Here is a 54,703-nt window from a genome sequence, read left to right as displayed (position 1 = left end):
CAGACGGCGGCCAGCCCGTAGGCGGTGCCGCCGGCCGCTCCGGCGCCAGGGGCCGCGGGATCGCCGCCGAGCACGGCGGCCAGCCGGGTGAGGCCCGCCTCCAGGAGGCGGACCTCGCGCGGTCCGGCGCCCTTCTGCGGGCCGTACACGGCGGCGGCGCCGTCCGGGCCGAGCAGCGGATTGGTGACGTCGGTGAGCAGCCGCACCCCGCCCGGCGGGGGTGGGAGCAGCCGGCCCGGGTCGGCCCGTCGCACACGGGCCAGGGCGCCACCGCCGTCGGGCAGTTGGACGCCGTGGCCGTCCAGCAGGCGCAGGCCGAGCGCGCCGAGCAGTCCGGCGCCGCCGTCGGTGGAGGCGGAGCCGCCGAGGGCGACGGCGATCCGGCGGGCCCCGGCGGCGAGCGCCGCGGCGATCAGCTGCCCGGTGCCGCGGGTGGTGGCGGTGAGCGGGGCCGGGGCGGCCATCAGCGGCAGGCCGCCGGTGACGGCGAGTTCGACCAGCGCGGTGCCGTCCGGCAGCAGGGCGTAGGCGCCGGTGACGGGGCGTCCGTCCGGCCCGGTGCAGCCGCGCACCCGCCGGACCACGGCCCCGGGGGTGGCCGCGACGACGGCCGCCATGGTGCCCTCGCCGCCGTCGGCCATCGGCCGGGCGAGCAGGGTGTCCTGCGGCCGGACGGAGTGCCAGCCGGTGGCGAGGGCGGTGGCCGCCTCGGCGGCCGTCGCGGTGCCCTTGAAGGAGTCCGGGGCGAGGACGACCTTCACCGGCCGGCCGCCGCGGCCGGGCCCAGGTACGGCTCGACGTGGCTGCGGTGGCGGTCGGCGAGCAGGGCCAGGGTGTCGCCCCCCGGGGTGTGCCAGACGCGCTCGTTGAAGATCTCGACCTCGACCCAGCCGGTGTAGCCCGCGGCGGTGACCGCCGTGGTGAGCGCGGCGAAGTCGATGTGGCCGTCGCCGACGTGGCCGCGGCCCAGCAGGGCGTCGGCGGGCAGCGGGAGCGTCCAGTCGCAGACCTGGTAGGCGGCGATCCGGCCGCCGTGCCCCGCGCGGGCGATCTGGGCGTCGAGCTGCGGGTCCCACCAGACGTGGTAGCTGTCCACCACCACGCCGACCTGCTCGGCGGGGAAGGGTTCGGCGAGGTCCAGGGCCTGGCCGAGGGTGGAGACCACGGCGCGGTCGGCGCAGAACATCGGGTGCAGCGGTTCGATCGCCAGCCGGACGCCCAGGTCGCCCGCGTGCGGGGCCAGTCGGCCGAGCAGCTCGGCGACCCGGGCCCGGGCACCGGCCAGGTCGCGGCTGCCCTCCGGCAGGCCGCCGACCACCAGCACCAGGGTGTCGGTGCCCAGTTCGGCGGCCTCCTCCAGGGCGGCGAGGTTGTCGGCGAGCGCCGCCCGGGCCGCCTCGGGCCCGTCGGCGGTGAGGAAGCCGCCGCGGCAGAGGCTGCTGACGGCCAGTCCGGCCTCCCGGACGATCCTGGCGGCGCGGGCGACGCCGGTCTCGGCGACCTTGTCGCGCCACAGCCCGATCGCCGGGATCCCGGCGGCGGCGCAGCCCGCCACGGCCTCGGGGAGGCTCCAGTCCCGGGTGGTGATCTGGTTGAGCGAGAGCCTGGTCATGCGCTCACCCCCGCGAGCCTGAGGTGGTCGCGCATCCGGCCGGCCGCGAGGTCCGGGTCGGGCAGCACGCCGGCCGCGTCGGCGAGCCGGAACAGCTCGATGAGGTGGCGGGTGGAGCGACCGCTCTGGGCGCCGGCGACCATGGTGAAGTGGTCCTGGTGCCCGGCCAGCCAGGCGAGGAAGACGATCCCGGTCTTGTAGTGGTACGTCGGCGCGCCGAACAGGTGCCGGGCGAGCGGCACGGTGGGGGCGAGCAGGGCGTCGTAGCGTGCGCCGTCGCCCGCGTCCAGGGCGTGCAGCGCGGCGGCGGCCCGGTGGGCGATCGGGTCGAAGACGCCGAGCAGGGCGTGGCTGTGCCCCAGCTCGTCGCCCTTGACCAGCTCGGGGTAGTGGAAGTCGTCGCCGGTGTAGAGGCGCACCCCGGCGGGCAGGGCGCGGCGCAGCGCGATCTCCCGGTCGGCGTCCAGCAGCGAGACCTTGATGCCGTCGATCCGGTCGGCGTGGGCGTGGATCAGGTCCAGTACGGTCGCGGTGGCGCCGTCCAGGTCGGTGGAGCCCCAGTAGCCGGCCAGCGCGGGGTCGAACATCTCGCCGAGCCAGTGCAGGACCACCGGCCGGCCGGACTGCCGGATCAGTCCGCCGTAGACGGTCAGGTAGTCCTCGGGGCCGGTGGCGGTGGCGGCGAGGGCCCGGCTGGCCATCAGGATCGGCCGGGCGCCGGCCGCCTCGACGACGGCCAGCTGCTCCTCGTAGGCGGCGGTGACCTCGCCGAGCGAGGGGGTGGGGGAGGCGAGGTGGTCGGTGCCGACCCCGCAGGCGAGCAGGCCGCCGACGGACCGGGCCTCGGCGCCGGAGCGGGTGATCAGCTCGCGGGTGGCGGGCCAGTCCAGGCCCATGCCGCGCTGGGCGGTGTCCATGGCGTCGGCCACGCCGAGGCCGAGCGACCACAGGTGGCGGCGGAAGGCCAGGGTGGTGTCCCAGTCGACGACGGCCGGGGCGCCCGGCGCGTTGTCGCCGAGCGGGTCGGCGACCACATGGGCGGCGGCGTAGGCGGTGCGGGTGCGGGGCGGGTGCGCGGGCAGGTCGAGCGGCTCGGGCTCGCGCAGCCGCAGCGGGCCGTGGCCGGGCAGTAGGATCTCGGTCATCACAGCTCCAGCGCGGGGACGTCGAGACGGCGGCCCTCGCGGGCGGAGCGCAGGCCGAGTTCGGCGAGCTGGACGCCCTTGGCGCCCTCCAGGAGGTCCCAGTGGTACGGGGAGCCGGTGGTGACGTGGCGCAGGAACAGCTCCCACTGCACCTTGAAGCCGTTGTCGAACTCGTCGTTGTCGGGCACCGCCTGCCACTGGTGGCGGAACGGCTCGGTGACCGGCAGGTCGGGGTTCCAGACCGGCTTGGGGGTGGTGGCGCGGTGCTGGACGCGGCAGTTGCGCAGCCCGGCGACGGCGCTGCCCTCGGTGCCGTCGACCTGGAACTCGACCAGTTCGTCGCGGTCGACCCGGACCGCCCAGGAGGAGTTGATCTGGGCGGTGATGCCGCCCTCCAGCTCGAAGATGCCGTACGCGGCGTCGTCGGCCGTGGCGTCGTACGGGCGGCCCCGCTCGTCGTGGCGCTGCGGGAGGTGGGTGGCGGTGTGGGCGTACACCGAGCGGACCGGGGCGATCAGGTTGTCCAGCACGTAGCGCCAGTGCGGGAACATGTCGAGGATCATGCCGCCGCCGTCCTCGGCGCGGTAGTTCCAGGACGGCCGCTGGGCGGGCTGCCAGTCGCCCTCGAAGACCCAGTAGCCGAACTCGCCGCGCACCGAGAGGATCCGGCCGAAGAAGCCGCCGTCCACCAGCCGCTTGAGCTTGAGCAGGCCGGGCAGGAAGAGCTTGTCCTGCACGGCGCCGTTGGCGACCCCGGCCTCCCGGGCCAGCCGGGCCAACTCCAGGGCGGAGTCGAGGGTTTCGGCGGTCGGCTTCTCGGTGTAGACGTGCTTGCCGGCCGCGATGGCGGCCTTGAGGGCGGGCTCGCGGGCCTGGGTGACCTGGGAGTCGAAGTAGATCTCGGCGAGCGGGTGGGCCAGGGCCTCGTCGAGCGAGGTGGTCCAGTGGGCCAGGTCGTGCCGTTCGGCGAGGGCGCGCAGCTTGGCCTCGTTGCGGCCGACCAGGATGGGCTCGGGCCACAGGGTCCGGCCGTCCGGCAGCGGGAGCCCGCCCTGCTCGCGGATCGCGAGGATCGAGCGGACGAGGTGCTGGCGGTAGCCCATCCGGCCGGTGACGCCGTTCATCACGATGCCGATGACCTTGCGGGACATGGGAGTTCTCCTTCTGGGTGGTACGGGGGTGCGCTGAGCCCGGGCGGCGCCGGGTTCTCGTCGGGTGGTGCGGGGGAGGCGCCGGCTGTTCGTCAGGCGGTGCGGGGGAGTTCGGCGGGCAGCACCGGGTGGGCGAAGGGCAGGCCGGCGGCGTACCGGGCCAGCTCGTCGGCCGCGGTGGCCGCCATCCGGTGCAGTTCGCCGCCGAGGGAGCCGGCCACGTGCGGGGTGAGCAGGACGTTGGGCAGCTCGTAGAGCGGGGAGTCGGCGGGCAGGTGCTCGGGCACGGTGACGTCGAGGACGGCGTTCAGGCGCCCGGAGACGAGTTCGGCGGTGAGCGCCTCCTGGTCGACCAGCGAGCCCCGGGCGGTGTTGACCAGGGTGGCGCCGTCGCGCATCGCGGCGAGCCGGGCGCGGTCGATCAGGTGCCTGGTCTCGGGCAGTTCGGGGGCGTGGACGCTCACCACGTCGGCGGCGGCGCACAGGTCGTCCAGCCCGACGGCCCGGGCGCCGAGCGCGGCGGCCTGCTCCGGGGCCAGATAGGGGTCGTGGAGGAGCAGTTCGAGGTCGTACGGGCGCAGCAGTTCCAGCACCCGCCGCCCGATCCGGGAGGCGCCGACGACGCCGACGGTGCGCCGGTAGTTGCCGGGGATCCCGGGCGCGGACTGCCGGCTGAACCGGTCGCGCTGCTGCCGGTAGGCGGAACTGAGCTGGAGGACCCGCTTGTTGGCGAACAGGACGGCCGCGACGGTGTACTCGGCGACCGGCAGCGCGTTGGCCGAGGCGGCCGAGCTGACCCGGATGCCGCGCTGCCAACAGGCCTCGGTGACATGGTGCTTGACCGATCCGGCGGCGTGCACCACGGCCCGCAGCCGGGGTGCGGCGGCGAGCACGGCGGCGTCCAGCGGCGGGCAGCCCCAGGAGCTGATCAGCACCTCGGTCTCGCGCAGCGCGGCGGCCGCCCCGGGCGCGGTGAAGTCGGTGGCGACCAGGGCCGGGTCGAGCTCGGCGAGTTCGGTCAGCCGGGCCATCGTGGCCGGGTCGATCAGCTGCTCGACCAGGCCGGGCTGCATGGCGAGCAGCGCGCGGGGCCGGGGACGGGCCTGCGGCCGGGGCTGCGCCGGGTCGGGTGGTGTGGCGGGTGCGGTGGGCACCGGGGGCTCCCGTTCGGGGGTGGGGGACGAGGGGGTTTCCCGGGGGGAGGTCACTTGACGCTGCCCGCGGTGAGTCCGGCCTTCCAGTGGCGCTGGAGGACGGTGAAGGCGACCACCAGCGGGAGCACCGCGAGCAGCGAGCCGGTGACCACGAGCGGGTAGTACTCGGGGAAGGCCCGGGTCTGGCTGTTCCAGCTGTAGAGGCCGAGGCTGACCGGGAAGAGCCGGCTGTCGGAGAGCATCACCAGCGGCAGGAAGAAGTTGTTCCAGATCGCGGTGAACTGGAACAGGAAGACGGTGACGAAGCCCGGCATGACCATCGGCAGCCCGATCGACCGGAACGTGCGCAGTTCGCCGGCGCCGTCCATCCGGGCCGCCTCCAGCACCTCGCCGGGCAGGTAGCCCGCGCAGAACACCCGGGCCAGGTAGACGCCGAAGGGGTTGACGAGGGAGGGCAGGAACACCGCCCAGAAGGTGTTGACGAGGTGCAGCTGCGAGGCGAGCAGGTACATCGGCAGGGCGAGCGCGGTGGTCGGCACCAGCACGCCGACCAGCACCAGGCCGAACAGCTTCTCCTTGCCGGGGAAGGCGTACACGTGGAAGGCGTAGCCGGCCGCGACGCAGAGCAGCGCGCAGAGCAGGGCCCCGATCCCGGCGTAGAGCAGGGAGTTGAGGTACCAGCGGAAGTAGATGCCGTCGCCGGTGCTGGCGAGCTGGTGGAGGTTCTCGCCGAGGTGCCAGTGGGAGGGGCTCAGCGAGACGCCGCCCAGCAGGTCGCCGGTGTTCTTGGCGGCGGCGGTGAGCAGCCAGCCGAGCGGCAGCAGGGTGTAGGCGGTGGCGAGCAGCAGGGCGCCGTTGACGGCCGCCTTGGAGAGCGTCCAGGGCCGCCGCCGGGCCGGGGCCGGGGTGTTCGGGGGCGGGGTCCGTACGGGGCGTTCGGGGGCGATCGCGGTCATGCCGGGGTCTCCTTGCGCTTCGGCCGCCGACCGCCGGTGGAACGCGTGCCGTCGGTGGAACGCGTGCCGCCGGCGGGTCGCCGTCCGCGGGTGGGTCGTGAGCCGCCGGTGAGGCGGGTGACCACGAAGGACAGCCCGGCCGCGAGCAGGGCGAGCAGGACCGAGGAGGCGGCCGCGAGGTTGTAGTCGTTGCGGTCGAAGGCCGCCGTGTAGCCGTACATGTTGGGGGTCCAGGTGCTGATCACGCCGGGCGCGACGCCGTGCAGGATCATCGGTTCGGTGAAGAGCTGGAGCGATCCGATCAGGGTGAACAGCGCGACCATCACGATCGAGGCGCGGATCAGCGGCACCTTGATGCCGAGCGCGGTGCGCAGCGGTCCGGCGCCGTCCACCACGGCCGCCTCCAGCACCTCGCGGGGCACCGCCTGGAGGGCGGCGTAGAAGATGACCATGTTGTAGCCGGTCCACTCCCAGAGCGCGATGTTGACGACGGCGGGCAGCGGGTGGCCGAGCAGGTCGGGTTGGAGGCCGGCCGAGCCGAGGGCGTCGACGACCGGGCTGATCCCCGGGGTGTAGAGGTACATCCAGACCAGCGCGGCGATGATGCCGGGCACGGCGTGCGGCAGGAACAGCGCCAGCTGGAAGAAGCGGCGGGCCCGGGCGAGCGTGGAGTCCAGCAGCAGGGCGAGGGTGAGCGAGAGGCCGACCATCAGCGGGATGTACAGCAGGCAGTAGCCGGCGGTGATCAGCAGGCCGTTGCGGAAGGCGTCGTCGCCGAGGGCGCGGCCGTAGTTGGCGAGGCCGGTGAAGACGGTCTCGGCGTCGCCGAAGCCGAGGCCGTCGCGGTGCTCGGTGAACAGGCTCAGGTAGACGGCGTAGCCGATGGGGACGAGGGTGCAGGCGGTGAACAGCAGCAGGAAGGGGGCGAGGAGCAGGGCGGGGGCGCCGCGCCGGCCGCGCCGTCGCTGCCGTGGCTGCTGCCCGTGGTCTCCGCGCTGTCCGCTTCGCCGGGGCTGACCGGGCCGCCCGTGCTGTTCGTGCCGTCCGCGCCGCCTGACGGTGGCGGCGCGGACGGAGCCGTGCGGGCCGGAGCCGGGGCGCTCGGCCGCCGGGGAGGTGGTGCCGGCGGTCATCCCTGGGCGACCTTGAGCCCGCGGTTCCTCAGCTCGGCGGTGGTGGCCTGCTGGGCGGTGCCGTCCGCCTGGGCGATGGTGCCGCCGCCGGTCAGCTTGGCGAAGGAGTCCTTCAGGGAGTTGTTGGTGGCCCCCATGGCGGGGCCCCAGGTCCAGTCGGCGCGGATGGACTTGGCCGCGTCGGCGTAGAGCGCGTACACGTCCTGGCCGCCGTAGAAGTCGGTGTTGAAGGCGGCCTTGGCGACCGGGACCAGCTCGGGGGCGGCCGGGTAGGCGGAGGAGGTGCCGGAGGCGATCCGGGCCTTGATGCCCTCGGGCGTGGTGGTGGCCCAGCTGGAGAACTCGACGGCCGCCTTGGCCTTCTTGCTGTCCTTGGAGACGGCGAAGGTGGTGCCCCCGAGCATGCCGCTGGCCGGGGAGCCGTCCCAGGTCGGCACCGGGGCGACGGCCCACTTGCCGGAGGCGTCCGGGAGCGAGCTCTTCAGCACGCCGGCGCCCCAGGAGGCGCCCACGTACCCGGCGGTCTCGCCCTTCTGGAGGGAGGCGGTCCACTGCTGGCTGAAGGAGGGCTGCACCCGGACCAGGTCGTCGTCGATCAGCTGCTGCCAGTAGTCGGCGACGCGTCGGGTGTCGGGGGAGTCGATGTCGACCTTCCAGGCGCCGTCGGTGGTGCCGAACCAGCGGGCGCCGGCCTGCCAGGCGAGCGTCTCGAACGGGCTCGGGTCGTCGGGGAAGAAGGTGGCGATCCGGGTGGCGGGGTCGGCCTGCTTCAACTTCTGTGCGGTGGTGCGGAATTCGTCCCAGGTCCGGGGGGCCGTGAGGCCCGCTCGGTCGAACAGGTCCTTGCGGTAGTAGAAGGCCTGGGGTGCGGCGTCCAGCGGCAGCGCCCAGGTCCTGCCGCCGAGCGTGGTGAGCTCGACGGCCTGCGGCAGGTACTTGTTCCGCAGCTCGGTCGGGACGAGCTTGCCGATGTCCTGGACGGCGCCCTGGCTGACGAAGTCGGGCAGCTGCTGGTACTCGGTGTTGAAGACGTCCGGGGCGTTGCCGGCCTTCACCGCGTTGGAGATCTTGGCGTAGCCGCCGGCCACGCCGGAGGGGATCTCCTCGTAGGAGACCTGGACGTCGGTGTGGGAGGCGTTGAAGGCGGCGACCACCTCCTTGGTGCCCTTGGCCCAGCCCCAGAAGGTGATGGTGACGGGCTTTCCGTCGGCGGCGGGCCCGTCGTGGCCCGATCCGCCGCTGCCGCAGCCGGCCAGCAGGGTGGTGGAGAGGGCGATGACGGCGGCGGCGGTGAGCCGGGGAGCTCTACGGCGGCGGGGTGTGGGGGAGTGCATGGTTCAGCTCCAGGGTGAAGGTGGCAGACGCCGGAGGAACCCGAGGGCTCGGCACGGGCCGAGCGGGGCGGGGACATCCTGACCCTGCTGTTCGATCGCCGTCAAGACCGTTTGATCGAATGATCCAGATTTCCCGAAACTCCGCGGAGTCGGGCAGGAGTACCCGCTCGTGCCCGGTGAACTGCTGCTATCGCCGACCGGACGGGCTTCGCAGAGGGTCGCTCCGGAAAGGCCCGATTGATCATTCGATCAGAAACATTGACGAGTGATCGATAACTGCCTAGATTCGGCGGCGCGTCAGTCGGCCGACGAAGGATCCCTCCATGCACCTGCCCCCCGAGGACCGCCGCACCAGCCCGTACACCGGCTGGACCAGGGACCACTGGGAGAGCGCCGCCGACGGCCTGTTGGCCGCCGTCCGCCCGTACGCCAGTCCCGGCCAGGGCCTCATCCACCTCCCCGGCCCCCGCCCGAGCGTCTCCGGACGGCGCTCCGACGGACTGGAGGGCTACGCCCGCACCTTCCTGCTCGCCGCCCTCCGGGTCGCCGGCGCCGACGGCGCCGACCCGCACGGCCTGCTGGAGCGCTACGCCGCCGGACTCGACGCCGGCACCCGGCGCCCCACCCTCGAACGCGAACTCGCCGACGGCGACCCGGAGTCCTGGGGCGCCGTCACCGACCGCTCCCAGTCCATGGTCGAGGCCGCCTCCATCGCCCTCGCGCTGCGGCTGACCCGCCGCTGGCTCTGGGACCGGCTCGACGACGCCGTCCGCCGGCGCGCCGGCCACTGGCTGGCCGGCGCCCTGCGGCACACCCCGGTCGACAACAACTGGTGGCTCTTCCCGCTCACCGTCGGCGGCTTCCTCGCCGAGGCCGGCATCGAGACCGACGCCGCCCGGGCCGCCGTCGACCGCGGCCTCGACCGGATCGAGCGCTGGTACCTCGGCGACGGCTGGTACACCGACGGCCGCCCGCGCGCCTTCGACCACTACAACGGCTGGGCCCTGCACCTCTACCCCGTCCTGCACGCCCACCTCGCCGGCGACCCGGCCCTGCTGGCCCGCTACGGCGCCCGCCTCGAAGCCCACCTCACCGGCTACGCCCGGCTGTTCGGCGCCGACGGAGCCCCCGTCCACCAGGGCCGCTCACTCACCTACCGGTTCGCCGCGGCCGCCCCGCTGTGGGCCGGCGCCCTCACCGGCCACACCCCGCTCAGCCCCGGCGCCACCCGCCGGATCGCCTCCGGCGCGCTGCGCCACTTCCTCGACCGGGGCGCCGTGACCCCGGACGGCCTGCTGCCGCTCGGCTGGTACGGCGCGTACCCGCCGCTGGTCCAGGAGTACTCCGGCCCGGCCTCGCCCTACTGGGCGAGCAAGGGCTTCCTCGGCCTGCTGCTCCCCGCCGACCACCCGGTCTGGACGGCGACCGAGGAGCCCGGCCCGGCCGAACGCGCCGACGCCGTGGTGCCGTTGCCGCAACCGGGCTGGCTGGTCCAGTCCACCGCCGCCGACGGCCTGGTCCGGCTGCACAACCACGGCAGCGACGACCAGCCCGCCGACCGGGCGCACGCCGACGACCCGCTGTACGCCCGGCTCGCCCACTCCACCGCGACCGCCCCCGTCCACGACGGCCCGGCCGACAACCACTTCGGCCTGCTGCTGGACGGCCGGCCCACCGACCGCGGCCGGATCCGCCCCCTGGGCGCCGGACCGGGCTGGGCCGCCTCCGCCCACCGGCCCCGCAGCGGCGGGCGACCGCTCACCACCGTGGGCGTCACCTCGCTCACCCTGACCCGGGGCCACCACGAGGTCCGGGCCCACCTGGTGGTCGGGGCCGGGCCCGGGAGCGCGGTGCGGGAGAGCGGCTGGGCGGTGGCCGGAACCGCCGTCGAGGCCGGCACCGAACGGCTGACGGCCCGGGTCCGCGCCGAGGGCGGGCTGCACGCCGAACTCACCGGCGCCCAGGGCTACACCCGGGCCTGCGTCGAACCCGCCCCGGCCGGTACGGCCTTCGGACCCGCCGCGGCCGTCCCCGTGCTGACCGGCGCCACGGGGGAGGGGCCGTCGCTGTTCGTGTCGGTCGGGCGCCTGGCCGCCGTGGCCCTCGCGCCCGACGACCGGCCGCTCCTGCGCGCCGAACCGACCCGCGACGGCCACCGCCTGACCGTCACCTGGCCGGACGGTGACGTCCAACGGGCGGAGCTCGCCGCCGGGTCCGTCACCGTCCGCGCCGTCTGAGGGAGGCCGCCGTGCCGCTCGTTCCCGCCGCCCCGGGCCTGCCCCGGCACACCCGCGCCGGTGACACCGGCTGGAACTACGCTGCACCGGGCAGTGACGCCGGCCGAGCTCCGTCGTGTCCGTCGCCGCGCGATCCGTCGCCGTCCGCGCCGTCCGCGCCGTCCGAAAGGTCGCCATGCCGCTCGCCCTCTCCACCCTCGGCCTGCCCGGGCTCGCCCTCCCCGCCGCCGTCCGGCTCGCCGCCGACACCGGCTGGGACGGGCTGGAACTGCGCTGCGCCGAGGGCGAGTCGGTCCACCCGGCGATGACGCCGGCCGAACGCCGCGCCGCCGCAGCCACCCTGACGGCGGCCGGGATCACCCCGATCGCGCTCGCCGGGTACGTCGGGGTGGCCGCCCCCGGTGACGACGGACCGGTGCTCGCGGAACTCCGGACGTCCCTGCGCCTGGCCGCCGACCTCGGTTGCCCGGCCGTACGGGTCTTCCCGCGTGGCGGCGACGGACCGGCCGCCGAGGCCGACCGGCGGGCCGCGCGCCGGCTGACGGCGGTCGCCGGGGAGGCCCGGCGGCTCGGCGTGCGGGTGCTGGTGGAGACCCACGACTCGCACCGCGCCGGGCGCGACGTGGCCCGGCTGCTCGACGGCGTCCCGCCCGACGCGGCGGGCGCGCTCTGGGACCTGCTGCACACCTGGCTGGCCGGGGAGACCCCGGCCGACACCCACGCCGCGCTCGCCGGGCGGCTCGGCCACGTCCAGGTCAAGGACGTGGCCGGCCCGGACGACCTCGCCCCGCTGCCGCTCGGCGCGGGCCGGCTGCCGATCGCCGACTGCCTGCGCCTGCTGCCGCGGGACGGCTGGATCTGCTGGGAGTACGAGGCGCCCTGGCACCCGGCGGCGGCCCCGCTGCCGCCGCTCCTGGCGGAGGGGGCGCGGTCGCTGAGGTCCTGGTGCGCGGGGGCGTCCGCTCGCGGCGTCTGACCGCCGGTCCGCCGGTCTGCCGGCCCGATGCCCGGGCCCGGCGCGGACGGCGTCGCAGGCGCGTCCGAGGCGCGGCGGAGGCCGGTCCGGCCCCGGGCGTGGGAGGGTGGCTCATGCCCCTGAGCGACTTCCACCTGCGCGCCTCGGTCGCCGTCTCCGACATCCGGCGGGCGGCCGCGTTCTACGAAGGAAAGCTGGGCCTGCGGGCCCTGCGGACCGGTCCCAGCGCCGACATCCCGGACGGCAGCCGGGTCTACGGTTCCGGCGGCGGCCCGGCACTGAACGTGTACCAGTCGGGCACCGCCGGCACGGCGCAGGCCACGGTGGCGGTCTGGTACGTCGACGACATCGAACGGGTCGTCGACGAACTGACCGCCGCCGGCGTCGACTTCGTCCGCTACGACGGACTGGCGTACGACGCCCGGGGCATCACCGCCCGGGCCGGCGGCGGACGCATCGCGTGGTTCCGGGATCCGGACGGCAACACCTTCGCCCTCGAAGCCGACGCCTGAGCCCCGACGCGCCGCCGGCCCGCCGGGGTTCGTACCGCATGATCCGGCCGTGCTCCGCGAGGAAACCGACCCCGTGGCCCGCTACTCCCCGGCCCCGGCTGCGAGTTCGGCGACCTCGGAGAGGTCGGCCGACTGCCGGGCGACGGCGCGTGCGTAGTCGGCGTCCGGCCACGGGTCCCAGGCCGAGACCTCGTCCATGACGGCGTGGGCCTCGATCCGGTGGGTCATGGAGGTCTCCAGTTCCTGGAAGACCCCGTCACCGGCGCTGTTCCCGGCTCCCGCCCGCCCGTCGGTGTGGGCGAGGCAGCGGACCGGGTGGGCGGCGTGCGGTCCGTCCCGGCCGAGGAACCGGCCCCGGACGGGATCGGGCCACACGTCCGACCCGAGCCGATGGCTCCAGGTCGGGCGAGGACTGAGGCTGCCTCAGCGGCCCCACCCCGGGCGGGGTCAGCCCCGGGCGGGCAGGGCGCCGCAGGAGGAGCGGACCACCAGGGACGGCAGCAGGCCGATGTGGTGGGCCGGGAGGTCGGCGCCGGTGGAGAGGCGGCGCAGCAGCAGGTCCAGGGCGACGGTGCCGACGGCCTGCTTCGGTGGGGCCACGGCGGTGAGCGGGGGGGTGGTGAGGGAGGCGAAGACGTCGTCGTAGGAGATCAGCGCGAGGTCGTCGGGGACCCGCAGGCCCCGGGCGCGCAGGAGTTGGGGCAGCTGGATCGCGTCCCGGTCGTTGTGGACCAGGACGGCCCGCACACCCTGTTCGGCGTGCTCGGCGACCCGGTCGGCCAGCCACTCGGGGTCGGCCGGGGCCATCGGGTCGGTGCCCCAGGGGTGCACCTCGACGACGGGGTGGGTCTCCAGGCCGAGCAGCCGGGCGGCCTCCTGGTAGCCGGCCCGTACCTCGTGGGCGGTCCGGGTGTCGTTGCGGGCGGCGAGCAGCACCGACCGGTGGCCGAGCGCGGCGAGGTGGCGCAGGGCCAGCAGGACGCCGTGGCGGTGGTCGGAGACGACCGCGTCGAGGTCGGCGGCGACCGCCCCGGCGGCCGCGCGGCGCTCGACCAGCACGGTGGGGACGGGCAGCTTGGTGAGCCATTCGCCCTCGTCCGGGCTGCCGGGCCGCCAGTTCGGGGTGAACAGCAGGCCGTCGACGCCGGAGCCGAGGATGCGCTCCACCTGGGCGCGGTCGTCCTGCGCCTCGTAGGGGGAGATGCCGAGCACCAGCCGGGCGCCGGCGGCCGTCGCGGCGGACCGGGCGCCTTCGATGATCTCGTCGAAGTAGGAGCCCACGGTCGGTACCAGCAGGCCGACGACCGCCCCGGCGCCACCGGGGCGGCGGCGGCCCGCGGCGGCGCCCTGCGGCAGGGAGACGGAGCCGTGCGAGCGCTGGAGGAGGCCGCTGTCGGCCAGCGCCGCGACGTCCCGGCGGATCGTGACGGTGGGCATGCCGAGGCGTTCGGCGAGGTCGGTGACGCGCACCGAGCCCAGCTCGCGCACCACGTCGAGGATGCGGGCCCGACGCTCCTCCGCCGAGATGGCCACGGGGTCTCCTCCTGGTCGTTCCGGGCTGCAGGCCGACCGCCGACAGTCGATCGAATCGTATCGCACGGTCGAAATTCGATCAAAGGCCTGGTGAGGCCATCGATGGGCCGATGACCGCGGGGGGCAGTCGCTTATCGCCTGTGTTCATTTCTGATTGATTGGTCTATGTTGTGCTCATCTTCAAGCAGAACGCTGCAACTTTGCGCAGGAGTTTTCATGTCATACGTCGCCGCGGAGATCGCCACCCAGCCCGCATGCTGGTCCCGGGCACTGGAGTTGAACCCCGAAGGCCTGCCCCAGCCCGGTGAGCGCGTCGCCGTCCTCGGCTGCGGCACCTCCCTCTACATCGCGCAGGCCTACGCCGCCCTGCGCGAGGAGGCCGGGCTCGGCGAGACCGACGCCTTCGCCGCCTCCGCCTTCCCGCACACCCGCCGCTACGACCGGGTGCTCGCGATCACCCGCTCCGGCACCACGACCGAGGTCCTCGAAGCCCTCCACCGCACCCCCGGCACCCCGCGGACCGCGATCACCGGCGATCTCGACACCCCGATCACCGGCGCGGCCGACACGGTCGTCGACCTCTCCTTCGCCGACGAGAAGTCCGTGGTGCAGACCCGCTTCGCCACCACCACGCTCGCCCTGCTCCGCGGCCACCTCGGCCTCGCCACCGCCGAACTGCCCCGACAGGCCCGACTCGCGCTCGACCAGGACCTGCCCGAGGGCGTGACCGCCGCCGAGCAGTTCACCTTCCTCGGCACCGGCTGGACCACCGGCCTCGCCCACGAGGCGGCCCTCAAGGTCCGCGAGGCGTCCGGCAGTTGGACCGAGTCCTACCCGGCCATGGAGTACCGGCACGGCCCGGTCAGCATCAGCGCCCCCGGCCGGGTGGTCTGGTTCCTCGGCGAACCGCCGGCCGGCCTGCTCGCCCAGGTCGAGGCGACCGGCGCCACCGCCGTCACCGGCTCCGGCCTGGACCCGATGGCCGAACTGATCCGCGCCCAGCGGCTCGCCGTCGCCCTGGCCGACGCCCGGGGCGTCGACCCGGACCGGCCGCGCAACCTGACCCGCTCGATCATCCTCGCCCAGCCGTGACCGTCATCGCCCTCGATGTCGGCGGCACCGAGATCAAGGGTGCCGTCGTCGCCGACGACGGCACCCCGCTGCGGTCCGAACGCTGGCTCACCCGCTCCGACCGCGGCCCCGGCGCCGTCATCGACACCGTCCTCGGCTGCGCCACCGACCTCGCCGACCTCGCCCGCCACGCCGACACCCCGCTCCGGGCCGCCGGGATCGTGGTCCCCGGTGTGGTCGACGAGCGGACCGGAACGGTCCGGCGCGCCGTCAACCTGGACTGGCACGACGTCCCGATCCGCCCCTGGCTGGCCGAACACCTCGGCCTGCCGGTCGCCTTCGGCCACGACGTCCGGGCCGGCGGCCTCGCCGAGGCCCGGCTCGGCGCCGGCCGGGGCAGCGACTCCTTCCTCTTCGTCCCGGTCGGCACCGGCATCGCCGCCGCCGTCCTGCACGGGGGCCGGGCCGTCACCGGCGCCCTCGGCGCCGCCGGGGAACTCGGCCACCTGGTCGTCCGCCCCGACGGCGAGCGCTGCGCCTGCGGCAACCGCGGCTGCCTGGAGACCGTCGCCTCGGCGTCGGCCGTCGCGCGCCGCTACGCCCGGCTCACCGACCGTCCGACGGCGACCGCCGAGGACGTGCACCGCGGGCTGGGCGACGGCGAGGCGGCGGCGGTACGGATCTGGGCCGAGGCGGTGCACGCGCTCGCCGATGGGCTGGCCGCCGCGACCACCCTGCTGGACCCGGAACGGATCGTCCTCGGCGGCGGCCTGGCCCGGGCCGGCGAGGACCTGCTCGGCCCGCTTCGCCGGGCCCTCGCCGACCGGCTCACCTTCCGGTCCGCGCCCCGGCTGGTGCGGGCCGAACTCGGCCACCGGGCCGGCTGCCTGGGCGCGGCGCTGCTCGCCCTCGACCTGGCCGCCGACGTCGCGGCCGCCGCCGACCCCGCCTCCGACGTCGCCGCCTCCGACGCCTCCGAGACCGCCGGCTCCGTCGCCACCCCCGGAGGTGCCCGGTGATCCTCACCGTCACGCTCAACGCGGCCGTCGACACCACCTACCGCCTCGACCGGGTCGCCCCGCACGCCAGCAACCGGGTAACGGCGGTCACCGAACGGGCCGGCGGCAAGGGGGTCAACGTCGCCCGGGTGCTGGCCGCCCTCGGCCACGACACCGTCGCCACCGGCTTCGCGGGCGGAGCCACCGGGCACCACCTGCGCGCCGACCTCGCCGAGGCCGGGCTGCGCGAGGAGTTCGTCCCGATCGGGGGAACGACCCGGCGCACCGTCACCGTGGTCGAGGAGGCCGCCGGCGACGCCACCGTCTACCTGGAGCCCGGGCCGGTCATCGGCGCCGACGAGTGGTCCCGCTTCACCGACCGCTACCGCCGACTGCTGCGCACTGCCGAGGCCGTGGTGCTGTCCGGCTCGCTGCCCGTAGGCGTCCCCACCGACGCCTACGGCTCCCTCGTCGCCCTCGCCGGGGAGGCGGGCGTCCCCGCCGTCCTGGACGCGACGGGCCCCGCCCTGCTTGCGGGCCTGGCCGCCGGCCCGGCACTGGTCAAGCCCAACGCGGCCGAACTCGCCGCCACCGCGGGCCCGGTGACCCCGCTCGCCGGGGCCCGCACGCTGCGCGCGGCCGGGGCCCGGGCGGTGGCCGTCTCCCTCGGGCCCGGCGGGCTGCTGCTCAGCAGCCCCGAGGGCGACTGGCGGGCCCGGCCCCCGGAGCAGGTCCGCGGCAACCCGACCGGCGCGGGCGACTCCGCCGTCGCCGCGCTCACCGCCGGCCTGGTCGCCGGCACCCCCTGGCCCGAACGCCTCGCCGACGCCGTGGCCCTGTCCGCGGCCACCGTCCTCGCCCCGCTCGCCGGCAGCTTCGACCCGGCCGACCACCGGCGGCTGCTGCCCCGGGTGACGGTCCGCCGGGTCCACCCCGCGCCCCCTTCGTCCGCTCAAGGAGAGCCATGCCCCTCGTAGCCACCGGATCGATCGTCGGACCGGCCGCCCGCGGCCGGCACGGCGTCGGCGCCTTCAACGTCATCCAGCTGGAACACGCCGAGGCGATCGTGGCCGGTGCGGAGCGGGCCGGAGCACCGGTGATCCTCCAGATCAGCGAGAACGCCGTGCGCTACCACGGTGCCCTCGCCCCGATCGGCCAGGCCGCGCTGGCGGTCGCCCGGGCCGCCGACGTCCCGGTCGCGGTCCACCTGGACCACGTGACCTCCGCCGACCTGGTCGGCGAGGGCGTCCGGCTCGGCTTCACCTCGGTGATGTTCGACGCCTCGACGCTCGACTACGAGGCCAACGTCCGGGCCACCGCCGAGGTGGTCTCCCGCTGCCACGCGGAGGGCGTCTGGGTGGAGGCCGAGCTCGGCGAGGTCGGCGGCAAGGACGGCGTCCACGCCGCCGGGGCCCGCACCGACCCGGCCGAGGCGGCCGCCTTCGTGGCGAGCACCGGCGTGGACGCCCTCGCGGTGGCGGTCGGCAGCTCGCACGCCATGCTGACCCGGGACGCCGTCCTCGACCTGGACCTGATAGCCGCCCTCGACCGCGCCGTCCCGGTGCCCCTGGTGCTGCACGGGTCCTCCGGAGTGGCCGACGAGAACCTCGCGGCCGCCGTGGCGCACGGCATGACGAAGGTGAACATCGCCACCCACCTCAACAAGGCCTTCACCGCCGCCGTCCGCAGCTGCCTCGACGCCCGCCGGGACCTGGTCGACACCCGTCACTACCTCGGCGCCGGCCGCGACGCGGTCGCCACCGAGGTCACCCGCCTGCTCACCCTGCTCCGCGCCGCCTGACACCGGGGCCGACTGACGCCGCGACCCGTCACGACGCCGCGACCCGTCACGACGCCGCGACCCGTCACGACGCCGCGACCCGTCACGACGCCGCGACCCGTCACGACGCCGCGACCCGGCGTCGTGACGGGGGAGCGCTACAGCGCGTGGGTGAGGCGGTCGGTCAGCAGGCGGGTGAACCGGGCCGGGTCGGGCAGGTCGCCGCCCTCGGCGAGCAGGGCACTGCCGTGCACCAGCTCGGCGGCGTCGGCGAGCGCCGGGTCGTCGGCGTTCGCCCCGTGCGCCCGGCGCAGGGCGGTGACGAGCGGGTGGGCGGGGTTGAGTTCCAGGATGCGCTTGACCTGGGGGAGTTCCTGGCCCATCGCCCGGTACATCTTCTCCAGGGTGGGGGTCAGGTCGTGGGCCTCGCCGACCAGGCAGGCGGCGGAGGTGGTGAGGCGGCTGGAGAGGCGGACCTGCTTGACGTGGTCGGCCAGGGCGGTCTGGAGCCAGGAGACCAGCGGGGCGAAGTCCTGCTCGCGCTGCGCCTTCTCGGCCTTGGCCTCGTCGCTGCCGGCCTCGTCCCCGTCGCCGTCCAGGTCGACCTGGCCCTTGGCGATGGACTGGAAGCGGTGGCCGTCGAAGGCCGGGACCTGGTCGGTCCAGACCTCGTCGACCGGGTCGGTGAGGATCAGGACCTCGTAGCCCTTGGCGGTGAAGGCCTCCATGTGCGGGGAGTTCTCCACCATCGCCCGGTTCTCGCCGGTCAGGTAGTAGACGGTGTCCTGACCGTCCTTCATCCGCTCCACGTACTCGCGCAGCGTGGTCGTCTTCTCCGGGTCGTTCGTCGAGGCGGCGCTGACCAGGTCCAGCAGCGCGTCGGTGTTGTCGCGGTCCTCGAGCAGGCCCTCCTTGAGGACCCGGCCGAACTGCTCCCAGAGCGCGGTGTAGTCGTCGCTCCGGTTGGTCTTCACGTCCTTGAGCGCGCCGAGGACCTTCTTGACGAGGCGACGGCGCACGGCGGTGATCTGGCGGTCGTGCTGGAGGATCTCGCGGGAGACGTTCAGCGACAGGTCGTGGGCGTCCACGACGCCCTTGACGAACCGCAGGTAGTTCGGCATCAGCGCGTCGCAGTCGTCCATGATGAACACGCGCTTGACGTACAGCTGCACGCCCCGCTTGGTGTCGCGGGAGAAGAGGTCGAAGGGGGCGTGGGAGGGGACGAACAGCAGCGCCTCGTACTCGAAGGTGCCCTCGGCGCGCATGTGGATGGTCTCGGCCGGGGGCTGCCAGTCGTGGCTGATCTGCTGGTAGAACTCGCTGTACTCGGCCTCGGTCACCTCGCTGCGGGAGCGGGCCCACAGCGCCTTCATCGAGTTCAGCGTCTCCAGCTCGGGCGCGGCCCCGGCGGTGGCGTCAGCGCCCTCGGCCGCGTCACCGGCCGCGTCACCGGCCTCGGCGGCGGCGCCGGTGGGCTCGACGGCCATCCGGATGGGCCAGCGGATGAAGTCCGAGTACTGCTTGACGATCTGGCGGATCTTCCACGAGGCCAGGTAGTCGCCCAGTCCGTCCTCGCCGTCCGCCGGCTTGAGGTGCAGCGTCACCGAGGTGCCCACCGGCAGGCCCTCGGCCTCCGCGACGGTGTAGGTGCCCTCGCCGTCGGACTCCCACGCCGTCCCCTGGTCGGTGCCCGCCCGCCGGGTGTGCAGGGTGACCTTGTCCGCGACCATGAACGCCGAGTAGAAGCCGACGCCGAACTGCCCGATCAGGCTCTGCGCGGCCTCGGCGTCCTTGGCCTCCTTGATCTTGGCCAGCAGACTGGCGGTGCCCGACTTGGCGATGGTGCCGATCAGCTCGACGACCTCGTCGCGGGTCATGCCGATGCCGTTGTCCCGCACCGTCAGCGTGCGGGCCTCCCGGTCGACGTCCAGCACGACGTGCAGGTCCGCGGTGTCGGCGTCGAGGCCGGAGTCGGTGAGGGATTCCAGGCGGAGCTTGTCGAGGGCGTCGGAGGCGTTGGAGATCAGCTCGCGCAGGAAGATGTCCTTGTTCGAGTAGATCGAGTGGATCACCAGCTGCAGCAGCTGGCGGGTCTCCGCCTGGAACTCCAGAGTCTGGGTCGGACTGGCCACGGAAAGGGACTCCTTCAAAGGGTGATGTCCAAGGGTGCTGGGGTGTCGGCGGGGAGCGGGGCCGGGCCGGCTCCGGCTGTACCGGTGTCCTGCGCGTCCACGTCGTCACCCCTCTCGCTGACCGGGACCTCGTCGTCGCCGGCATGACACCCTATCGAGGTCCGTGGTTCCCGCTCCCGGTGTTCCGGCTCCCCGCTGGGCAGGTCCACCGCGCCGTGCCGTCCGCCCTGGTGCGGGCCTGCCCGCCACGACCGTTGTACTTGCCACCATTTTGCCGTTCCTTTACCCTGGTGGCGCCGCTGACCACGGATCACGCCCCGCCGGCGAGGGGTCGATCCCCGATGCAAGGACACCCATGCTGCCGACATCACGCGGGCGCCGCCGGACCGTCAGGGGCGATCGGGGGCGTCGACGCCTCTCGGACCTCCTCGGTCTGACGGGTGAACCCGCGGCCGGAGGCCCGTGGGCGGCGGCGCTGGACCTGGTGGCGATGGTGGCCGCACTGGCCGTCACGGTCCTGGCCTGCCGCGCCCTGGGGCTCGGCGGCTGGCCGGCCGTCCTGATCGGCGGCTGCGCGGCAGCGGCCACCGGGCACCTGGGCCCGGGCGCGCGCCTGGTCCGCCGCCGACGGGCCGGAGCCCGCTGACGACGCCCGACGAGGGCCGGAGGTTCCGCCAGGCGCCCGCCGTCCGGGCTACGCGCCGCCCCGCGTGGCCGCCGGAAGGGCGTCGAGCACCGCGTGGACCGCGCCGCGGACCTGGGCGGCGACGGCCTCCGGGGTACTGCTGTCGAGCTTGCCGTCCAGGTGGAGGAAGGCCAGGCCGTGGACCAGGGCCCACACGGCCGTCGCCAGGGCGTCCGCGTCGGCGGCGGGGAAGAGGCCGTGGACGAGGTCGCGGACGTAGCGGGTGATCGCGGCGGTCGCGGCGACCCGCTCCTCGTTGTCCGGGTCGCAGGGTTCCGCGAACATCACCCGGAACATCGCCGGGCGGTCGAGGGCGAAGCGCACGTAGGCGAGGGCGACGGTGGCGAGTTCGTCGGGGGTGGTGGGGGAGGGGTGCGCCGCGGTGAGGATCTCGGCGAGCTCGCGGTACCCCTCGGCGGCGACCGCCGAGACCAGGGCGTCGCGATCCGCGTAGTGCCGGTAGGGGGCGGTCGCGGAGACCCCGGCCCGGCGGGCCACCGCGCGCAGGGACAGGCCGGCGCTGCCGTCCTCCTCCAGCAGTTCCCGGGCCGCGCGCAGGCACGCGGTGCGCAGATCGCCGTGGTGGTACGGACCACTGGTCTGTGGCATGGGTCACCCTCCCTCATGTTTGCACTGCACACATCCGCCGCCTAATGTGAGCGGTGTACACATTCTAGTCGACGGAGAAACCGGTCGACGGAGAAGGAGGGCCCGGATGGCCAGCGCACTGTTCTCGCCCCTGCACCTGCGTTCCGGAGCGGTGCTGCCCAACCGGATCGCCAAGGCGGCCATGGAGGAGAACCTGGCCGCCCCGGGCCAGCTCCCCGACGGCCGGCTCGTCGAGCTGTACCGGCGCTGGGCCGCCGGCGGCACCGGACTGCTGATCACCGGCAACGTCATGGTCCACGCCGAGGCGCTGACCGGCCCCGGCGGAGTCGTCCTCGACGCCGCCGCGCCGCTGGAGCCCTTCGCCGCATGGGCCGAGGCCGGGAAGTCCGCCGGCGGGAAGATCTGGATGCAGATCAACCACCCCGGCCGCCAGATCGCCTCCGACATGCCCGGCGTGGTGTGGGCCCCGTCCGCGGTGGGCGTCGACCTCGGCCGGCACAGCGGCCGCTTCGGCCGGCCCGTCGCGATGACCCCCGAGCAGATCCAGGACACCGTCGCCCGCTTCGCGGTCACCTCCGCCCGGGCCGAGCAGGCCGGCTTCGACGGCGTGGAGATCCATGCCGCCCACGGCTACCTGCTGTCGCAGTTCCTGTCCCCCCTGGTCAACCGGCGCACCGACGCCTGGGGCGGCTCCCTGGAGAACCGGGCCAGGATGCTGCTGGACGTGGTCCGCGCCGTCCGGGCCGCCGTCTCCCCCTCCTTCGCCGTCGCGGTCAAGCTCAACTCCGCCGACTTCCAGCGCGGCGGATTCGACGCCGACGACGCCCGCCAGGTCATCGGGATGCTCGCCCCGCTCGGCGTCGACCTGGTCGAACTGTCCGGCGGCAGCTACGAGAGCCCGGCCATGACCGGCCGCCGCGCGGACCAGCGCACCCAGGCCCGCGAGGCCTACTTCCTCGACCTGGCCGAGGAGTTGGTCACCACCAGCCCGCTCCCGCTGATGCTCACCGGCGGCATCACCCGGCGCGACACCGCCGAACGGGTCCTGGCCGGCGGCGTCGAGCTGATCGGGATCGGCACCGCCCTCGCCGTCACCCCCGACCTGCCCAACCGCTGGGTCACCGGCCGTGAGGCCGACCGGCAGCTGCGCCCGGTCACCTGGTCCGACAAGGCGCTCGCCTCGGCCGCGAGCATGGCCCAGGTCCGCCGCCAGCTGCGCCGCATCGCCCGGGGGGGCGAGCCCGCCCCCGGCACCCACCCCGCCGTCGCCCTGGTCGCCGAGCAACTCCGCCAGCGCAAGGACCTGCGCCGCTACCGCGCCTGGCTGCCGACCGCGGCCGGGTGACCCCGGCGTCCTTGCGGTGACAGCGGGCCCGGCCCGGCCGGCCCGCCGCCGGGTCGACCGCTCAGGACGGCGTGTGCCCCCACCACAGGCGCGGGTCGTCGGGCGGCCCGGTCCGCGCGGGGCGGACGGCCGCCGCCAGGACGGGGAGCAGCGCACGGGGGTGGAGCAGGACGGCACTGCTGCGCGTCATGTGCATCGCCTCCAGGAAGCGGCGGAACACCTCCGGCTCGGCCGCCATCGCCCGCTGGACCGGTGGGAGGACGGCTCCGGCGAGGCGGGCGGTGCGGTCGGGCCGCGGCTGCTGCCAGCCGCGGTCCTGGACGGTGGACATGAGCCACGGGCGGCGGGTGAGCCGGGCGAGACGGCGCTGGTAGGTGTGGCCGAAGCCGGGGGCGCCGGCCTCCTGGACCATCGTGCGCAGCAGGTCGGCCGCCATGGCGGCGACGCCCATGCCCTGGCCGTAGAGCGGGTTGAAGGCGCAGACGGCGTCGCCGAGGACGATCAGGCCGTCGGGCCAGCGCGGGAGCCGGTGGTAGTGGGTGCGCTGGTTCGCGCAGCGGGCGTAGCCGCGTACGGACGTCAACGGCTCGAAGCCGGAGAGGAGTTCGGCCAGCGGGGTGCGCAGGCCGCGGGCGAACGCGGCGAAGCCCTCCGGGTCGTGCGGCGGATGGTCGCCGGCGGCGCCCTGGAGGGTGACGAGGAGCCGGTCGCCCTCGACCCGGGTGGCCATGAAACCGCGCCGGACGTGCGGGGCCTGGAGGAGTTCCATGGCTGCCGCCCACGGGGGGCTGTCGGCGCCGCCGGTCGCGTACAGCCGTGAGGCGTAGCCGACGCCGGCGTCGATCACCGTCCGCCGCGGCCCCGGCAGCCCGAGCCCGGTGAGCCACTGCGGCAGCTGCGAGGCCCGCCCGTTCGCGACCACCACCAGGTCGGCGTCAACGGCACTTTCCTGCCCGGGAGTTGAGCGGACCACGACCCCGCGCACCCGCGGTGCGCCGCCCGTCAGCCCGGTGACCCGCACGCCCGGTCGGATCCGGACGTTGCCGAGCGCGACGACGCGTCGGCGCAGGCGGGCCTCCAGGAGCGGGCGGCTGAACGTCTGCAGCGGGATCCCGGTCCGGGTGCGCGGCGACCAGCAGTCGGGGAAGCGGAAGGCGACGATCTGCCCGAAGTCCCCTCCCGGGGCCCCGGCCGCGGTCAACTCGGCCCGCAGGCCCGGGAAGAGAGCCTCCATGACGTCCGCGCCCCGTGCCGTCAGCCCGTGCACGTGGTGGCCCTGCGGCACACCCGGCCGCGGGGCGGGCCGGTCCGGGAGGACGTCCTGTTCGAGGACCTCCACCTCCGCGCACGCGTCGGCCAGCACGCGCGCGGCGAGCAGCCCCGCGATGCCGGCGCCGACGACGACGGCCCGGGGCCGGCCGGTCACCGCCAGGCGGTCCGGGCCGGACCGGTGGCCAGGGCGGGTTCCCCGGCCGGAACCAGGGCGGAGTGGGGCCGGGTGGTCCGGCTCCACGCCAGGTAGCCGCTCATCGCGCTGCGCATGCAGTCGGCGATCCAGTGGGCGGCGGTGGCGTCCCGGAACCCGACCGTCTCCGACAGCCGCTGCTCCAGGAGGAGGAACTCCTCGCACCAGGAGGTGACCATGTCCTGGATCTCGCGGACGCTGTCCTCGCGCCCGCAGCCCAGCTCGTTCTCGATCACCAGCACCAGGTTGTGGAGGTCGCCGCGGGACTCCTCCTGCTCCACGGAGTGCACGTCGTCGAGGGCGTCGACCACGTCCGCGGTGATGTCGAGCATCCGGCGCACCACGGCGTCCGCGGAGAGCCGGCGCGGGAGTTCGAAGCCGTAGGCCTTCTGGCTGAGGTCGATCATCGCGTCGACGAAGCCGGAGCGGCGGCGCAGCTCCGCGTACGCGGCGCGGGTCGGCACCCGCCGGTGGGCGCGGGGGTGGGCGCGGTCGTGGGCTTCCTGGGTGCGGGCGCCGAGGTACCACTGCCAGTGCTGCCCGGCGCGCTCCAGCCACGCGGGGGAGGCGCCGTCGGCGAGGCGGCGCCACACGTCGCCGAACGCCCGGACCAGCGGTCCGGCACCCGCCGGGGGCCGTCCGGCGGTGGCGATGACGGTGGTGAGGTCCGCGCAGACGGCGGCGACGCGCTCGGGCCGGACGGTCGGCGGGCCGTCGGTGTGGCCGTTCAGGAAGGTGGCCACCACGACCGCGTCGACGGTCAGGTCCAGCTGCGCGCCGATCGCCAGGGGGTTCCACGCGGCCATCAGCCCGGCGATGTCCCGGCGCCGGAAGCGCAGTTCGTCGACCTGGTCCCCGATGAGCCCCTGCCGTCGGCACCAGAGGACGCTGCGGTTCCGGGCGGCGTCGACGTCCGGACTGGTCGCGGCCCCGAAGGGCAGGGCGAAGGCGGTGTCCTGAGGCATGCTGGGCCCTTTCGGGGGAGGGGTGCGGGCCGTCGCTCCACCCCAGGGTCCCCGCGTCGGGTCCCCGGCCGCAAGGGGGCCGCCGGGTACCTGCCGTACGGCGGCCCCCTGGCCGGGGCGGCGGCCCGCCCGGTTCAGCTCCGGAGCGTGGCGAGCCAGGCGGTCAGCAGGCTGTTGACCTCGTCGGGGCGTTCCTGCTGGATCCAGTGGCCGCAGCCGTCCAGGAGGTGGGAGGCGGACAGCCGGGGCAGGGTGGTGGGGTAGGCGTCGATGGCGTCGGACATCCAGGTGGTGGAGGCGTCCAGGGTGCCCCCGATGAACAGGGACGGCTGCTCGATCGGGGCTCCGCGGTACGGGGCGAGGTCCTCCCAGTCGCGGTCCATGGAGCGGTAGCGGTTGAGGGCACCGGTCAGGCCGGTGCGCTCGAACTCCCCGGCGAAGACGTCGAGGTCCTCCTCGCTCAGCCAGGCCGGGAGCGGGCCGGCGGGGAAGCGGTCGCGCAGCCGGCGGCCCGGGGTGACGAAGTGCGGGTCGGGCTCGCCCTCGGCGGGCATGGTGTCGGCGGACAGGGCCGCGTAGAAGCCCGCGAGCCAGCCCCGGACGTCGGGCTCGATCTCCGCTTCGGCGCGGCCGGGCTCCTGGAAGTAGGAGACGTAGAACTCCTGCTCGGGGCCGCCGAGTCGGCTGAAGATGTCGGTGGGTCGGGGGCCGCCGGGCGGCGCGTAGGGGACGCTCAGCAGGCCGACCGCGCGGAAGGTCCCGGGGTGGATCAGGGCGGAGGCGGCGGCGATGTTGGAGCCCCAGTCGTGGCCGACGATCACCGCGCTCTCCGCGCCGAGCGCCCGCACGACGGCGACGTTGTCCTCGACCAGGTCGAGCATCCGGTAGGCGTCAGTCGCGGCGGGCCGGGAGGACCGGCCGTAGCCGCGCACGTCGATCGCCACCGCCCGGTACCCGGCCGCGGCCAGGGCCGGGAGCTGGCGGCGCCAGGAGTACCAGGACTCGGGGAAGCCGTGCACGAGCAGCACCACCGGGCCGGCGCCCTGCTCGACCAGGTGCAGTCGCCCGGCAGGGGCCTCGACGGTGCGGTGGCGCAGGGCGGTGGTCGGCTCGGATCGCATGGGAGTCTCCTCGGTTTCGCGGGCTGCGGGGACTCGTCGATCATGCGGCGCCCCGGCCGCTCCGTGCGATCGGCGTTGCCATTCTGGCAAGATCGCAGGACGGGGCGGTGAAGCGGTACGGCCGGAAGGAGCGGGGACGATGGCAGGAGACGACGTGGCCCGGGCGTTGGCGGAGATGGGGCCGCGGCTGCGGATCGCGCGTGAGCGCCGCGGCGTCACCCTCGCCGACGTCAGCCGCGCGACCGGCATCTCGTCCAGCACGCTGTCGCGGATCGAGACCGGCCGGCGCAAGCCCACCCTGGAGGTGGTGCTGCATCTGGCCGGGGAGTACGGAGTCGGCCTGGACGAGTTGGCGGGCACCGCGCCCGCCCCGGCGGCCCGGCCCCGCAGCGCGGCGCCGCACGGGTCCGGCGACGACAAGGTGGTGGTGCCCCTGACCCGGTACGTCGGTGGCCTGCACGCCCACAAGCACGTGCTGCCGGCCGCCGCGGAGCAGTCCGGGCGGCCCCGGCAGGCGTCCCACGAGGGCTACGAGTGGCTGTGCGTCCTGTACGGGCGCCTGCGGCTCGCCCTCGGGGAGCAGGACCTCGTCCTGGCCGCCGGGGACGTCGTCGAGTTCGACACCCGGATCCCCCACGGGGTCGCGAACGCCGGATCCGCCGGACCGGTGGAGTACCTGATCATGTTCGGGCCGCAGGGAGAACGCCCACGGCTGCGCACCCCTCCGTCCACCGGCCGCGGAGCCGGTGACGGAAGGGCGCCGGACGAGCAGTGATGACGGATCGTCAGCCGTTGGCCTGGCAGAGGTTGTAGCTCTTCTCCGCGTGCAGCATGGACTCCAGCTCCGGGTATCCGAGCTGCTTGTAGCTGTAGTACGCCACGGTGTACTCCACGTCGCACTTGTTGGCGGCGGACGCGGAGGGGGCGGCGGCGATGCCGCCGACCACCGCGGTCGCCGAGACCGCGAAAACGGCGAGGGAACGGGAGAAACGGGTCATCAAGGGCACATCCCTTCGGGTTGGTTCCTGGGGTGCTCGGGTATGCGCCGATTCTGTCCCGGGGGGTGGCCGCCGTTCCATCCGAGAAACCTAGGATGCGGGCCCCGGACCCCGGACTCCGGGCCCCGACGGCCGACGGCCGACGTCAGCGCGACTGCGCCTCCGCCTCCACCGCTTCCAGGAGCCGCGCCGCGACGGCGACTTCGGTGCCCGCCAGACCGACCGAGCAGAACACGGTGATCTCCTCGCGTCCGGTGCGCCCGGCCTCGGCGCCGGCCAGCACGGCACCGAGGCCGACCATCTGCTCGACGGGCAGCGCGAGCGGCTCGCCGTAGTCGGCCACCTGCGCGGGCGAGTCCGTCACGATGAGCCGCGCGCGTCGCGCCAGGGCGGCGGGAAGCTCGTGGCGCGCCGCTGACTTGGGCCCCAGGGTCGTCACATGGGTACCCGGCGCGATCCAGTCGGCCGCCAGGACGGGGGTCGGACTGTTCGTCGCCAGGATCACGACGTCACGCTCCCGCACCGCCTCCTCGACCGTGCCCACCGCCCGCACCCCGACGCCCAACTCGTCGGCGGCGCGCCGCGCGAACGCCTGCGCCCGCTCGGGCCGGCGGGACGCCACCGCGACCTCCGTCAGCCGGCGCACCGCACGGACGGCCCACAGCTGCGCCCAGGCCTCCGGTCCCGTGCCGACGAGCCCCAGCCGCACCGGCCCGGGATTGGCCACCGCGTCCACGGCCACGGCCCCGATCGCACCGGTGCGCCGCGAGCCCAACTCGGCACCGTGCACGACGGCCCTGAGCCGTCCGTCCCCGCCGTTCCACACCGCCACCAGGTGCTCGGCCCCGACCGCGGTGTCGTAGACGCGGAAACCGAACAGCTGCTGCGCGCGCAGCCGTCCGGCGGTGAACACCAGCCGTCCGTCGCCGAGTTCGGCGTGCACCCGCGGCGGGGCGACGAGGTCACCCGCGTGCGCGGCCAGCAGGGCCTCGCGCACGGCCCGGACGGTACGGGGGGCGTCGAGGTGCCGGCGGACGTCGTCGTCGTTCAGCAGGAGCACGGACATCGGCGGACTTCCTTCGCGGGAACGGGAGCGGGAACGGGAACGGGCCGGCAACGCGGGCCACTCCCTCGGCCCGGCCCTCCGGCGCACCCGCACCCGCACCCGGGCGTCCCCGGGTGCGCCCCGGCGGTGACCGCACCGCCGGGGCGCGGTGCCTCAGGCGTTACAGGTGAGCTGGGCGACGCCGCGCCAGACCATCCCGATCCTGGTGCTGAACGGGCCGAAGGATATGTGGCACTGGGCGGCGGTGTAGCCCGCCGCCTCGCCGTCGCGGAAGGCGACGGCCCGTGCGGCCATGCCGGCCGAGAACTGGTCGGAGCCGAAGCCGTAGGCCGTGAACGTGGTCTGCCCGGTGACCGCGGTGTGGGCGCTGGCCGGCAGGGCGCCGACGGTCAGCAGGGCCCCCGTGGCAAGAGTGGTCACGAGCACGCGCTTGAGCGGATTGATCATGGGTCGGATCCTTCTTTCGAAGCCGGTGGCGAAGTCCCCCACGGGCGCCGGATCCGCCCGCGGCGCCGATGCTCCCACACAGCAGTCACACCAGCACCGCGAATTTGCCACAGCTTTTCCAGCAGCCAACTCCCCACCGTGCACGACCGTTTCGGAACAGCCGGCCCGAGCGGAACCGGCTGTCGGCCCGGTGGCGCCGGGAGGCGGCATCCCGGCGCCGTGCGGGTCACCCCGTGGTGCAGCCGGCGGTGGCGCAGGCCCGCCAGGGGCCCCACCCGCCGCCCGGGGTCCGCTCGGAGACCGTGGCGTACATCGAGGGGGCGTTCCACATGTGCGCGACGACCGTCAGCGTCCCGTCGGCCGCCTGCGTCACCGCGGACGGGGTGGCGACGGTGGCCGGGAGGGGGCCGGGGCCGAGGTCCGTCCAGGTGCCCCACGTGCCGGGTGCGGTTTGCTCGTTGACGTACAGCCGGGGGCTGCCGGAGCCCTGGTAGACCTCGAAGAGGGCCAGCGTGCCGTCCGCCCGTCGGAACGCCACCGGCGCCCCGAAGAAGCGCGGCACGGTCGCCCCGCCCGGGCCGAAGGCCTCCGGCGCCGACCACGGGCCGTCCTCGTCGGTCTGGTGGATCCGGACCAGCACGGCCGACTGGTAGCCGATGGTGAACACCTCCAGGCTGCCGTCGGCGTTCGCGGCGGCGGTGAGCACCGCGTTCTGGAAGTTCAGGGCCAGGCCGCTGACCTGGCTCCAGTCGCCGTACGCCGCGCCGGGGGCGCTCTGCGAGCGGTACCAGATGGTCTGGCCGGTCACGTAGTCGGTCGAGAAGACCGACACCTGTGCCCGGGTGCCGTCGGGGCGGGTGACCGTGGTGGACTGCCCCTGGGTGCCCGGCGGCGTGGCGTCGTGCGGCCGGACGACGGCGGACGCCACCGCCGCCACCGTGTGGGCCTGCGGCCGGGGCTGCGCCTGGGCGGCGGGTGCGAGGAGGCCGGCCGCGCCGATGAGTGCGACGCAGACGGCCGCTGCCGCCGTGGATCGCCGTGCGTTCTTGCGCATGGGTGGTCCGTGTCCTTCCGGTCGTTCGCCGAGGCCCGGCCGGACGGTGGCCCGGGCCCCGGCCATCCTGCCCGCCGGGCGGCCGCCGGGTGGACCTGCGCGGGGAATTGGCCGGAACCCGCAGATCGGTCCGGGCCGCCACCGCTGACCCCGCCTCCGCTGCGCCGCGGTACGGTCGTGCGGGGGCGGGTAAAGCCGTTGGACGGTTCGCTGCCGCACATGAGATCTTGAGCGTCGTTCAAGGGCCCGGCCCAGGTGGCGGGCCGCGAGCGCGACGGACGGTCGTCCCCCGACCGGACGGGCCCGGGCGATCCTGCGCCACCGGCCGCGACACCGAGGGAAACCGACGACTTCCGATGCACATCACCACGACCTTCCGGCTGACCGAGGCCGACGTCCGAAGAGCGATCCGCAACAGCCCGTCGGCCCGGGGGATGTCGATCTTCGGCGTGCTGTTCCTCCTGGTGGGCCTGTTCACCCTGGCCGTCGACACCGACCCGAAGATCTGGCTGGTGATCCTCGGCCCGGTGCTCGTGGGCTTCGTCGAGCTGGTGGTCGTCCGCCAGGCCGCGCGCAAGAGCGCTCCGCTGCTGGCCGAACCCTGGACGGTACGGATCACCGAGCAGCACTACGCCCTGGAGACCGCCGTCAGTCAGGCCGAGGTCGACTGGAGCGCCTACCGCCAGGTGACCGCGCGGTCCGGCTACTGGTACCTGCAGCAGACCAACCGGGCCGTCGCCTTCCTCCCGCAGCACGCCTTCGACGAGGCGCAACTCGCCCAGGTGGCGGCCTTCTTCGCCCACCGGCTGCCGCCGCTGAGGCGCCCCTGGTACCGCCCGTTCGGCTGACCCCGCAGCCGGGGGGCTCCCGGCCCCCGGCCCCCGGCCGCGGCAGCGACCTCGCCGCCCTTCCCCTCCGGAGACCGCCCGACGGTAGCGTGCTCCGGCAGAGCCGACACCGTCACCGGCAGAGGGAGCCGTCCCATGAGGCGTCAGGTCAGGTCACGGCTGGCCCTGCTGGCCGTGGCCGGGGCGCTGGCCGTGGCTGCTCCGGCCTCGGCACCCACCGCTGGGACGGCGCTGCCGGTGGTCTCCCCGAACGGCGGGTGCCGACCGACGGACGTCCGACCGGCTTCGGCCTCCCCGGACGCTCCGGCGCCGCAGTGGCACGGCGGCGGGGCCGACCTGCACCGGACGCAGACCCGGCCGAGCCGGGTCGGCGCCTTCGGTGACGGTCTGATGGCCGACGGCCGGACCAACGGGGAGACCTTCCACGACCGGACCATCCGCATGGTCGCCCACACCTCGGTCGCCGGCTCGCTGCCGCGGGTGCGGCTGAGCAACCGCTACGGCGGCTCGCCGTTGACCGTCGGAGCCGTCGACCTCGCCCGGCAGGGCGGCACCGCGGGCACGGCCGAGACCGGCACCCACCGCACGGTGACCTTCGCCGGCTCCACCGGCGTCACCGTCCCCGTAGGGCAGGAGGTCGTCAGCGACCCGGTGCCGCTCGGCGTGGAGGCCGACCGGGACCTGCTGGTCAGCCTCCACCTGCCCGACAGCCCGGCCGGTGCCGACACCTGGCACCAACAGGCCCTCGACACCACCTGGATCTCCACGGCCGGCGACCACACCGCCGACGACGGCACCGCCAACTACCCCGCCACCGCGCAGCACCGGTACGTCCTGGCCGGGATCGACGTGGTCTCCCGGACGGCCACCGGCACCCTGGTCGCCGTCGGCGACTCGATCACCGACGGGGTCGGCTCCACCCCGGGCGCGAACCGCCGCTGGCCCGACGACCTCGCCCGGCGGACGGCCGCGACCGGCGGCGGAACCGGTCGGGCCGTGGTGAACGCCGGCATCGGCTCCAACCGGGTCCTCACGGATGCCGGTACCGGCGGCTACAACAAGTCCCTGATCAGCCGGTTCCGACCGGATGTCCTCGGCCATCCCGGGGTCACGGACGTCCTGGTGCTCGAAGGCATCAACGACATCGGCGACGACGTCGGTTCCGGGGGAGTCGGACCGCTGACGGCGGCCGACCTGGAGCGCGGCCTGCTGGACGTCATCTGCCAGGCGCACGCGGCGGGAGTACGGATCACGGGGGGAACGATCCCGCCCTTCCGGGGCGCCAGGTACTACACGGCCCGGGGCGAGCGGATCCGTACGGCCGTGAACCGGTGGATCCTGACGAGCGGCGCGTTCGACGGCGTCGTCGACTTCGACGCGGCGCTGCGGGCCCCCGGCAACCCGTCGGCGCTCGACCCCGCGTACGACTCCGGCGACCACTTGCACCCGAACGACGCCGGGTACCGGGCGATGGCCGACGCGGTGGACCTGAACGCCTTCGCCCGGTAGCGGACAACGGCCGCTCGACGGCGAACGGGTCGGTCGGGCGGGGTCAGCGCATGTGCGATCCGCCGTTGATGTCGAAGGTCGCGCCGGTGACGTAGCCGGCCTCCTCGCTCGCCAGATAGGCGACGAGCGCGGCGACTTCGGACGGTCGGCCCAGGCGGCCGACGGGGATGCTCTTCGCCGCCCCGGCCACCGCCGCGGCGCCGAGCTCGTCCACCGCGGGGGTCCGGACGGCGGCCGGAGCGACGGCGTTGACGGTGACCCCGTACGGGGCGAGTTCCCGGGCGAAGACCTTGGTGAGCGCCAGGACGCCCGCCTTCGCGGCGGAGTAGTGGGCTCCGGCGAGCGTTCCGCCCTGCTGGCCCGCCAGCGAGGACAGGTTGATCACCCGCCCCCAGCCGCGTTCGCGCATCGGCCCTGCGCACAGCCGGGTCAGGACGAGGACGCTGCGCAGGTTCGTCGTCATGACGGAGTCCCACTCCGCCAGCCCGATGTCCCAGACCGATCCGGACACGGTGCGGGCGGCGTTGTTGACCAGGACGTCGGGCGCGTGCCACCGGCCCGCGACCTCCGCCACCGCCGCCTCGACCGCCGCGGCGTCGTCCACGTCGGCCGTCAGTGCCAGCACGCCGCCCAGGCCGGGGTCGAGCTCCCGGGCCGTCCGGGCGACGGTGTCGCCGTCGCGGTCGAGCAGGGCGACCCGCAGCCCGAGCCGGTGCAGCCGGGCGGCGATCGCGGCGCCGAGGCCACGACCGGCCCCGGTGACCAGGGCGACCCGCTGCGCTCCGGGGCCGGGACCACCGGTGGCCGCGCCCGTGCCGTCGCCTGCCGTGCCGTCGCCTGCCGTGTCGGACACTGTCGGCTTCCTCTCCGCAGGCCGGCTTCACCAGTGGCTCGGTACCCCGCCGGGGCCGTGGCTGCGAGGCTACTGCGGCAGGGTGGCACCGGTCCACTGGAGCGTCCACTTCTGGCTCCCGTGGCCGTTGCACTGCTGGATCACCGTCCAGGAGCCGCTGTAGTTCTCCTCGTGGGACACGTCCAGGCAGGCGTTGGCGAAGACGTTGACGATCGAGGCCGCTCCCGGGTCCTGCGTCCGGACCTGCTCGCCGCCGGGCCCGGCCCGGTTCGGGGCGGCCGTGCGACGCCGTCACCCTGTCCGGCGGGCGACCGTCGGACAGGGGGCGGTTGACGGCCCGTCACGGCACGGGTTTTCCGCCATTCTCGAACGGATCGCCGGAACCGGCCGCGGCCGGGGCGGGGGCCCAGCAGGATGCCTTGCATGTCCACGCTCACCACACTCGTCAGGGCCGGCCTCGCCGCAGCCCTGGCCGCGACCGCCGTCGTCACCGGTGCCACCGCCTCCGCCGCGGCGCCCACCGACGACCCGGCCGCCACCGGCCCGCACGTGGTCCTGTCCCAGGCCGGGAACTACCCCTCCGAGCAGCAGCGGGACGGCGTCTTCTCGCTGTCCTGGGCCTCGGTCGGCACGGAGGACCTGATGGGTCCCACCCACTTCACCGTCGACCTGCCGCCGGGGGTGACCACCAGCGGCGCGATGTTCTACTCCATGCCGCCGGACTACACCTTCACCGAGCACGTCTCCTCCGACGGCCGGCACCTGGAGGCCGTCCTCCTCGGCAACCGCGCCCCCGGCCGGTCCGACTTCATGAAGATCGCCCTCCACGCGAACGGGACCGGGCCGATCACCGGCGCGATCACCGCCCTGGTGGCCAACGCGGACGACCAGGACCCGACCGGCCACCTCTCCACCCACGTGTTCGGCGGCGACCAGCCGGCCCCGGCGCTCCCGGCGGCGCCCCGGGTCGACGCCGTGGACACCGCGACCGGCCCGGGCGCGGGCGGCACGCCCGTCACCCTCTCCGGCAGCGGCCTGGCCGGCGCCATGGTCCTGTTCGACGGCGTCCCGGCGCCCGGCAGCTGTACCGACACCGCCTGTACGGTCACCACCCCCGGCGGCTCCGGTACCGCCGGGATCACCGTGGCCGGTCCCAGCGGCAGCACGGACGCTCCGGCCGACTTCACCTACACCGGCGCCGCGCCGCCGCTCCCGCCCGTACCCTCGAGCCTCCACCTGACCCCCAACGGCAGCGGCCCGGACGGGGCTGAGCTCATCATCGTCGGCTACGACCTGGCCGGCGGTACCGTCGCCTTCGACGGCGACCCCGCCGTGCACTACTCCTGCGGCCCCCAGCTCTGCACCGCCACTGCCCCGCCCGCCGACGGCCCGGGCCCCTTCGACGTCACCGTCACCACGGCGGGCGGCACCAGCGCACCGGTCCCGTTCACCTACCCGTCCTGACAGCACCGCCGGTGTCCGCTCAGATGACCGGGTCCTCCGGCAGCCCGGCGCCCAACAGGGCGCGGCCGTAGATCTCCTGGTTGGTCTGGACACTGAAGGCCGCGTGCCGCGAGGCGGTTCCGACGTCGCGCCAGGCCCGTTGCAGTGCCGAGCCGTCCGCGAAACTGCCGGCCCCGGCGGTGTCGAGCAGCAGGCCCACCGCCTCGCGGGCGCACCGCATGGCGTGGGCCGCGTCCATCCGGGACCGGGCCCGGTCGAGGAGTTCGGGGCGGTCACCGGCGCGGGCCGCCGCGTCGACCTCGTCGGCGGCGCGGCCGAGGTGGAGGCGGGCGGTGTCGACCAGCACCGCCGCCTGCGCCACGTTCAGCTGGTGGGCGGGGGACTCGGCGACCAGCCGGTGCAGCGGCGAGACCGCCCGCCTCCCCCCGGCCGCAGCTGCCACGACCCGGTGCAGGCAATCGGCGGCGATTCCCACCGCCGTCGCCACCAGGGGCAGGTTGATGGAGAGGTGGAAGGTGATCCGCGGCTCCCCGGGATGGCGCCGCCGGTAGCCGCCGTCCGCCATCGTGGAGAGGGAGACCGTCCTGGAGTCCGGTACGTACACCTCCTCGGCGACGGCGGTGTCGCTCCCGGTCCCGCGCATTCCGGCCACGTGCCAGACGTCCTCGACGGTCAGGGCGGACCGCGGGACCAGCGCCATGCCCCGCTCCGTCCCGCCCCGCTCGCCGGCCCAGGCGAAGCCGAGCAGCACCCATCGGGCATGGTGGATCCCGGACAACCAGGCCCACCGGCCGTTCAACACCCAACCGCCGTCCACCCGCAGCGCCGTTCCGGAGGGATTGGAGGAGCCGCAGACCACGGCGTCCGGACTCGCCGCCCAGACCGCGGCCCGCTCCTCCGCCACCAGCTGGGAGGTGAACAGCGCGCCGCCGTAGGCGATGCCGACGGTCCAGGAGGCGGCCGCGCAGCCGTGCGCCAGTTCCTCGCACACCTCGACCGCGGTACGGACGTCCGCGCCGAGCCCGCCACAGGCCGCGGGTGTACCCAGCCGGAGGAGGCCGGACTCCCGCAGTGCGCCCACACTCGCGTCGGTGAGCCTGCGGAGCTGCTCGGTGCGGGGAGCCTCGTCGGCGAGGAGCGGGATCAGCGACCGTGCCGCTGCGACGGGCCCGGGGGCGGCGGGGCCGGGGGTCTCCATGGACATGCTCGTCTCTCTTCTCTCGGGGACGGGCCGGTGGCGCCCACCCGCATCAGTGGGCCACCGTGTTGGCGAGTTCCCGGCCCCCGGCGAACCGTTCGAGCTGTCGGCGGATCAGCACCTCCAGGCGGGGCCACTGCGTCGTGGTGACCCCGCCGATGTGCGGAGTGATCAGCACGCCGGGAAGTCCCCAGAGCGGATGCCCCGTCGGCAGCGGCTCCGGATCGGTCACGTCCAGTGCCGCGCGGATCCGGCCGCCGCGCACCGCCGCCACCAGCGCCTTCAGCCCGGCCGTCCGGAACTCGGGCGCGAGCTGGAGCCTGGTCAGCACCAGGAAGTCCGGCTGGCTCAGCCCGGTCCGCGGCGTCAGCCCACCGGTCACCAGGGCCCGCAGGTCGTCGCCCAGGGCCAGGGCGGCGCGCCACACGGCCCGCTCGCCGTCGGACAGGGGTTCGGCGGAGATCTCATCGGTCATGCCCCGACGCTACTTCGCGCCGCCGCCGGGAGGGGTGCGGGGCCGGCGCCCGGCAGGATCGGCCGGACGGCGGACCTACCGCCGTCCCGCGATCGCCCGGGCGGTGCGGGCCGCCCTGTCCTCGGTGTCCGCGAGGGCCGTGCCGGCCGCTCCGAACAGGCCCTGACGGAGGAACACGGCGAGGCCGTGCGCGGCACCGGCGACGCGGAGCAGCAGGTCGAACGCGTCGTCCGGGTCCGGGGCCAGTCGCCGGGCGACGGGCAGCAGGAGGCCGCTCAGCTCGTCGCCGGCCGAGGCCAGCGCGGGGAAACGGGCTTTGTCGAGGCCCGCGTGGAAGGTGACGTCGAAGAGCGCCGGCTCCTCGGCGGCGAACCGGACGTAGGCGGCGGCGAAGGCGGCCAGCTGCTCCACCGGGTCCTCGCTGCCGCCGACGGCCTCGGCGAAGCGGCTCCGCTGCTCGCGGTACCCCTGCGTGGCGAGTTCGGCCAGCAGCGTCTCCCGGTCGGCGAAGTGCTTGTAGGGCGCGGCGACGCTCACGCCCGCCCGGCGGCTGGCCTCGGCGAGGGTGAAGCCGTGCGGTCCTCGTTCGCCGACCAGTTCGAGGGCTGCGCGCAGCAGGGCGTTGCGCAGGTCTCCGTGGTGGTGGCCGGTGGGGCGGCGCTTGACGGGTGGGCTCATGCCGCTAAAGTTAACACCACTTACCAGGTGAACGGCATTAACCATGGGAGTGGCCATGATCTCCGCCCGTTTCCACCACGTCAGCCTCTCGGTCGCCGACCTCTCCGCCCAGGAGGCCTGGTACGGCAGTGCCTTCGGCCTCACCCGGGTGGACGAGCGCCTGGAGCTGCCCGAGGCCGGCGTCCGCACCGTCGTGCTGAGCAACCCGTCCGGCCTGCGCGTGGAGTTCGTCGAACGGCCCGGTTCCAGCCCGGCCGTGCACACCGACCCCTTCACCGCGACGGCCGTGCAGACCTTCACCCACCTCGCCCTGCACGTCCCCGACCTCGACGTCGCGTTCGCCCGGCTGACCGCCGAGTGCGGCGCGGCCCCGGTGTCGTCGCCCGGGCCCGGCGTCACCGAGGACATGCGCTACGCGTACGTCGCCGACCCGGAGGGCAACCTCCTCGAGCTGATCGGGACTTCGCGCCCCTGACCCCGCACCGTGCCGCACCGAACGGCCCCGCCCCGCACCGCGAGCGCCGGGGCCGGGGCCGGGCCGTTCGGTGCCGAACCGGCCGCCCCCGGTGATCCGGGCGTGTGCCGCGATGTGCCGGGGTGCGCCCCGGTCTCCGTACGGTCCCGGTGTGCGACAGGGCGCCGGGTGCGGTCCGATGGCGGCGATGCCGGTCGGGGTAGGGCTCCTCCGGGTGCGACCGGTCGGCGCGCCCGTCGAGCCGGCGACGGCGCAGTCACCGCGCCACCGCGTGCGGCCGCCGACGGCGGGTGCGTCCGTGCTCCGGGCCGCCCCGCACCGTCCACCGGCGATCCCCCAGCGGAGACATCGTGACCAGGTGCTGCATCGTCCAACTGCCGTTCCCGTCCACCCACGAGCCCGACGCCCGGCTGTCCGCCTACTACCGGGACTACGACCGGCGCTTCCGGGCCTTCCTCCCCGAGTACTTCATCCCCTCCGACGGACTCTGGGAGATCCCGCTGTGGGTCGCCCACCTGACCGCCCTGCTGGAGCAGGCCGGACTCGAATCCGGGTTCCAGGACCTGTCCCGCACCCCGGCCGACAGCGGAGCCTGCGCCGCGCCGGTCCTGGCCGCCACCGCCCCCGGCGACCTCGTCCTGTTCTCACCGCTGGCCCAGAACCTGCGCCTGGCCCTCGACCTCGCCCACGAGCTCCAAGCCGCCGGACGCCGCGTCGTCCTCGGCGGGAACATGGCCCCGCTGGCACCGGAGGGCTCCGTGCACGCCGTGCACCGCGGCCAGCTCGACGCCGGGTTCGTGACCGTGCTGGCCGAACTCGCCGCCGGCCGGGGCGGGCGGACCGAGAAGCCCGCCGTCCTCGGACTGGTGCCCCGGCCCATAACCTGGGCCCCCGACTACCGGCACCTGGAGGGCTACCGCGGCCGGGTCCCGATGCTGCGCCTCAACGCCAGCCACGGCTGCCTCTACCGCTGTGCGTTCTGCGGGGACGCCTGGAGCAAACAGCTCACCCTGGTGGGCGCCGACGCGCTGAAGGCCGAGGTCGACCAACTGGCCGAGCGCTTCCCGGAGACCCGGCTGATCTATGTGGGGGACAAGACGTTCGGACAGTCCCGGGAGGCCGTCGCCAACCTCCTGGCGGTCTTCCGCGCCCGCCCCGGCTACAAGTTCATCGTCCAGACCCACGTGCTCCAGGTGAAGGACCGGGTCGTCGAGGCGATGCTCGAACTCGGCGCCGTCGCCGTCGAACTCGGCTTCGAGTCCGCCGACTCCCAGATGCTCAAACGGCTCGGAAAGCTCTCCCGCGGCCTCGACGACTACACCGCGCGGATCCACGCGCTGAGCGACGCGGGCCTCAACGTGGTCCTCAACATGATGGGCGGACTGGACGAGGAGACGGAGGAGTCGCACGCCCAGACCGTCCGCTGGCTGGAGGACAACCGCCGCGCCCTGTGGCTGTTCAACCTGTACAACTTCGTCCCCTACCCGCTCATACCGGACTTCGAGCGACTGCGGGAACGCATCGTCGACTGGGACTTCGCCCACTGGCGCGAGGACGCCCCGGTGGTCTACCGGCCCAGTCACCTGACGCCCGAACGCAGTTGGGAGCTCTTCCAGGAGAAGATCGCCACCGCCCACCGCATCGTGCGCGGCCCCGACCCCGTCCGCCCCGCCCGCGTCGCCCCGACCATCGCACCGAAGGAGACCGCGTGAACCAGCTCCCCGACTTCGACGCCCTCCAACGCGCCGTCGAACCGAAGGAGTTCGACAGCGACCCGCTGCCCGGCTGGGCGGGCCTCGCCACCCTGTTCGGCGCCCCCGCCGCGGACCCGGCGCAACTCGCCCACGGCACCGACGGCTGGGTGGCCGCCGGCGTCCCCTTCGACGCCACCGCCAGCTCCCGCCCCGGCGCGGCCGAAGGCCCGCGGGCCGTCCGCCAGGCCAGCCTGGTCTTCTCCAGCTACCTCACCAGCCTCGGCCAGTACCGGATGCTCGACACCCGCAGCGGCCGCACCTTCCGCTACCACGCGCCGCGCGTCGCCGACACCGGTGACCTGCACGTCTACCCGACCGACACCGTCCGCACCTTCCAGGCCGTCGCCGCCGGGACCAGGCGGCTGAGCGCGGCCGCCCCGCGCCTGGTCCTCCTCAACGGCGACCACTCCACCACCTTCCCCACCTTCGCCGGGTTCCGGGCCGGCCGACTGGACCGCGGCGCCCGCCGGGTGGGCTTCGTCAACATCGACCACCACTTCGACTTCGGCAACTGGAGCGCCCTGCACGGCCCGCTCTACCACGGCTCCAACTCCCGCCGGATCAGCGAGCTCCCCGGCATGCACCCCGAGGACATCGCCTTCGTCGGCGTCGGCGACGTCACCAAGTACGACCAGCTGCGCGGCCTGCTCGACCGGGGCTTCCACGTCGTCCCCGGTTCCCAACTCCTGCGGCAGGGCGCCGAACGCGCCCTCGCCCCGGTCATCGAGGACCTCGGCACCCGCTGCGACACCGTCTACGTCTCCCTCGACATCGACGTCCTCGACAGCGCCGTCGCCACCGGCACCGGCCACGTCACCATGGGCGGCATCGGCGCCGGTGACCTCCTGGACGTCTACGAGGCGCTGCGCGCCCTGCCCGTCGAAGCCGTCGACGTCGCCGAGGTCGCCCCCCGCTACGATCCCTCCGGCAGCACCGCGCAGATCGCCGCCCGGCTGCTGTTCGAGTTCCTCTTCCGCACCGACGGCGCCGCACCCGACCTGGCCCCGTGGGCGGACCCACCGTCCGGGGACTGACCCGCCGGTCCGGGGACTGACCCGCCCGCACGTGGGGGAGGAGCCCGGTGCCCGGCCGACGACGGAACGGATCGCCCCGCTGATGACCGACATCCCCGCACTCCTCCAGCACCTCGCCGACCGGTGGAAGCTCGGCGGGCTGACACCGGTCGGCGCCGGCCTCGAATTCAGCGTCTACCGCGCGCTGGACCGCGACGGCCGCCCGGTCGCGCTGCGCCTGGCACAGCGCCGTTTCGACGCCAACGCCAACGACCCGCACGTGGACACCCGCGCACTGCTGCGCCAGGAGTACGCGATCAGCCGGCACCTGGCCGCGCACGACTTCCCGGTGGCCGAGCCGCTGGAGCTGGTGCTCTCCCCGGACCCGGACGCGCCGGACGTGCTGCTCTCGCGCTACGTCCCCGACGACGGCTCGCCGCTGGACGGCCACGCCCTCGGTGAGCTGCTCGCTCGCCTGCACCGGCTGCCCCCGCCGCCGGGCCTCGCCCCCGTGGCCGCCGAGGGCCTCACCACCCGTCAGGCGCTGCTCACCCGGATCCGGCGCCGCTGGGAGGAGTTGGGCCGCCACGTCGACGCCTGGCCGGCGCTGCCGCCGACCGCCGTCGCCCGGCACCTCGCCGCGCTCGCCCCGAGCCATCTGGTGCACCTCGACGTCCGCAGCGCCAACATCCGCCGCCACCAGGGCCGGACCACGGCGCTGCTGGACTGGTCGAACGCCCTGCTCGGTGATCCGGCCCTGGAGTTCGGCCGGCTGGCCGAGTACGCCCGCCACCCGGAGAACCAGCTCGACCTGGTGGCGCTGCGGACGGGCTACGACCGGGCGGGCGGCCCGTCCCCGACCCCCGACGGCGAGGCCGGGCCCGTGCTGGCGTGCCGGCTGGACGCCGCGTTGATGCTCGCCCTGGTCTTCCTCTCCGAGGCCCCCGACCCGGCCAGGAGCCCGGCGGCCGTGGAACGCGTCCGGGAGCTGGCCGCGCTCCTCGACCGGACGGGCTGACGGTCGGACGCCCGTCGCTCAGGCCCGTCGCTGAGGTCCGTCGCTGGGGCCCGTCGCTGGGGCCCGCCGGTCAGGCCTGTCCGGGCGGAGCGTCCATCCGGCGCCCCAGCGCCAGGTAGCCGGCGGCGGCCAGCAGGCCGAGCAGGGCGCAGCACCCCCACACGGCCTCGCGCCCCGCGTGGTCCAGCAGCAACCCCCCGGCCGCCGGCCCCAGGAAGGAGGCGGCCGACCAGGCGAAGGAGTTGACGCCCTGGTAGCGCCCGCGCGCGTGGGTGGCCGACAGCTCGCTCACCAGGCTCATGCTCGCCGGCGCCTGGACCATCTCGCCCAGGGTCCACACCCCCACCGTCAGCGCGTAGCGCGGCGCCGAGGACCCGGCGAACGCGGTGAGCCCGAAGCCCGCCCCGGTCAGCAGCGCGCTCACCAGCAGGACGGTGCCGCGGTGCTGGTCCCTGGTCAGCCGGGTCACCGGGATCTGCAGCAGTACCACGAGCAGGCCGTTGATCCCGATCACGGCCCCGTACGCCACGCTGGTCAGACCGGCCCGGCCCATGTCCACCGCGAGGGTGGTGTTGCCCTGCTGGAGCATCAGTCCGAAGGCGAAGGTCAGGGTGGTCAGCGCCATGAACCGCCGGTCCCGGAACACCGTGGCCAGTCCCGGGCCGACGCCGCCCGACGCGGTCGGGGCCGCGGCCGGGAGGGGCGGTGTGGTCGGGCGGGTCTCCGGGACCTTGACGAAGACCACCGCCGCGCACAGCAGGGTGGTGAGGGCGTCGACCAGGAACAGCGGCCGGTAGCCGCGGGCGGCGATCAGCCCGGCCAGGGCCGCCGAGACGCCGAACCCGATGTTGATCGCCCAGTAGTTGAGCGCGAAGGCGCGGGCCCGGTCGGGGCCCGGCACCAGGTCGGCGATCATCGCGGAGATCGCCGGCCGCGAGGCGTAGCCGGTCAGCCCGACCAGGAAGGCGGCCGTCGCGATCGCGGTCCGCCCGTCGGCGGAGCCGAGGACCACCGTGGTGAGCGCGGTGAGCACCTGCACCGCCAGCAGGGTCGGACGGCGGCCGATCCGGTCCGCCAGCACTCCGCCGACCAGCGCGGCGATCGCCGAGCCCAGGCCGATGAGGGAGGCGACCAGCCCCGCGTAGGAGGCGGAGAAGCCGCGTTCGGCCGTGAGGTACAGGGCCAGGAACGAGACCACCCCGCCGAGCCGGTTGACCAGGGTCGACACCCACAGCCACCAGAAGGCCTCGGGCAGCCCGCCGAGCGAGTCGGCGGTGGAGCGGTGCAGCCGGACGAGCAGGCTGGCTTGCGCGGGCACGGGCGGACTCCCGGCGGTAGGCGCCCGCCCGACGCGGGGCGCTCGGGGGACGGCCGGGCATCCCCGTGGCCGGGCATCCCCGCGCCCGCTCCCGCAGGGGTCGGGGGACGGCAGCGGTGCCCCGGCCCGGCACGGCGACGACCGCGCCGGGCCGGGGACGTGGTGACGGGTACTCGGGCCGGCCGGGCCGCGCCCATCCTCCACCACCGGCCGTCCTTCGTGCACGTCTCGGCGAGTTGCTCGAATCCGCCCGTCGGGCCTGCTCGCGGTCGCCGGCCCGGGACGGCCGGCCCGACCTGCCGGGACCTCGGGCGAGTCGGTGGTGGGCCGCCGGCAGACCGCGCTCGGCCGCACCCCGTCCCGTGACGGAGTCGCGACCCTCAGGCTCCTCGCGTGGTCGCCTGACGGGCGATGTGCGCGATCACCGTGTCGAGGCCGGCTTCGAGCGCGGTGGAGTCGCGTTGGGTCTGGCCGAGCAGCAGGCCCCCTTGGAGGGCGGCCAGCAGCGCGAGCGCGAGGGTGTCCGGATCGGCCTCCGGCCCGAGCGCACCGCGGTCGACCATCCGGCGCAGCCCGTCGCGGATGGCCCCGGACCAGCGGGTGAAGGCGGCGGCCAGGGCGGTGCGGGCGTCGGGTTCGTGGTCGACGAGTTCACTGGCCAGGGAGGCGAGCGGGCAGCCGCCCGTGTAGTGCAGCGCGCGCTGGGTCGCGACGACGGCGTCACGCCAGGCGCGCAGCGCGTCGAGGCTGTCGAGCCGTCCGAGTAGCTGCTCCTGGCCGCCGACGATCGCCTGGGTCTGGTGCTCGATGACCGCCCTGGTCAGGGCCTGCTTGTCGGCGAAGTAGTGGTAGATCTGGGAGGAGCTGACGCCTGCGGCCTCCCGGATGGCCGGCGTGCTCGTCCCGGCGACCCCGCGCTCGAACATCAACCGGGCGGCGGCGCGCACGATGCGTTCGCGGGTCTCCTGGCCCTTGCCGGTGGGCGGTGCGGACGCATCGGTGCTCATGCCCCGATGCTACCGGACTCTGGATTGACCTATCCATAATCCTGGCAGCAGAATGGATTGAGCAATCCACTCCCATCGAAGGGGCCGGACATGTCGAACCACACGGACTCGCTCGCCGACCAGGGCGCCGCCCTGCGCCTCGCCTCCGCCGGGCGTCTGCCCGAGCAGGTCGCCGCCACGTTCGAGGCGGAACGGGAGGCGATGATCGGCCGGGGCGTCCCCGACCGCACGGCTGCCCCCGGCACCGCCATGCCGGACGGCGAACTGCTCGACGTCCACGGCGAGCCCACCACCCTGACCGCGGCGCGCGCCGGGCGTCCGGCCGTGGTGGTCTTCTACCGCGGCGCCTGGTGCCCCTACTGCAACCTGACCCTGCGCCACTACCAGGCCACCCTGGTGGCCGAGCTCGAGGCCCGCGGCATCGTCCTGGTGGCCGTCAGCCCGCAGACCCCGGACGGATCCCTCTCGGTCGCGGAGAAGAACGAACTGACCTTCACCGTCCTCTCGGACCCGGGCAACCGGATCGCCGACCGGCTCGGCCTCACCTTCACCCCCGGCGCCGACGCGCGCGCCGCGCAGCAGCGGCTCGGGGTCGACCTCGCCGACCTCAACGCCGACGGCACCGCCGTGCTGCCGCTGACCACCGCGGTCCTGGTCGACGCGGCCGGCACGATCCGGTGGATCGACGTGCGCCCCGACTACACCTCCCGCAGCGAGTCCGCGGAGATCCTGGCGGCGGCGGACGCGCTCTGAAACCCGTTCGGCCGGGGAGCACCCGGTACGGCCGCCCTCGCCGGGCGTGAACCGGACCGGGTGCCGCCCGGCCGCGTGGTGGCAGGCCGTCCCCGGCGGCCGCAGACTGGCCCCGTCACGGCAGCCGACCGCTGACCGACGGGCCCCGCACAGGGAAGGACGGCGTCACCATGGACCAGCCGACCGCGGAATCGAACGGCAGCACCCGACTGGCGTACATCCTCGGGGTTCCGCTCGCCGACGACGTGGTGCGCCAGTGGCCGCAGATGGGCGAGGCCGTCCGCACCAGCAGGCTCGTCGGCGAGGTCGAGGGCGGCTTCCCCGGCCTCACCCTCGCGGTGGGCCGCCGCCTCCACCTGGACGGCGACGTGATCGTCGTCGAATGGACCTGCGACTACGGTGACGGCCGCCTCTACCGCAACGTCAGCATCGCCGAACTGCGGGACGGCCAGGCGGTCCGGGTCACCGACTACTGGGGGGAACCGGCCACCACGCCGGACTGGCGACGCCCGCTGACCGACCGCCTGGAGATGTCCGCGGACGGCGTCTGGCCCGACGCACAGCACCTCGGCCACCGCTGATCCGGCGTATCCGGCCGGGCGGGCGCGCCCGTGCTCTGCGAAGGTGGGCGCACCGGTGCCCCGGCGCCCGGCGGTCCGCCGTCCCCGGGCCGTAGCCACCCGATGGCACCCGTTCCCCTTCCCGGTGAGAGGACCCGCCGCCATGTCCGCGACCACCGAGCACGCCGGGCCGGGCCAGGACGACCCGCGGCGCTGGACCGTCCTGGCGGTCCTGTCCGGCAGTCTGCTGATCATCTCGATGGACACCACGATCCTCAACGTGGCCTTCCCGTCCATCGTCGAGGACCTCCGGCCGGGCGCCGTCGAGCAGTTGTGGATCGTCGACAGCTACGCCCTGGCCCTGTCCGGACTGCTGATCACCGCCGGCGCGCTCGGCGACCGCTGGGGGCGCAAACGCCTGCTGCTGGTCGGCTTCGGGATCTTCGCGCTCGCCTCGCTGCTCGCCGTCTTCGCCGTCGCACCCTGGCAGCTGATCGCGGCCCGCGCGCTGCTCGGCGTCGGCGGTGCGGCGATCATGCCCTCCACGCTGTCCATCCTGCGGCACACCTTCTCCGACCCCGGCGAGCGCGCGTTCGCGTACGCCGTCTGGGCCGCCGTGTTCGGGGCGGGCATGGCGCTGGGGCCGGTCATCGGGGGGCTGCTGATCCAGGCGTACGGCTGGCACTCGGCCTTCCTGGTCAACCTCCCGATCGCCGCCGCCGTCCTCGTGCTCGGCTCCTGGCTGCTGCCCGAGTCCCGCTCCGCCGCCGTCGGCACCGGCTGGGACTGGTGGGGCGTCGGTCAGTCGATCGTCGGCATGGTCGCGCTGGCCGCCGGGATCAAGGAACTGGGGCACAACGGAGTCTCGGAGCCGCTCAGCTGGGTCCTGCTGGCCGTGGCGGCCCTGTCCCTGACCGTCTTCGTCCGCCGTCAGCTGCGGCTGGCGAACCCGCTGCTCCAGGTCCGGCTCTTCACCCGGCCCGCGTTCAGCGTGGCGGCCGTCGCGATCCTGCTCGCGATGATCGGGATGGGCGCGGTCCTCTTCCTGGTGACCCAGTGGCTCCAGTTCTCCGAGGGCCACAGCCCCTTCCAGGCGGGGGTACGGCTGCTGCCGGCCCCCATCGCGCTGATCCTCGCCTCCGTGGCCACCCCGGCACTGATGCGCAGCCTGCCGATCCGGTTCGTCCTGGCCGCCGGGATGACGGTGATGGCGGCCGGGCTCGCGCTGCCCTGGATCCTCCAGCGCTCGACGGAGATCGGCTACCCCGCCTTCGCGCTGAGCCTGGCCCTCCTGGGCCTCGGCGCCGGGGTGGCCACCACCGTCGCGTCGGTGACCATGATGGCCCTCACCCCGCCCGACGAGGTCGGCGGTGCCGCCGCCATCGAGGAGACCGGCTACGAGCTGGGCGCGGCCTTCGGGGTCGCCATCATCGGCAGCCTGGCCTCCGCGCTCTACCGCTCGGACCTGGACGTCACCCGGCTCGACCCCGGGGCGGCGCGGACGGCGCGCGACTCGGTCGCCGAGGCGGCCCGGATCGCCGGGGAGCTCGGCGGCGAGAGCGGCGCCCTCCTGCTGCGCAGCGCCGCGCACGCCTACACCGAGGCCATCACCCCGGCCTTCCTGACCGCCGCCTGCCTGGCGCTGGCCGCGGCGCTGGCGGCGCTGCTGTGGATCCCCCACGACCTGCGCCCCACCGAGCGCACCCACTGAGCGTGGCGCCGCCTCAGCGGACCGGGCGGGTCGGGAGGTTCCAGCCGAGGACGACCCGTCGGCCGCGGTCCGCGCCCAGCCGGCACAGCGCCGCGGTGGCCATGGTGAACAGCGCCCCGTCGGCCGCGGGCAGGCCCAGGTAGCGGGCGGTCAGCACCCGCAGGAGGTGGCCGTGCGAGACGAGCACGACCGCGCCCCCGGCCTCGGCCGTCCCGCCGTCCAGGAGCGGCGCGATCCCGGCCAGCACCCGGTCGCAGCGGGCGGCCACCTCGGCGGGGCTCTCGCCCGGGTGCCGGTGGTCCCCGGGCAGGACGCCCTCGGTCCACAGGTCCCAGCCGGGCCGCGCGCGCCGGATGTCGGCCGTCGTCACCCCTTCGTAGCCGCCGTAGTCCCACTCCCGGAGGTCCGGCTCGATCCGGAGGTCGGAGAAGCCGGCCAGCTGGGCGGTCCGGACGGCCCTGCGCAGCGGGCTGACCAGCACGCGGGCGGGTTCGAGGACCGTCAGCGCGCCGGCGAGGGCGTGCGCCTGGGCCTCCCCGTAGCGGGTCAGCGGCAGGTCGGTGGAGCCGGTGTGCCGCCCCTGGCGGCTCCACTCGGTCTCGCCGTGGCGGATCAGCAGCAGGTCGCCCATGTCGGAGGTCCTCCGTCGCTCGTCGTCGGGCCCGGCCGGGGCCGGGTGGCCCGTCCGCGGGGATCGCGGCGGACACCGGCCAGCCTGCGCGGGCCCGCGGGCCGGACGGGTCGGCCGATCGGGGGAGCGGGTGGACGACGTCGCGACCGCGGGTCGGGGCGTGCTCACCCGGGGCGCGGCGGCGCCCAGTCCAGGACCAGCAGCGTCGCGTCGTCGAGGTGGCCGGTCGAGCCGGACGACTCGATCAGCGCCCCGGCCAGCTCCTCCGGCCCTCGCGACCGGTGTTCCGTCACGACCTTCCGCACCCGCTCCAGGCCCGCGTCCAGCTCCTCGTCGGGGCCCTCCACCAGCCCGTCGGTCAGCAGCGCCAGCACCGACAGCCGGGCCAGCGGTTCGCGCGCCACCGGGTACTCCGCGCCCGGCAGGACGCCCAGCGGCGGCCCCGGCTCGGGTGCGAGCAGCGCCGTCCCGCCGCCCGCCAGCCCCAGCACCCCCGGGACGTGACCCGCCGAGGCCGCCTCCAGCACGCCGGCGACCGGATCGACCACGGCGTAGCTGCAGGTCGTGAACAGGACCCCGCCCAGCGAGCACACCAGTGCGTTCGTCGCCGTCAGCACCCGCTCCACGCCCGCCCCCGTCCACGCGTACGCGCGCAGCGCCGTCCGCACCTGCCCCATCACCGCCGCCGACTCCACCCCGTGCCCCTCGACGTCACCGATGCTCACGCCCAGACCGCCGCCGGGCAGCAGGAACACGTCGTACCAGTCACCGCCCACCCCCGCCCCGTCCCGGGCCGGCTGATAGCGGCAGGCGATCCGCAACCCGGCCAGCCCCGGCACGTCCGTCAGGTCCGGCAGGTCCGGCGGCAGCAGCGCCTGCTGGACCGCCTGCCCCAGCGCCAGCCGGTCCTGGACCAGCGCCGACCGCTCCAGCGCCTGACTGGTCAGGCCCGCCAGGGCCAGCAGGGTCGCCCGCTCCTCCGCGGAGAAGTCGTGCCGGGTCGCGTACGCCAGCACCAGCGCCCCGGTCGCGTCACCGCCGCACCGCAGGGGCAGCAGCGCCCACGACTCGCCCGGCGCGGAGCCGACCCGCTCGTGCGGTTCACCCCGGCACAGCGCGCGCAGCTGGTCGCGCGAGGAGGCGAAACGGGCCCGGCGCTCCTCCAGCACCCGGGTCACCGGAAGCGACGGGTCGTCGACCCGCATCCCGGTCAGGACCTGCGCGGACCCCACCCCGGTCCCGGAGGCGGCCAGCGCGACGAGCCGCCCCTCCTCGGGGACCAGCACCACCGCCCCGGCCGCGTCGACCGCCTGGTGGAAGGGGCCGGTCACGGCGGACGCCACGTCCGCCACCGTGGAGGCCCCGAGCAGTGCGGTGGCCACCTCCTCGATCATGGCGGACCGCTCCGACTCCGAGAGCAGCCGCTGCCGCAGCCGACCGCTGCGGCGCACCTCCTCGGTGACCTCGCGGGTCACCCCGACGAGCCAGCGGTGGGGCGGGTCGCCCAGCTCGTGCACCCGGCCCTCGACGTGCATCCAGCGCAACCGCCCCCGGCCGTCGCGCATCGCGTACCGGGTCTCCAGCCGGTCCGAGCCCTGCGCGATCCGGGAGGAGACCCCCAGCATCCGCTCCCGGTCCTCGGGTTCCATCGCCGCCAGCACCTGCTGTCCGGTCCGTCCGGTGGCCGGGTCCATCGGCAGGCCGAACAGGGACTGCGAACCGGCGAACCACCGTTCCTCGCCGGTCTCCAGGTCGTACGCCCACACCGCCACCCCGGCGGTCAGCAGCGCCAGGCGCAGCGTCGGGTCGAGGGCCTCGTCGGCTTCGGTCAGCTCCCGGACCTGGGCCAGCCAGTGGGCCGGCGGGCCCTCCGGTCCGCTCCCGCCGCCCGGTGGGGCGGGCTCGATCCGGCGCACGGACAGCAGGACGGACCGGCCCCGCCCGGCCGTGCCGTGGCGGGGCGGCAGCCGCAGCACCGTGGCGGCGGGGCGTTCGGGGGTACGGGCCGCCCGCGCGGTGGCCCGGGCCGAGACCCGGGCCCGGCCGGACAGCCGGGCGGTCCACTTCACGGGTGTCCCGCCCTCCGGCGGATCACCCAGCAGGGCCGACCAGGCGGTGTTGGCGGCCAGCTCCCGGCCGTCGCGGTCCAGGACCGCGAGGCCGATGGAGGTGTGCTCGAAGGCCAGCCCGGCGAGGTCCGCCCCGGTGGTCGGGCCCGCCACGGGGGGTGTCGTCGGTCGGCGCGGGACGAGCGGTGGCGTGGTCCGCCGGGGTGTCCGGCCCATGGCTGCCCTCCACGTGGTCGCCCGGCCCGCCCCGGGGGGTGCGGCCGCCCGCGGCCCGGCGCGGGCGGCCCGGAGGGCGGGGCGGGCGGGTGGCCGGTTCGTGGCTCCAGCGTGGCACGCGGCGACGGCGGACGCAGATCGGCCGGGCGGCGTGCGGGCGCCGTGCCGGACGGCTCCCGGGCGCGGGCGTCATTCGAGCAGGCCGCGCCGCATGGCCTCGGCGACGGCGGCCGCCCGGTCGGAGACGCCGAGCTTCTCGTACAGCCGCTGGGCGTGGGTCTTCACGGTGCTGGCTCCCAGGTACAGCTCGGCCGCGACCTGGGGGATGCTCTGGCCGGCGGCGAATCCGGTCAGCACCTGCCGTTCGCGCTCGGTGAGCACGGTGGTGTCGCGGTCGGCACGCATCCTGATCTCCTCGACCAGGCCGCCGGCCAGCTCCGGGGCGACGACCTGCTTGCCGTGCGCGACCTTCAGCACGGCGTCCACGATCTCGGAGCGCCGCGAGTCCTTGGCCAGGTAGCCGCTCGCGCCCTCCTCCAGGGCCCGGAAGACCACGGCGCTGTCCGTGGTCGCCGACAGCAGCAGGACCCGGGTGGGCAGGTGGTCGCGGGCCACCGCGTGCGCCACCGCGATGCCGTCCAGGCCCGGCAGTCGGTAGTCCACCAGCGCCACCTGGGGCGCCAGCTCGCGCACCGCCGCCAGGGCCGCCCGGCCGTCCTCCGCCTCGGCCACCACCGTGATCTGCCCGCTGGCCTGGAGACCGCGGGTGATGCCCTCCCGGTACACCGGATGGTCGTCCGCGACCACCACGGTGACCCGCTCGTCCGTCATCGGCATCGCGCACCGCCTCGCCTCGCGCCGTACGGCGCACCCGTGCGCCGCAGGCTCTCGCCACCACCATAAGGAGCCCCCGGCGCCGCTGCCCGTCCCGGACCGCGGCGGTGCCCGGGACGTCCTCGGGCCCCGGCGGTCAGCCGCCCGGTCCACCGATCGTCGGACCGACCGGCCCCCCGGCCGTCCCTAGCCTGGGGCCGACGGCCCGGACCGGACGACCCGAGGAGAGGCGGCGCGCGATGAGCACACCCAGCGGCTCGAAGCTGTCCCTGCGGCAACTCGAGTACCTCGTGGCCACCGTCGAGGAGGGCCGCCTCACCCGCGCCGCCCAGCGGCTGCACGTGACCGAGCCGACGCTCTCCCAGCAGCTCCGGGCGCTCGAACGCGCGGTGGGCGCGAGGCTGCTGGTGCGCGGCGCCGACGGCGCCCGCCCGACCCCGGCCGGCGAGGCGTTCCTGCCGCACGCGCGGCGCGCGCTCCACAGCGCGGAGCGGGCCCGCGCCGAGGCCCGCTCCGCCGAGGCCGGGTGCGGGCGCATCCTGCGGGTGGCCGTCCCACCCTCGTACCTACCCGGGCTGCTGCCCGCGCTCGCCGTCTGGGCACGGGCGGACACCGGGACCGACCTGCTCGTCGAGACACCGTCGAACGGGCGCCGACCGCACCACCAAGTCCTCTCCGGGCAGGCCGACTTCGGTGTCGGCAGCCGGCCGAGGCACTGGGCCGGAACGCTGTGGCCGCTGTACTCGGAGGAGCTCCTCGTGGTCTGCGCGCCGGACGACCCGCTGCGCGGCCGGCGGGTGACGCCGGAGGATCTGAACGGCCGGCGCTGGATCCGCTACGACGAGGACTGGCCGCCCTTCCCCGACGCCGGGAACACGGCGCTGCCGCCCGGCTCGGTGATCCGGGTGCCCGGCGTCCAGGCCGCCGTCTCGCTGGCGGCGCGGGGAGCGGGGCTCGCAGCCGTGCCGGCGGGCGCCGTCCCCCCGGCGCTGCGCCGGCACGCTGCCGTCCCCGAGCCGGTCAGCCGCCGGGAGGTCGTCCTGCTCGCGGCGCCGGGGGCGTCGGCGGCGGTCACCGAGAGCGCCGCCCTGCTGCACCGGTCGGTCCGTGGGATCCACGGGCGGGACGGCGGAGGCGGTGACGGGGTGCAGGGGTGAGCACGAGGCGGTCGCCGGTGGCCTGCCACGGGCCGGTACGGAGGCACCGGTAGAAGACGTCTATCGCTTCTTCGGTTTCCGCCGTCCGGTCTGGATCGCGGCCCGAAGGCCCTGTTGGCTTCCTTCGTGAGCCGCCGACGGCCTCCGTCGCCTCGGAGTGAGGACGCCGGAGCCGGCGGGCCCGTCGGCGGCTCGTCCCCGCTCCGGGACGGAGCGTCCTGTTACCCGGAAGGCGTCGTGGTCGGCGCGGACGAGAGGGATGTCCCATGGTGAAGCGAGTGATCGGAACCCGAGGCACGGCGGCCGTGCTCGGGACGGCGGGCCTGGTGGCGGCCGTGGTGGCCGGGTTCCCCGGCAGCGCGTCGGCCGCGGGCGAGGCCGGGAAGCCCACCCGGCAGCAGCTGATGGCGGACTGCGCGAGCGGGACCGGCAAGTGCACCTTCAACGACCCGGTGGTGCAGAAGTCCTACCTGGGCGACTACCGGCAGGTCTCCGACACGCTCTACAACTGCAGCAGTTCCCCGGTGACACAGGGGATGAGCTGGTCGGACACCGTCGGCTCCACCGACTCGCTGGACGTCTCCGTGACGGTCGGCGGCAAGATCGCCGGGATCGTGGACGCGAGCGTCACGGCCAAGTACGGCCACACCTGGTCGACTTCGCACACCGAGGGCGGATCGCTCGGGACCACCGTCCAGCCGGGAGAGGTCGGCTGGATCTCCCGCGCCCAGGTGATGCACCAGGTCTCGGGGATGTGGCAGACCCACTACGACAACCCGCACTGGGGGCACTACTACTGGTACTGGGGCGACACCGTCACCAGCCCGGCGCCCAACGGGACGGACGGGGTCAACAACGCCGTGGTGGTCAGGTCCCGGCCGATGACCGCCGACGAACAGGCCTCCTGCAAGGCGGGCAACGCGCGGGTGAGGGTCGGACCGAACCTGCACCAGACCGACCGCACCAAGGGGGCCCCGCAGGCCCCCGCCCCCGAAGCGCCCCGGCCCGGCGACGACCTGCCCCCGGCCCAGGACCGGAAGGAGGACGGGGCCACCGGCCGGCCGACCCCCACCGGGTGACCCACCGGTTCACGCCGATCGGGGCAGGTCCTGCTCGGCCGGATCCTGCTGGGCCGGATCCTGCTGGGCCGGATCCTGCTGGGCCGGATCCTGCTCGGGCAGGTCCTGCTCGGTCCAGATGGTCTTGCCGTCCGGTGTGAACCGGGTGCCCCAGCGCCGGGTGAGCTGGGCGACCAGGTACAGGCCGCGCCCGCCCTCGTCGTCCGCCCCGGCCCGGCGCAGCCGCGGCGCCGTCGCCCCGCCGTCGGAGATCTCGCAGATCAGCCGGCGGTCGCGGATCAGCCGCAGCCGGACGGGCGCCCGTCCGTAGCGGATCGCGTTGGTGAGCAGCTCGGTGACGACCAGCTCGGTGGTGAACACCGCGTCCGCCAGCCCCCACCGGGCGAGCAGGCCGCCCAGCTCGTGGCGGATCCGGCCGACGGCCTCGGGATCCGGCGGGACGTCCCAACCGGCCACCCGCGACGCGGGGAGCCCGTGGGTGCGGGCGGCGAGCAGTGCGACGTCGTCCTCGTCGCTGCCCGCCGGCAGGGCCCGGAGCACCCGGTCACAGCCGGGGCCGAGGTCGTCGGCCGCGCCGACCGCGGCCAGGGCCCGGCGGACGGTCTCCGGTCCGGCCTCGCCCGCGCCGTGGATCCGGCCGCTGTACACGGCGAGGACGGTGGCGTCCGGAAGGTCCACGTCGATGCTCTCGAAGGTGATCCCGCCGGTCCCGAGGGGAGGCCCGGCGGCCACCGGGAGGGGTTCCGGCGCCCGGCCGGGGCGGTGGAGCACGGGGGCCGGGTGCCCGGCGCTGGCGGCGCAGAGCCGGCGGGAGACCGGGTCGTAGACGGCGTAGAGGCAGGTCGCGCCGGTGCCAGAGGCGGGGTGGCCGCCGAGCCGGTGGGCGTCCGACCTTTCCTCGTGGGCGAGTTGGGTGACCAGGTCGTCGAGGTGGGCGAGGAGTTCGTCGGGGGCGAGGTCGAGGTCGGCCAGGGCGCGGACGGCGGTGCGCAGGCGTCCCATCGCCGCCGAGGCGTCGACGCCTCGGGTGGAGACGTCCCCGGCGACGAGGGCCACCCGGGCGCCCGACAGCGGGATGACGTCGCACCAGACGCCGCCGATGTCGCGTCCTTCGTGCCCGGGGCGGTAGCGCAGGGCGAGCTCCAGCGCGCGCTGGTCGGGGACGTGACAGGGCAGCAGGGCCCGTTGCAGGGCCAGCGCGATGTCCCGCTCGTGGGCGTACCGGCGGGCGTTGTCGATGCTGATCGCGGCGCGTTGGACGATCTCCTGGGCGAGCAGCAGGTCGTCGCGGTCGAAGGGCTCGGCCTGCGGGCCGCGGGCGAGGGTGGCCAGGCCCAGCCGTTCGCCGCGGGCGGTGATCGGCACCAGGACGAGGGAGTGGCCGGCGGCCGCGCCCAGGGCGGGCGGGAGGTCCTCGGCGGGGTCGGGCCGGCACCGGTGCAGGCCGCCGTCCTCGAGCGCGCGGGCGAAGGGGGAGCCCGGCGGGTACGCGACCGGCTCGCCCGGCCGCGGGGCCGTCCCGGGGGAGCCGCCGAGCAGGGAGGCGTGGGCCCGGCGCAGCGTGGCGGTCCCGGCGCGGTCGGCGGACCGGCCCTCGCCGGGGCGCGGCGCGTCGTAGAGGTCGACCGCGGCGAAGTCGGCGAACCCGTCGGTCCCGTCGGTGAGGGTCTCGACGAGTTCCCGGGCCGTGCGGGTGGCGTCCAGGGTGCCGCCGATCCGGTCGCAGGCGGCGTTGGCGAGCAGCAGCCGACGGCGCGCCCGGGCCTCCTGGGTGACGTCGATGATGGCGACGCCCAGGCCGTTGACCCGGCCGTCCCCGGTGCGCAGCGGGGTGACGCAGACGTCCCAGGTGCAGGCCGGGCCGCCGCCGGGCGGGGCGCCGTCCAGCCGGGTGCGCACCGCCGTGGCGGTCGCCAGGACCTGCTGCTGCAGCGCGCCCAGTTCGAGGTACGGCGGGTAGGGGTGGATCTCCTCCAGGGCGAGTCCGCGCATCCGCGCCAGGCTCTTCCCGGCCAGCCGGACCAGTGCGTCGTTGGCGTGCAGGAGCCTGCCCGCGTTGTCGTAGGCGGCCAGGGCGATCGGCGACTGGGTGAAGGCGCGGCCGACGAGGCGTTCCTCGGTCCGGCGGTCCGGCTCGACGAGCAGGACCCACCGCCGGCTGCCGTCGACCTGGGGGCACGGGTGCGCCTCGACGCCCAGCTCGACCGGGTGGCCGTCGCGGTGCCGGGCCCAGAGCAGGCCGGACCAGGCCCGGTGGGCCGCGACGGCGCGCAGGACCGGGACGGGCAGCGGGGCGGCCAGCAGCCGGGCGGCCGGGTGGCCGGTGACCTCGTCGGGACCGTAGCCGAGCAGGTGGCGGGCGGTCGGGGTCCAGAGGGTGATCCCGCCGTCGTCGTCGACCACGGCGGCGGGCCTGGCCCGCTCGGGATCGGTTCCGGGGGTGCGGGCGTCGGTCGTGCTCATGGAGGGCCTCCGTTCTCCGGGCACTCCGCTCGGTCCTGCGCCGGGCGGCAGGTGTCCAGGTGGCAGACCCGCATCATGATGCAGCCGGAGACGACCAGCGGGGCGGTGGCGAAGCCGAACTCCTCGGCACCGAGCAGCGCG

The 54,703-nt window shown here is 75.2% G+C and carries 51 protein-coding genes and 2 pseudogenes; 22 read left to right on the top strand and 31 right to left on the bottom strand.

The window, feature by feature from the left end; genetic code table 11:
• The 8 genes from AB0O91_RS35390 to AB0O91_RS35355 form a co-directional block, all read right to left on the bottom strand.
• On the bottom strand, nucleotides 1-761 hold a 761-nt coding region (locus AB0O91_RS35390), incomplete at its 3' end, for a glycerate kinase (RefSeq protein ID WP_363442040.1).
• Nucleotides 758-1,612 (bottom strand): sugar phosphate isomerase/epimerase, encoded by an 855-nt coding sequence (locus AB0O91_RS35385; RefSeq protein ID WP_363442038.1) that lies wholly within the window; start codon nucleotides 1,610-1,612, stop codon nucleotides 758-760. The genes AB0O91_RS35385 and AB0O91_RS35390, both read right to left, overlap by 4 nt.
• Nucleotides 1,609-2,757 carry a dihydrodipicolinate synthase family protein gene (locus AB0O91_RS35380; protein ID WP_363442036.1) on the bottom strand — a complete coding sequence of 383 codons (1,149 nt, stop codon included), beginning with the start codon at nucleotides 2,755-2,757 and terminating at the stop codon, nucleotides 1,609-1,611. Before AB0O91_RS35380 ends, AB0O91_RS35385 begins: the two co-directional genes overlap by 4 nt.
• Nucleotides 2,757-3,908, bottom strand: a complete 1,152-nt coding sequence (locus tag AB0O91_RS35375; RefSeq protein WP_363442034.1) for a Gfo/Idh/MocA family oxidoreductase — start codon at nucleotides 3,906-3,908, stop codon at nucleotides 2,757-2,759. Before AB0O91_RS35375 ends, AB0O91_RS35380 begins: the two co-directional genes overlap by 1 nt.
• A 92-nt stretch (nucleotides 3,909-4,000) precedes the next feature.
• The gene (locus tag AB0O91_RS35370; protein WP_363442054.1) at nucleotides 4,001-4,981 is read right to left on the bottom strand and encodes a hydroxyacid dehydrogenase; all 981 of its coding nucleotides are present in this window, start codon (nucleotides 4,979-4,981) and stop codon (nucleotides 4,001-4,003) included.
• Nucleotides 4,982-5,112: 131 nt separating this feature from the next.
• The gene (locus AB0O91_RS35365; RefSeq protein ID WP_363442032.1) at nucleotides 5,113-6,018 is read right to left on the bottom strand and encodes a carbohydrate ABC transporter permease; all 906 of its coding nucleotides are present in this window, start codon (nucleotides 6,016-6,018) and stop codon (nucleotides 5,113-5,115) included.
• The gene (locus AB0O91_RS35360) at nucleotides 6,015-7,151 is read right to left on the bottom strand and encodes a sugar ABC transporter permease (protein ID WP_363442030.1); all 1,137 of its coding nucleotides are present in this window, start codon (nucleotides 7,149-7,151) and stop codon (nucleotides 6,015-6,017) included. Before AB0O91_RS35360 ends, AB0O91_RS35365 begins: the two co-directional genes overlap by 4 nt.
• Entirely contained in the window at nucleotides 7,148-8,485 is a 1,338-nt protein-coding gene (locus AB0O91_RS35355) for a sugar ABC transporter substrate-binding protein (protein WP_363442028.1), read from the bottom strand. Before AB0O91_RS35355 ends, AB0O91_RS35360 begins: the two co-directional genes overlap by 4 nt.
• 323 nt (nucleotides 8,486-8,808) lie before the next feature.
• Here AB0O91_RS35355 and AB0O91_RS35350 point away from each other — a divergent pair, with 323 nt between their 5' ends.
• From AB0O91_RS35350 to AB0O91_RS35340, 3 genes are all read left to right on the top strand, one after another.
• Nucleotides 8,809-10,722, top strand: coding sequence for a DUF2264 domain-containing protein (locus AB0O91_RS35350; protein WP_363442026.1), 1,914 nt, complete (start codon nucleotides 8,809-8,811; stop codon nucleotides 10,720-10,722).
• A 175-nt stretch (nucleotides 10,723-10,897) separates the two neighbouring features.
• Nucleotides 10,898-11,698 carry a sugar phosphate isomerase/epimerase family protein gene (locus AB0O91_RS35345; RefSeq protein ID WP_363442053.1) on the top strand — a complete coding sequence of 267 codons (801 nt, stop codon included), beginning with the start codon at nucleotides 10,898-10,900 and terminating at the stop codon, nucleotides 11,696-11,698.
• Between the two features lie 113 nt (nucleotides 11,699-11,811).
• Nucleotides 11,812-12,210, top strand: a complete 399-nt coding sequence (locus AB0O91_RS35340; protein WP_363442024.1) for a VOC family protein — start codon at nucleotides 11,812-11,814, stop codon at nucleotides 12,208-12,210.
• A gap of 81 nt (nucleotides 12,211-12,291) precedes the next feature.
• Here AB0O91_RS35340 and AB0O91_RS35335 read toward each other — a convergent pair whose 3' ends face one another.
• Together AB0O91_RS35335 and AB0O91_RS35330 are read right to left on the bottom strand one after the other, a co-directional pair.
• Nucleotides 12,292-12,585, bottom strand: coding sequence for a hypothetical protein (locus AB0O91_RS35335; RefSeq protein ID WP_363442022.1), 294 nt, complete (start codon nucleotides 12,583-12,585; stop codon nucleotides 12,292-12,294).
• 72 nt (nucleotides 12,586-12,657) lie between these two features.
• Complete coding sequence (locus AB0O91_RS35330) at nucleotides 12,658-13,743, bottom strand: substrate-binding domain-containing protein (RefSeq protein WP_363442020.1); 1,086 nt, start codon at nucleotides 13,741-13,743, stop codon at nucleotides 12,658-12,660.
• 216 nt (nucleotides 13,744-13,959) lie between these two features.
• On the opposite strand from AB0O91_RS35330, the gene AB0O91_RS35325 reads away from it, so the two are divergent.
• The 4 genes from AB0O91_RS35325 to AB0O91_RS35310 are packed head-to-tail and all read left to right on the top strand — an operon-like array spanning nucleotide 13,960 to nucleotide 17,613.
• Complete coding sequence (locus AB0O91_RS35325; protein WP_363442018.1) at nucleotides 13,960-14,835, top strand: sugar isomerase; 876 nt, start codon at nucleotides 13,960-13,962, stop codon at nucleotides 14,833-14,835.
• Nucleotides 14,832-15,833: an ROK family protein gene (locus tag AB0O91_RS35320; RefSeq protein ID WP_363442016.1), complete on the top strand. Its 1,002-nt coding sequence runs from the start codon at nucleotides 14,832-14,834 to the stop codon at nucleotides 15,831-15,833. The genes AB0O91_RS35325 and AB0O91_RS35320 overlap by 4 nt, the downstream gene beginning before the upstream one ends.
• Complete coding sequence (locus AB0O91_RS35315) at nucleotides 15,830-16,789, top strand: 1-phosphofructokinase family hexose kinase (RefSeq protein ID WP_363442015.1); 960 nt, start codon at nucleotides 15,830-15,832, stop codon at nucleotides 16,787-16,789. Before AB0O91_RS35320 ends, AB0O91_RS35315 begins: the two co-directional genes overlap by 4 nt.
• On the top strand, nucleotides 16,777-17,613 hold the full coding sequence (locus tag AB0O91_RS35310) for a class II fructose-bisphosphate aldolase (protein ID WP_363442013.1): 837 nt from the start codon (nucleotides 16,777-16,779) through the stop codon (nucleotides 17,611-17,613). Before AB0O91_RS35315 ends, AB0O91_RS35310 begins: the two co-directional genes overlap by 13 nt.
• Nucleotides 17,614-17,750: 137 nt before the next feature.
• Here AB0O91_RS35310 and htpG read toward each other — a convergent pair whose 3' ends face one another.
• Entirely contained in the window at nucleotides 17,751-19,724 is a 1,974-nt protein-coding gene (gene htpG, locus AB0O91_RS35305; protein ID WP_363442011.1) for a molecular chaperone HtpG, read from the bottom strand.
• A 355-nt stretch (nucleotides 19,725-20,079) separates the two neighbouring features.
• Here htpG and AB0O91_RS35300 point away from each other — a divergent pair, with 355 nt between their 5' ends.
• Nucleotides 20,080-20,370, top strand: a complete 291-nt coding sequence (locus tag AB0O91_RS35300; RefSeq protein ID WP_363442009.1) for a hypothetical protein — start codon at nucleotides 20,080-20,082, stop codon at nucleotides 20,368-20,370.
• A 48-nt stretch (nucleotides 20,371-20,418) separates the two neighbouring features.
• Here AB0O91_RS35300 and AB0O91_RS35295 read toward each other — a convergent pair whose 3' ends face one another.
• On the bottom strand, nucleotides 20,419-21,018 hold the full coding sequence (locus AB0O91_RS35295) for a TetR/AcrR family transcriptional regulator (protein ID WP_363442007.1): 600 nt from the start codon (nucleotides 21,016-21,018) through the stop codon (nucleotides 20,419-20,421).
• 106 nt (nucleotides 21,019-21,124) lie between these two features.
• Here AB0O91_RS35295 and AB0O91_RS35290 point away from each other — a divergent pair, with 106 nt between their 5' ends.
• Complete coding sequence (locus AB0O91_RS35290) at nucleotides 21,125-22,363, top strand: NADH:flavin oxidoreductase/NADH oxidase family protein (RefSeq protein ID WP_363442005.1); 1,239 nt, start codon at nucleotides 21,125-21,127, stop codon at nucleotides 22,361-22,363.
• A gap of 61 nt (nucleotides 22,364-22,424) precedes the next feature.
• Here the strand turns inward: AB0O91_RS35290 and AB0O91_RS35285 are convergent, their stop codons facing one another.
• The 3 genes from AB0O91_RS35285 to AB0O91_RS35275 form a co-directional block, all read right to left on the bottom strand.
• Nucleotides 22,425-23,789, bottom strand: coding sequence for an FAD-dependent monooxygenase (locus AB0O91_RS35285; protein ID WP_363442003.1), 1,365 nt, complete (start codon nucleotides 23,787-23,789; stop codon nucleotides 22,425-22,427).
• Entirely contained in the window at nucleotides 23,786-24,793 is a 1,008-nt protein-coding gene (locus AB0O91_RS35280; RefSeq protein WP_363442001.1) for a hypothetical protein, read from the bottom strand. The genes AB0O91_RS35285 and AB0O91_RS35280 overlap by 4 nt, the downstream gene beginning before the upstream one ends.
• Before the next feature lie 134 nt (nucleotides 24,794-24,927).
• Nucleotides 24,928-25,914, bottom strand: coding sequence for an alpha/beta hydrolase (locus tag AB0O91_RS35275; RefSeq protein WP_363442000.1), 987 nt, complete (start codon nucleotides 25,912-25,914; stop codon nucleotides 24,928-24,930).
• A 139-nt stretch (nucleotides 25,915-26,053) separates the two neighbouring features.
• On the opposite strand from AB0O91_RS35275, the gene AB0O91_RS35270 reads away from it, so the two are divergent.
• A complete protein-coding gene (locus tag AB0O91_RS35270; protein ID WP_363441998.1) occupies nucleotides 26,054-26,689 on the top strand; it encodes an XRE family transcriptional regulator in 636 nt (211 codons plus the stop codon).
• A gap of 10 nt (nucleotides 26,690-26,699) precedes the next feature.
• Here the strand turns inward: AB0O91_RS35270 and AB0O91_RS35265 are convergent, their stop codons facing one another.
• The 4 genes from AB0O91_RS35265 to AB0O91_RS35250 form a co-directional block, all read right to left on the bottom strand.
• On the bottom strand, nucleotides 26,700-26,912 hold the full coding sequence (locus AB0O91_RS35265) for a hypothetical protein (RefSeq protein WP_363441996.1): 213 nt from the start codon (nucleotides 26,910-26,912) through the stop codon (nucleotides 26,700-26,702).
• A 145-nt stretch (nucleotides 26,913-27,057) separates the two neighbouring features.
• A complete protein-coding gene (locus AB0O91_RS35260; RefSeq protein ID WP_363441994.1) occupies nucleotides 27,058-27,978 on the bottom strand; it encodes an NAD(P)-binding domain-containing protein in 921 nt (306 codons plus the stop codon).
• Nucleotides 27,979-28,131: 153 nt separating this feature from the next.
• Nucleotides 28,132-28,425, bottom strand: coding sequence for a hypothetical protein (locus AB0O91_RS35255; RefSeq protein ID WP_363441992.1), 294 nt, complete (start codon nucleotides 28,423-28,425; stop codon nucleotides 28,132-28,134).
• 226 nt (nucleotides 28,426-28,651) lie between these two features.
• A complete protein-coding gene (locus AB0O91_RS35250; protein ID WP_363441990.1) occupies nucleotides 28,652-29,479 on the bottom strand; it encodes a hypothetical protein in 828 nt (275 codons plus the stop codon).
• Nucleotides 29,480-29,835: 356 nt separating this feature from the next.
• Here AB0O91_RS35250 and AB0O91_RS35245 point away from each other — a divergent pair, with 356 nt between their 5' ends.
• On the top strand, nucleotides 29,836-30,327 hold the full coding sequence (locus AB0O91_RS35245; RefSeq protein ID WP_363441988.1) for a YcxB family protein: 492 nt from the start codon (nucleotides 29,836-29,838) through the stop codon (nucleotides 30,325-30,327).
• A gap of 135 nt (nucleotides 30,328-30,462) precedes the next feature.
• Nucleotides 30,463-31,836, top strand: coding sequence for an SGNH/GDSL hydrolase family protein (locus AB0O91_RS35240; RefSeq protein ID WP_363441987.1), 1,374 nt, complete (start codon nucleotides 30,463-30,465; stop codon nucleotides 31,834-31,836).
• A gap of 43 nt (nucleotides 31,837-31,879) precedes the next feature.
• Here AB0O91_RS35240 and AB0O91_RS35235 read toward each other — a convergent pair whose 3' ends face one another.
• Both AB0O91_RS35235 and AB0O91_RS35230 read right to left on the bottom strand, forming a co-directional pair.
• The gene (locus AB0O91_RS35235; protein ID WP_363441985.1) at nucleotides 31,880-32,689 is read right to left on the bottom strand and encodes an SDR family NAD(P)-dependent oxidoreductase; all 810 of its coding nucleotides are present in this window, start codon (nucleotides 32,687-32,689) and stop codon (nucleotides 31,880-31,882) included.
• A gap of 69 nt (nucleotides 32,690-32,758) precedes the next feature.
• Nucleotides 32,759-32,914: pseudogene (locus AB0O91_RS35230) on the bottom strand (RICIN domain-containing protein); the annotation flags it as partial.
• 198 nt (nucleotides 32,915-33,112) lie between these two features.
• Here AB0O91_RS35230 and AB0O91_RS35225 point away from each other — a divergent pair.
• On the top strand, nucleotides 33,113-34,153 hold the full coding sequence (locus AB0O91_RS35225) for an IPT/TIG domain-containing protein (RefSeq protein ID WP_363441984.1): 1,041 nt from the start codon (nucleotides 33,113-33,115) through the stop codon (nucleotides 34,151-34,153).
• A 19-nt stretch (nucleotides 34,154-34,172) separates the two neighbouring features.
• On the opposite strand, the gene AB0O91_RS35220 is transcribed toward AB0O91_RS35225, so the two are convergent.
• The 3 genes and pseudogenes from AB0O91_RS35220 to AB0O91_RS35210 all read right to left on the bottom strand — a co-directional run bounded on the left by AB0O91_RS35220 (nucleotide 34,173) and on the right by AB0O91_RS35210 (nucleotide 36,504).
• A complete protein-coding gene (locus AB0O91_RS35220) occupies nucleotides 34,173-35,357 on the bottom strand; it encodes an acyl-CoA dehydrogenase family protein (RefSeq protein ID WP_363441982.1) in 1,185 nt (394 codons plus the stop codon).
• A 46-nt stretch (nucleotides 35,358-35,403) separates the two neighbouring features.
• Nucleotides 35,404-35,631, bottom strand: a pseudogene (locus tag AB0O91_RS35215) (NAD(P)-dependent oxidoreductase); the annotation flags it as partial.
• A gap of 270 nt (nucleotides 35,632-35,901) precedes the next feature.
• Complete coding sequence (locus tag AB0O91_RS35210; protein WP_363441980.1) at nucleotides 35,902-36,504, bottom strand: TetR/AcrR family transcriptional regulator; 603 nt, start codon at nucleotides 36,502-36,504, stop codon at nucleotides 35,902-35,904.
• Between the two features lie 55 nt (nucleotides 36,505-36,559).
• Here AB0O91_RS35210 and AB0O91_RS35205 point away from each other — a divergent pair, with 55 nt between their 5' ends.
• From AB0O91_RS35205 to AB0O91_RS35190, 4 genes are all read left to right on the top strand, one after another.
• A complete protein-coding gene (locus AB0O91_RS35205; protein ID WP_363441978.1) occupies nucleotides 36,560-36,979 on the top strand; it encodes a VOC family protein in 420 nt (139 codons plus the stop codon).
• A gap of 350 nt (nucleotides 36,980-37,329) precedes the next feature.
• Nucleotides 37,330-38,691 (top strand): radical SAM protein, encoded by a 1,362-nt coding sequence (locus tag AB0O91_RS35200; protein WP_363441976.1) that lies wholly within the window; start codon nucleotides 37,330-37,332, stop codon nucleotides 38,689-38,691.
• Nucleotides 38,688-39,767, top strand: coding sequence for an arginase family protein (locus tag AB0O91_RS35195; RefSeq protein WP_363441974.1), 1,080 nt, complete (start codon nucleotides 38,688-38,690; stop codon nucleotides 39,765-39,767). Before AB0O91_RS35200 ends, AB0O91_RS35195 begins: the two co-directional genes overlap by 4 nt.
• 82 nt (nucleotides 39,768-39,849) lie before the next feature.
• A complete protein-coding gene (locus AB0O91_RS35190; protein ID WP_363441973.1) occupies nucleotides 39,850-40,764 on the top strand; it encodes an aminoglycoside phosphotransferase family protein in 915 nt (304 codons plus the stop codon).
• A gap of 70 nt (nucleotides 40,765-40,834) precedes the next feature.
• Here the strand turns inward: AB0O91_RS35190 and AB0O91_RS35185 are convergent, their stop codons facing one another.
• On the bottom strand, nucleotides 40,835-42,082 hold the full coding sequence (locus tag AB0O91_RS35185; protein WP_363441971.1) for an MFS transporter: 1,248 nt from the start codon (nucleotides 42,080-42,082) through the stop codon (nucleotides 40,835-40,837).
• Nucleotides 42,083-42,462: 380 nt separating this feature from the next.
• Complete coding sequence (locus AB0O91_RS35180; protein WP_363441969.1) at nucleotides 42,463-43,089, bottom strand: TetR/AcrR family transcriptional regulator; 627 nt, start codon at nucleotides 43,087-43,089, stop codon at nucleotides 42,463-42,465.
• Nucleotides 43,090-43,179: 90 nt separating this feature from the next.
• Between AB0O91_RS35180 and AB0O91_RS35175 the strand changes: the two genes are divergently transcribed.
• The 3 genes from AB0O91_RS35175 to AB0O91_RS35165 all read left to right on the top strand — a co-directional run bounded on the left by AB0O91_RS35175 (nucleotide 43,180) and on the right by AB0O91_RS35165 (nucleotide 46,113).
• Nucleotides 43,180-43,842 (top strand): peroxiredoxin-like family protein, encoded by a 663-nt coding sequence (locus AB0O91_RS35175; RefSeq protein ID WP_363441968.1) that lies wholly within the window; start codon nucleotides 43,180-43,182, stop codon nucleotides 43,840-43,842.
• Nucleotides 43,843-44,012: 170 nt separating this feature from the next.
• Nucleotides 44,013-44,423 carry a hypothetical protein gene (locus AB0O91_RS35170; protein ID WP_363441967.1) on the top strand — a complete coding sequence of 137 codons (411 nt, stop codon included), beginning with the start codon at nucleotides 44,013-44,015 and terminating at the stop codon, nucleotides 44,421-44,423.
• A 142-nt stretch (nucleotides 44,424-44,565) separates the two neighbouring features.
• Nucleotides 44,566-46,113, top strand: a complete 1,548-nt coding sequence (locus AB0O91_RS35165) for an MFS transporter (protein ID WP_363441965.1) — start codon at nucleotides 44,566-44,568, stop codon at nucleotides 46,111-46,113.
• A gap of 13 nt (nucleotides 46,114-46,126) precedes the next feature.
• On the opposite strand, the gene AB0O91_RS35160 is transcribed toward AB0O91_RS35165, so the two are convergent.
• From AB0O91_RS35160 to AB0O91_RS35150, 3 genes are all read right to left on the bottom strand, one after another.
• Nucleotides 46,127-46,744, bottom strand: coding sequence for a histidine phosphatase family protein (locus tag AB0O91_RS35160; protein ID WP_363441963.1), 618 nt, complete (start codon nucleotides 46,742-46,744; stop codon nucleotides 46,127-46,129).
• Between the two features lie 164 nt (nucleotides 46,745-46,908).
• Nucleotides 46,909-48,966 carry a SpoIIE family protein phosphatase gene (locus AB0O91_RS35155; protein WP_363441961.1) on the bottom strand — a complete coding sequence of 686 codons (2,058 nt, stop codon included), beginning with the start codon at nucleotides 48,964-48,966 and terminating at the stop codon, nucleotides 46,909-46,911.
• 252 nt (nucleotides 48,967-49,218) lie between these two features.
• Nucleotides 49,219-49,866, bottom strand: coding sequence for a response regulator transcription factor (locus AB0O91_RS35150; protein ID WP_363441960.1), 648 nt, complete (start codon nucleotides 49,864-49,866; stop codon nucleotides 49,219-49,221).
• 236 nt (nucleotides 49,867-50,102) lie between these two features.
• Here AB0O91_RS35150 and AB0O91_RS35145 point away from each other — a divergent pair, with 236 nt between their 5' ends.
• Both AB0O91_RS35145 and AB0O91_RS35140 read left to right on the top strand, forming a co-directional pair.
• A complete protein-coding gene (locus AB0O91_RS35145; protein ID WP_363441958.1) occupies nucleotides 50,103-51,020 on the top strand; it encodes a LysR family transcriptional regulator in 918 nt (305 codons plus the stop codon).
• Between the two features lie 278 nt (nucleotides 51,021-51,298).
• Entirely contained in the window at nucleotides 51,299-52,099 is an 801-nt protein-coding gene (locus tag AB0O91_RS35140) for a hypothetical protein (protein WP_363441956.1), read from the top strand.
• A 9-nt stretch (nucleotides 52,100-52,108) separates the two neighbouring features.
• Here AB0O91_RS35140 and AB0O91_RS35135 read toward each other — a convergent pair whose 3' ends face one another.
• Entirely contained in the window at nucleotides 52,109-54,562 is a 2,454-nt protein-coding gene (locus AB0O91_RS35135) for a SpoIIE family protein phosphatase (protein ID WP_363441954.1), read from the bottom strand.
• Nucleotides 54,559-54,699 (bottom strand): glutamate synthase-related protein, encoded by a 141-nt coding sequence (locus AB0O91_RS35130; protein ID WP_363442051.1) that lies wholly within the window; start codon nucleotides 54,697-54,699, stop codon nucleotides 54,559-54,561. Before AB0O91_RS35130 ends, AB0O91_RS35135 begins: the two co-directional genes overlap by 4 nt.
• Between the last annotated feature and the right edge of the window lie 4 nt (nucleotides 54,700-54,703).

The sequence above is a fragment of the Kitasatospora sp. NPDC089797 genome, from assembly GCF_040684795.1.
GTDB lineage: Bacteria > Actinomycetota > Actinomycetes > Streptomycetales > Streptomycetaceae > Kitasatospora.
This window is presented reverse-complemented; position numbering and strand designations above follow the sequence as displayed.

Coding starts and splice junctions, on each gene's coding strand:
- AB0O91_RS35385 (WP_363442038.1), bottom strand. CDS start 1,612: ATGACCAGGCTCTCGCTCAACCAGATCACCACCCGGGACTGGAGCCTC.
- AB0O91_RS35380 (WP_363442036.1), bottom strand. CDS start 2,757: ATGACCGAGATCCTACTGCCCGGCCACGGCCCGCTGCGGCTGCGCGAG.
- AB0O91_RS35375 (WP_363442034.1), bottom strand. CDS start 3,908: ATGTCCCGCAAGGTCATCGGCATCGTGATGAACGGCGTCACCGGCCGG.
- AB0O91_RS35370 (WP_363442054.1), bottom strand. CDS start 4,981: ATGCAGCCCGGCCTGGTCGAGCAGCTGATCGACCCGGCCACGATGGCC.
- AB0O91_RS35365 (WP_363442032.1), bottom strand. CDS start 6,018: ATGACCGCGATCGCCCCCGAACGCCCCGTACGGACCCCGCCCCCGAAC.
- AB0O91_RS35360 (WP_363442030.1), bottom strand. CDS start 7,151: ATGACCGCCGGCACCACCTCCCCGGCGGCCGAGCGCCCCGGCTCCGGC.
- AB0O91_RS35355 (WP_363442028.1), bottom strand. CDS start 8,485: ATGCACTCCCCCACACCCCGCCGCCGTAGAGCTCCCCGGCTCACCGCC.
- AB0O91_RS35350 (WP_363442026.1), top strand. CDS start 8,809: ATGCACCTGCCCCCCGAGGACCGCCGCACCAGCCCGTACACCGGCTGG.
- AB0O91_RS35345 (WP_363442053.1), top strand. CDS start 10,898: ATGCCGCTCGCCCTCTCCACCCTCGGCCTGCCCGGGCTCGCCCTCCCC.
- AB0O91_RS35340 (WP_363442024.1), top strand. CDS start 11,812: ATGCCCCTGAGCGACTTCCACCTGCGCGCCTCGGTCGCCGTCTCCGAC.
- AB0O91_RS35325 (WP_363442018.1), top strand. CDS start 13,960: ATGTCATACGTCGCCGCGGAGATCGCCACCCAGCCCGCATGCTGGTCC.
- AB0O91_RS35310 (WP_363442013.1), top strand. CDS start 16,777: ATGCCCCTCGTAGCCACCGGATCGATCGTCGGACCGGCCGCCCGCGGC.
- AB0O91_RS35300 (WP_363442009.1), top strand. CDS start 20,080: ATGCTGCCGACATCACGCGGGCGCCGCCGGACCGTCAGGGGCGATCGG.
- AB0O91_RS35295 (WP_363442007.1), bottom strand. CDS start 21,018: ATGCCACAGACCAGTGGTCCGTACCACCACGGCGATCTGCGCACCGCG.
- AB0O91_RS35290 (WP_363442005.1), top strand. CDS start 21,125: ATGGCCAGCGCACTGTTCTCGCCCCTGCACCTGCGTTCCGGAGCGGTG.
- AB0O91_RS35280 (WP_363442001.1), bottom strand. CDS start 24,793: ATGCCTCAGGACACCGCCTTCGCCCTGCCCTTCGGGGCCGCGACCAGT.
- AB0O91_RS35275 (WP_363442000.1), bottom strand. CDS start 25,914: ATGCGATCCGAGCCGACCACCGCCCTGCGCCACCGCACCGTCGAGGCC.
- AB0O91_RS35270 (WP_363441998.1), top strand. CDS start 26,054: ATGGCAGGAGACGACGTGGCCCGGGCGTTGGCGGAGATGGGGCCGCGG.
- AB0O91_RS35265 (WP_363441996.1), bottom strand. CDS start 26,912: ATGACCCGTTTCTCCCGTTCCCTCGCCGTTTTCGCGGTCTCGGCGACC.
- AB0O91_RS35260 (WP_363441994.1), bottom strand. CDS start 27,978: ATGTCCGTGCTCCTGCTGAACGACGACGACGTCCGCCGGCACCTCGAC.
- AB0O91_RS35255 (WP_363441992.1), bottom strand. CDS start 28,425: ATGATCAATCCGCTCAAGCGCGTGCTCGTGACCACTCTTGCCACGGGG.
- AB0O91_RS35250 (WP_363441990.1), bottom strand. CDS start 29,479: ATGCGCAAGAACGCACGGCGATCCACGGCGGCAGCGGCCGTCTGCGTC.
- AB0O91_RS35245 (WP_363441988.1), top strand. CDS start 29,836: ATGCACATCACCACGACCTTCCGGCTGACCGAGGCCGACGTCCGAAGA.
- AB0O91_RS35240 (WP_363441987.1), top strand. CDS start 30,463: ATGAGGCGTCAGGTCAGGTCACGGCTGGCCCTGCTGGCCGTGGCCGGG.
- AB0O91_RS35225 (WP_363441984.1), top strand. CDS start 33,113: ATGTCCACGCTCACCACACTCGTCAGGGCCGGCCTCGCCGCAGCCCTG.
- AB0O91_RS35220 (WP_363441982.1), bottom strand. CDS start 35,357: ATGTCCATGGAGACCCCCGGCCCCGCCGCCCCCGGGCCCGTCGCAGCG.
- AB0O91_RS35210 (WP_363441980.1), bottom strand. CDS start 36,504: ATGAGCCCACCCGTCAAGCGCCGCCCCACCGGCCACCACCACGGAGAC.
- AB0O91_RS35205 (WP_363441978.1), top strand. CDS start 36,560: ATGATCTCCGCCCGTTTCCACCACGTCAGCCTCTCGGTCGCCGACCTC.
- AB0O91_RS35190 (WP_363441973.1), top strand. CDS start 39,850: ATGACCGACATCCCCGCACTCCTCCAGCACCTCGCCGACCGGTGGAAG.
- AB0O91_RS35180 (WP_363441969.1), bottom strand. CDS start 43,089: ATGAGCACCGATGCGTCCGCACCGCCCACCGGCAAGGGCCAGGAGACC.
- AB0O91_RS35175 (WP_363441968.1), top strand. CDS start 43,180: ATGTCGAACCACACGGACTCGCTCGCCGACCAGGGCGCCGCCCTGCGC.
- AB0O91_RS35170 (WP_363441967.1), top strand. CDS start 44,013: ATGGACCAGCCGACCGCGGAATCGAACGGCAGCACCCGACTGGCGTAC.
- AB0O91_RS35165 (WP_363441965.1), top strand. CDS start 44,566: ATGTCCGCGACCACCGAGCACGCCGGGCCGGGCCAGGACGACCCGCGG.
- AB0O91_RS35160 (WP_363441963.1), bottom strand. CDS start 46,744: ATGGGCGACCTGCTGCTGATCCGCCACGGCGAGACCGAGTGGAGCCGC.
- AB0O91_RS35150 (WP_363441960.1), bottom strand. CDS start 49,866: ATGCCGATGACGGACGAGCGGGTCACCGTGGTGGTCGCGGACGACCAT.
- AB0O91_RS35145 (WP_363441958.1), top strand. CDS start 50,103: ATGAGCACACCCAGCGGCTCGAAGCTGTCCCTGCGGCAACTCGAGTAC.
- AB0O91_RS35135 (WP_363441954.1), bottom strand. CDS start 54,562: ATGAGCACGACCGACGCCCGCACCCCCGGAACCGATCCCGAGCGGGCC.